This is a genomic window from Nocardioides alpinus (assembly GCF_900112035.1).
GTDB lineage: Bacteria > Actinomycetota > Actinomycetes > Propionibacteriales > Nocardioidaceae > Nocardioides > Nocardioides alpinus.
The window spans coordinates 57004-113680 of sequence record NZ_FOKC01000012.1; the positions used below are offsets into that span (position 1 = coordinate 57004).

The 56677-nt window shown below is 71.4% G+C and carries 54 protein-coding genes (2 of these 54 running past the window's edge); 21 read left to right on the forward strand and 33 right to left on the reverse strand.

Translation table 11 applies throughout. The features are described 5' to 3' along the window. On the forward strand, window positions 1-1810 hold the 3' portion of the coding sequence (locus BM127_RS18720) for a 3-hydroxyacyl-CoA dehydrogenase NAD-binding domain-containing protein (protein ID WP_091201098.1). It extends 281 nt beyond the left edge of the window; 1810 of the gene's 2091 nt are visible here — the last part of the coding sequence; its start codon lies off the left edge, out of view; the stop codon is at window positions 1808-1810. A 160-nt stretch (window positions 1811-1970) separates the two neighbouring features. Here BM127_RS18720 and BM127_RS18725 read toward each other — a convergent pair whose 3' ends face one another. The 8 genes from BM127_RS18725 to BM127_RS18760 are packed head-to-tail and all read right to left on the reverse strand — an operon-like array spanning window position 1971 to window position 9426. Further along, window positions 1971-3476 carry an amino acid permease gene (locus tag BM127_RS18725; protein ID WP_091201100.1) on the reverse strand — a complete coding sequence of 502 codons (1506 nt, stop codon included), beginning with the start codon at window positions 3474-3476 and terminating at the stop codon, window positions 1971-1973. A 42-nt stretch (window positions 3477-3518) separates the two neighbouring features. After that, the gene (dxs, locus tag BM127_RS18730; protein ID WP_091201102.1) at window positions 3519-5423 is read right to left on the reverse strand and encodes a 1-deoxy-D-xylulose-5-phosphate synthase; all 1905 of its coding nucleotides are present in this window, start codon (window positions 5421-5423) and stop codon (window positions 3519-3521) included. A 15-nt stretch (window positions 5424-5438) separates the two neighbouring features. Continuing rightward, window positions 5439-6353 (reverse strand): SMP-30/gluconolactonase/LRE family protein, encoded by a 915-nt coding sequence (locus tag BM127_RS18735; protein ID WP_091201104.1) that lies wholly within the window; start codon window positions 6351-6353, stop codon window positions 5439-5441. Window positions 6354-6367: 14 nt separating this feature from the next. Beyond that, a complete protein-coding gene (locus tag BM127_RS22920) occupies window positions 6368-7651 on the reverse strand; it encodes an NUDIX domain-containing protein (RefSeq protein WP_091201109.1) in 1284 nt (427 codons plus the stop codon). 19 nt (window positions 7652-7670) lie between these two features. Further along, window positions 7671-8087: a hypothetical protein gene (locus BM127_RS18745; RefSeq protein WP_198554340.1), complete on the reverse strand. Its 417-nt coding sequence runs from the start codon at window positions 8085-8087 to the stop codon at window positions 7671-7673. Window positions 8088-8128: 41 nt separating this feature from the next. After that, window positions 8129-8713: a GNAT family N-acetyltransferase gene (locus BM127_RS18750; protein WP_091201113.1), complete on the reverse strand. Its 585-nt coding sequence runs from the start codon at window positions 8711-8713 to the stop codon at window positions 8129-8131. 1 nt (window position 8714) lies between these two features. Then, window positions 8715-9119 carry a YjbQ family protein gene (locus tag BM127_RS18755; RefSeq protein ID WP_175507456.1) on the reverse strand — a complete coding sequence of 135 codons (405 nt, stop codon included), beginning with the start codon at window positions 9117-9119 and terminating at the stop codon, window positions 8715-8717. Continuing rightward, window positions 9109-9426, reverse strand: coding sequence for a thiamine-binding protein (locus tag BM127_RS18760; protein ID WP_091201226.1), 318 nt, complete (start codon window positions 9424-9426; stop codon window positions 9109-9111). Before BM127_RS18760 ends, BM127_RS18755 begins: the two co-directional genes overlap by 11 nt. A 118-nt stretch (window positions 9427-9544) precedes the next feature. On the opposite strand from BM127_RS18760, the gene BM127_RS18765 reads away from it, so the two are divergent. Beyond that, window positions 9545-10381, forward strand: a complete 837-nt coding sequence (locus tag BM127_RS18765; RefSeq protein ID WP_091201117.1) for an alpha/beta fold hydrolase — start codon at window positions 9545-9547, stop codon at window positions 10379-10381. Window positions 10382-10497: 116 nt separating this feature from the next. Here the strand turns inward: BM127_RS18765 and BM127_RS18770 are convergent, their stop codons facing one another. Then, the gene (locus BM127_RS18770; RefSeq protein WP_091201119.1) at window positions 10498-11208 is read right to left on the reverse strand and encodes a DUF3105 domain-containing protein; all 711 of its coding nucleotides are present in this window, start codon (window positions 11206-11208) and stop codon (window positions 10498-10500) included. Between the two features lie 94 nt (window positions 11209-11302). Next, window positions 11303-14008, reverse strand: a complete 2706-nt coding sequence (acnA, locus tag BM127_RS18775; protein ID WP_091201121.1) for an aconitate hydratase AcnA — start codon at window positions 14006-14008, stop codon at window positions 11303-11305. A gap of 290 nt (window positions 14009-14298) precedes the next feature. Between acnA and BM127_RS18780 the strand changes: the two genes are divergently transcribed. Further along, complete coding sequence (locus tag BM127_RS18780) at window positions 14299-14844, forward strand: ATP-binding protein (protein ID WP_157829580.1); 546 nt, start codon at window positions 14299-14301, stop codon at window positions 14842-14844. A 16-nt stretch (window positions 14845-14860) separates the two neighbouring features. Here BM127_RS18780 and BM127_RS18785 read toward each other — a convergent pair whose 3' ends face one another. From BM127_RS18785 to BM127_RS18795, 3 genes are read right to left on the reverse strand one after another with little or no spacing between them, the layout of a single operon-like run. Further along, window positions 14861-15223 (reverse strand): hypothetical protein, encoded by a 363-nt coding sequence (locus BM127_RS18785; protein ID WP_091201125.1) that lies wholly within the window; start codon window positions 15221-15223, stop codon window positions 14861-14863. 38 nt (window positions 15224-15261) lie between these two features. After that, a complete protein-coding gene (locus BM127_RS18790; protein ID WP_091201127.1) occupies window positions 15262-16503 on the reverse strand; it encodes a class I SAM-dependent RNA methyltransferase in 1242 nt (413 codons plus the stop codon). Window positions 16504-16522: 19 nt separating this feature from the next. Continuing rightward, window positions 16523-18574, reverse strand: coding sequence for an APC family permease (locus BM127_RS18795; protein WP_091201129.1), 2052 nt, complete (start codon window positions 18572-18574; stop codon window positions 16523-16525). 55 nt (window positions 18575-18629) lie between these two features. On the opposite strand from BM127_RS18795, the gene BM127_RS18800 reads away from it, so the two are divergent. After that, window positions 18630-19292 carry a potassium channel family protein gene (locus BM127_RS18800; protein ID WP_091201131.1) on the forward strand — a complete coding sequence of 221 codons (663 nt, stop codon included), beginning with the start codon at window positions 18630-18632 and terminating at the stop codon, window positions 19290-19292. Window positions 19293-19356: 64 nt separating this feature from the next. Beyond that, on the forward strand, window positions 19357-20028 hold the full coding sequence (locus tag BM127_RS18805; protein ID WP_091201133.1) for a potassium channel family protein: 672 nt from the start codon (window positions 19357-19359) through the stop codon (window positions 20026-20028). 243 nt (window positions 20029-20271) lie between these two features. Here the strand turns inward: BM127_RS18805 and BM127_RS18810 are convergent, their stop codons facing one another. The 4 genes from BM127_RS18810 to dut are packed head-to-tail and all read right to left on the reverse strand — an operon-like array spanning window position 20272 to window position 22524. After that, window positions 20272-20997: a DUF3159 domain-containing protein gene (locus BM127_RS18810; RefSeq protein ID WP_231263258.1), complete on the reverse strand. Its 726-nt coding sequence runs from the start codon at window positions 20995-20997 to the stop codon at window positions 20272-20274. After that, window positions 20994-21362 (reverse strand): OB-fold nucleic acid binding domain-containing protein, encoded by a 369-nt coding sequence (locus tag BM127_RS18815; RefSeq protein ID WP_091201135.1) that lies wholly within the window; start codon window positions 21360-21362, stop codon window positions 20994-20996. The genes BM127_RS18810 and BM127_RS18815 overlap by 4 nt, the downstream gene beginning before the upstream one ends. A 3-nt stretch (window positions 21363-21365) precedes the next feature. Next, a complete protein-coding gene (locus tag BM127_RS18820; protein WP_091201137.1) occupies window positions 21366-22004 on the reverse strand; it encodes a DUF3710 domain-containing protein in 639 nt (212 codons plus the stop codon). A gap of 37 nt (window positions 22005-22041) precedes the next feature. Beyond that, entirely contained in the window at window positions 22042-22524 is a 483-nt protein-coding gene (gene dut / locus BM127_RS18825; protein ID WP_198554339.1) for a dUTP diphosphatase, read from the reverse strand. 27 nt (window positions 22525-22551) lie between these two features. Here dut and BM127_RS18830 point away from each other — a divergent pair, with 27 nt between their 5' ends. Next, window positions 22552-22998 carry a DUF3093 domain-containing protein gene (locus tag BM127_RS18830; RefSeq protein ID WP_091201140.1) on the forward strand — a complete coding sequence of 149 codons (447 nt, stop codon included), beginning with the start codon at window positions 22552-22554 and terminating at the stop codon, window positions 22996-22998. A gap of 21 nt (window positions 22999-23019) precedes the next feature. Next, window positions 23020-23349, forward strand: coding sequence for a DUF4235 domain-containing protein (locus tag BM127_RS18835; protein ID WP_091201146.1), 330 nt, complete (start codon window positions 23020-23022; stop codon window positions 23347-23349). 87 nt (window positions 23350-23436) lie between these two features. Here BM127_RS18835 and BM127_RS18840 read toward each other — a convergent pair whose 3' ends face one another. The 3 genes from BM127_RS18840 to BM127_RS18850 all read right to left on the reverse strand — a co-directional run bounded on the left by BM127_RS18840 (window position 23437) and on the right by BM127_RS18850 (window position 25831). Continuing rightward, window positions 23437-23727: a DUF4193 domain-containing protein gene (locus tag BM127_RS18840; RefSeq protein ID WP_056600397.1), complete on the reverse strand. Its 291-nt coding sequence runs from the start codon at window positions 23725-23727 to the stop codon at window positions 23437-23439. 182 nt (window positions 23728-23909) lie between these two features. After that, window positions 23910-24719: an inositol monophosphatase family protein gene (locus BM127_RS18845; protein ID WP_231263257.1), complete on the reverse strand. Its 810-nt coding sequence runs from the start codon at window positions 24717-24719 to the stop codon at window positions 23910-23912. Then, complete coding sequence (locus tag BM127_RS18850) at window positions 24716-25831, reverse strand: ferrochelatase (RefSeq protein WP_091201148.1); 1116 nt, start codon at window positions 25829-25831, stop codon at window positions 24716-24718. Before BM127_RS18850 ends, BM127_RS18845 begins: the two co-directional genes overlap by 4 nt. A gap of 86 nt (window positions 25832-25917) precedes the next feature. On the opposite strand from BM127_RS18850, the gene BM127_RS18855 reads away from it, so the two are divergent. Further along, entirely contained in the window at window positions 25918-27240 is a 1323-nt protein-coding gene (locus BM127_RS18855; RefSeq protein ID WP_091201150.1) for a D-arabinono-1,4-lactone oxidase, read from the forward strand. Window positions 27241-27325: 85 nt separating this feature from the next. On the opposite strand, the gene BM127_RS18860 is transcribed toward BM127_RS18855, so the two are convergent. After that, window positions 27326-27961, reverse strand: a complete 636-nt coding sequence (locus tag BM127_RS18860; RefSeq protein WP_091201152.1) for a trimeric intracellular cation channel family protein — start codon at window positions 27959-27961, stop codon at window positions 27326-27328. A gap of 143 nt (window positions 27962-28104) precedes the next feature. Here BM127_RS18860 and sepH point away from each other — a divergent pair, with 143 nt between their 5' ends. Together sepH and BM127_RS18870 are read left to right on the forward strand one after the other, a co-directional pair. After that, the gene (sepH, locus tag BM127_RS18865; protein ID WP_091201154.1) at window positions 28105-29064 is read left to right on the forward strand and encodes a septation protein SepH; all 960 of its coding nucleotides are present in this window, start codon (window positions 28105-28107) and stop codon (window positions 29062-29064) included. Window position 29065: 1 nt separating this feature from the next. Further along, window positions 29066-29902 (forward strand): MOSC domain-containing protein, encoded by an 837-nt coding sequence (locus tag BM127_RS18870; protein ID WP_198554338.1) that lies wholly within the window; start codon window positions 29066-29068, stop codon window positions 29900-29902. A gap of 3 nt (window positions 29903-29905) precedes the next feature. On the opposite strand, the gene BM127_RS18875 is transcribed toward BM127_RS18870, so the two are convergent. Next, on the reverse strand, window positions 29906-31057 hold the full coding sequence (locus BM127_RS18875; protein WP_308249286.1) for a sulfurtransferase: 1152 nt from the start codon (window positions 31055-31057) through the stop codon (window positions 29906-29908). A gap of 54 nt (window positions 31058-31111) precedes the next feature. On the opposite strand from BM127_RS18875, the gene BM127_RS18880 reads away from it, so the two are divergent. Then, on the forward strand, window positions 31112-31765 hold the full coding sequence (locus tag BM127_RS18880; RefSeq protein ID WP_091201156.1) for a thymidine kinase: 654 nt from the start codon (window positions 31112-31114) through the stop codon (window positions 31763-31765). A gap of 212 nt (window positions 31766-31977) precedes the next feature. Here BM127_RS18880 and BM127_RS18885 read toward each other — a convergent pair whose 3' ends face one another. From BM127_RS18885 to BM127_RS18895, 3 genes are read right to left on the reverse strand one after another with little or no spacing between them, the layout of a single operon-like run. Beyond that, window positions 31978-33093, reverse strand: a complete 1116-nt coding sequence (locus BM127_RS18885) for an alkaline phosphatase family protein (RefSeq protein ID WP_091201157.1) — start codon at window positions 33091-33093, stop codon at window positions 31978-31980. A 10-nt stretch (window positions 33094-33103) separates the two neighbouring features. Beyond that, complete coding sequence (locus BM127_RS18890) at window positions 33104-33685, reverse strand: DUF5998 family protein (protein WP_091201159.1); 582 nt, start codon at window positions 33683-33685, stop codon at window positions 33104-33106. Between the two features lie 42 nt (window positions 33686-33727). Continuing rightward, complete coding sequence (locus tag BM127_RS18895; RefSeq protein ID WP_091201161.1) at window positions 33728-36451, reverse strand: bifunctional acetate--CoA ligase family protein/GNAT family N-acetyltransferase; 2724 nt, start codon at window positions 36449-36451, stop codon at window positions 33728-33730. Window positions 36452-36578: 127 nt separating this feature from the next. Here BM127_RS18895 and BM127_RS18900 point away from each other — a divergent pair, with 127 nt between their 5' ends. Genes BM127_RS18900 through BM127_RS18910 form a run of 3 tightly spaced genes read left to right on the forward strand, consistent with a single transcriptional unit; the run spans window position 36579 to window position 41618 of the window. Continuing rightward, window positions 36579-39119, forward strand: coding sequence for a DNA gyrase/topoisomerase IV subunit A (locus tag BM127_RS18900; RefSeq protein ID WP_091201163.1), 2541 nt, complete (start codon window positions 36579-36581; stop codon window positions 39117-39119). A gap of 4 nt (window positions 39120-39123) precedes the next feature. Further along, the gene (locus BM127_RS18905; protein ID WP_157829579.1) at window positions 39124-39858 is read left to right on the forward strand and encodes an LppX_LprAFG lipoprotein; all 735 of its coding nucleotides are present in this window, start codon (window positions 39124-39126) and stop codon (window positions 39856-39858) included. Beyond that, the gene (locus BM127_RS18910) at window positions 39855-41618 is read left to right on the forward strand and encodes an MFS transporter (RefSeq protein WP_091201166.1); all 1764 of its coding nucleotides are present in this window, start codon (window positions 39855-39857) and stop codon (window positions 41616-41618) included. Before BM127_RS18905 ends, BM127_RS18910 begins: the two co-directional genes overlap by 4 nt. Window positions 41619-41651: 33 nt before the next feature. On the opposite strand, the gene BM127_RS18915 is transcribed toward BM127_RS18910, so the two are convergent. Then, entirely contained in the window at window positions 41652-43481 is a 1830-nt protein-coding gene (locus BM127_RS18915) for a flavin-containing monooxygenase (RefSeq protein WP_091201168.1), read from the reverse strand. Between the two features lie 99 nt (window positions 43482-43580). Here BM127_RS18915 and BM127_RS18920 point away from each other — a divergent pair, with 99 nt between their 5' ends. The 3 genes from BM127_RS18920 to BM127_RS18930 all read left to right on the forward strand — a co-directional run bounded on the left by BM127_RS18920 (window position 43581) and on the right by BM127_RS18930 (window position 45702). Then, window positions 43581-44783, forward strand: a complete 1203-nt coding sequence (locus BM127_RS18920; protein WP_091201170.1) for a GAF domain-containing protein — start codon at window positions 43581-43583, stop codon at window positions 44781-44783. Window positions 44784-44846: 63 nt separating this feature from the next. Beyond that, window positions 44847-45341, forward strand: coding sequence for a beta-class carbonic anhydrase (locus BM127_RS18925; RefSeq protein WP_091201171.1), 495 nt, complete (start codon window positions 44847-44849; stop codon window positions 45339-45341). A 109-nt stretch (window positions 45342-45450) separates the two neighbouring features. Beyond that, entirely contained in the window at window positions 45451-45702 is a 252-nt protein-coding gene (locus BM127_RS18930) for a DUF4242 domain-containing protein (RefSeq protein WP_091201173.1), read from the forward strand. Window positions 45703-45744: 42 nt separating this feature from the next. Here the strand turns inward: BM127_RS18930 and BM127_RS18935 are convergent, their stop codons facing one another. The 4 genes from BM127_RS18935 to BM127_RS18950 all read right to left on the reverse strand — a co-directional run bounded on the left by BM127_RS18935 (window position 45745) and on the right by BM127_RS18950 (window position 51611). Continuing rightward, window positions 45745-47259: an aldehyde dehydrogenase family protein gene (locus tag BM127_RS18935; RefSeq protein WP_091201175.1), complete on the reverse strand. Its 1515-nt coding sequence runs from the start codon at window positions 47257-47259 to the stop codon at window positions 45745-45747. Next, window positions 47256-48839 (reverse strand): GMC family oxidoreductase, encoded by a 1584-nt coding sequence (locus BM127_RS18940; protein WP_091201177.1) that lies wholly within the window; start codon window positions 48837-48839, stop codon window positions 47256-47258. Before BM127_RS18940 ends, BM127_RS18935 begins: the two co-directional genes overlap by 4 nt. A gap of 184 nt (window positions 48840-49023) precedes the next feature. Beyond that, window positions 49024-49539 carry a GNAT family N-acetyltransferase gene (locus tag BM127_RS18945; protein WP_091201179.1) on the reverse strand — a complete coding sequence of 172 codons (516 nt, stop codon included), beginning with the start codon at window positions 49537-49539 and terminating at the stop codon, window positions 49024-49026. Further along, window positions 49539-51611: a DNA gyrase/topoisomerase IV subunit B gene (locus tag BM127_RS18950; protein ID WP_231263256.1), complete on the reverse strand. Its 2073-nt coding sequence runs from the start codon at window positions 51609-51611 to the stop codon at window positions 49539-49541. The genes BM127_RS18945 and BM127_RS18950 overlap by 1 nt, the downstream gene beginning before the upstream one ends. A 261-nt stretch (window positions 51612-51872) precedes the next feature. On the opposite strand from BM127_RS18950, the gene BM127_RS18955 reads away from it, so the two are divergent. The 3 genes from BM127_RS18955 (at window position 51873) to BM127_RS18965 (ending at window position 53519) form a co-directional block, all read left to right on the forward strand. Beyond that, the gene (locus BM127_RS18955) at window positions 51873-52127 is read left to right on the forward strand and encodes a DUF7455 domain-containing protein (RefSeq protein WP_198554336.1); all 255 of its coding nucleotides are present in this window, start codon (window positions 51873-51875) and stop codon (window positions 52125-52127) included. Window positions 52128-52215: 88 nt separating this feature from the next. Continuing rightward, window positions 52216-52692: a DUF456 domain-containing protein gene (locus BM127_RS18960; RefSeq protein WP_091201237.1), complete on the forward strand. Its 477-nt coding sequence runs from the start codon at window positions 52216-52218 to the stop codon at window positions 52690-52692. Next, window positions 52692-53519, forward strand: a complete 828-nt coding sequence (locus tag BM127_RS18965) for a DMT family transporter (protein ID WP_091201185.1) — start codon at window positions 52692-52694, stop codon at window positions 53517-53519. The genes BM127_RS18960 and BM127_RS18965 overlap by 1 nt, the downstream gene beginning before the upstream one ends. 19 nt (window positions 53520-53538) lie before the next feature. On the opposite strand, the gene BM127_RS18970 is transcribed toward BM127_RS18965, so the two are convergent. After that, the gene (locus BM127_RS18970; RefSeq protein WP_091201187.1) at window positions 53539-54081 is read right to left on the reverse strand and encodes a hypothetical protein; all 543 of its coding nucleotides are present in this window, start codon (window positions 54079-54081) and stop codon (window positions 53539-53541) included. An 81-nt stretch (window positions 54082-54162) separates the two neighbouring features. On the opposite strand from BM127_RS18970, the gene BM127_RS18975 reads away from it, so the two are divergent. Then, the gene (locus BM127_RS18975; RefSeq protein WP_091201189.1) at window positions 54163-55293 is read left to right on the forward strand and encodes a CapA family protein; all 1131 of its coding nucleotides are present in this window, start codon (window positions 54163-54165) and stop codon (window positions 55291-55293) included. Here BM127_RS18975 and BM127_RS18980 read toward each other — a convergent pair. Together BM127_RS18980 and BM127_RS18985 are read right to left on the reverse strand one after the other, a co-directional pair. After that, entirely contained in the window at window positions 55283-56293 is a 1011-nt protein-coding gene (locus tag BM127_RS18980; RefSeq protein ID WP_091201191.1) for a M28 family metallopeptidase, read from the reverse strand. The two genes, BM127_RS18975 and BM127_RS18980, sit on opposite strands and share 11 nt — an antisense overlap. A gap of 17 nt (window positions 56294-56310) precedes the next feature. Continuing rightward, a protein-coding gene (locus BM127_RS18985; protein WP_091201192.1) for an RNA polymerase sigma factor crosses the window boundary here: on the reverse strand, window positions 56311-56677 show its final stretch. It continues 1178 nt past the right edge of the window; 367 of the gene's 1545 nt are visible here — the last part of the coding sequence; its start codon lies off the right edge, out of view — the gene reads right to left on this strand; it ends in the stop codon at window positions 56311-56313.

Consider the following 56677-nt stretch of genomic DNA (forward strand, 5'->3'; position numbering starts at 1 on the left):
CCTGACGTCGATCCAGGGTGGCGGTCCTGACGCCGTACGCATCGTCGCCGAGCTCGGCCACGCGGTGTTCCGCAAGCTGGGCGAGGGCGGCAAGCCGTCGTTCGGCCTCATCAACGGTCTCGCGCTCGGCGGCGGGCTCGAGGTGGCGCTGCACTGCACCTACCGGACCGTCATGGACTCGGCTCCCGCTCTCGGGCTGCCCGAGGTCATGCTCGGCCTGGTCCCCGGCTGGGGTGGCGCGTGGCTGGTCCCGAACCTGCTCGGCGCCGACAAGGCCGTCACGCTGATCCTCGAGAACCCGCTCAACCAGGGCAAGACCCTGGGCGGGCAGGCGGCGTACGAGCTCGGGCTGGCCGACGCCGTCTTCAACGGGGCCGACTACCTGGAGCAGTCGCTGCTGTGGGCGGCCTCCGTGCTCCGCGGCGAGGTCGTCGTCGAGCGCCCCGAGGTCGACCGGGGCGAGGCGTGGGACGCCGCGATCGCGCGTGCCGAGGGCATCGTCGCGTCGAAGACCGGTGGCGGCTCGCCCGCCGCGGCCAAGGCGGTCGAGCTCATCGCTGCGGCACGTGACACCGACCGCGACGCCGGCTTCGCGGCCGAGAACGACGCGCTCCACGCGCTCTCGCAGACGTCCGAGCTGCTCGCGTCGCTCTACTCCTTCGACCTCGTGCAGAAGCGGGCCAAGCGCCCGGCCGGTGCACCCGACAAGGCGCTCGCGCGTCCGGTCACCAAGGTCGGCATCGTGGGTGCGGGCCTGATGGCCAGCCAGCTCGCGCTGCTGTTCGTACGTCGCCTCGAGGTGCCGGTCGTGCTGACCGACCTCGACCAGGAGCGCGCCGACAAGGGCGTGGGCTACGTCCACGCCGAGATCGACAAGCTGCTCGCCAAGGGCCGGATCAACCAGGACAAGGCCAACCGCCACAAGGCGCTGGTGTCCGGGGAGACCGACAAGCAGGTCGCCTTCGGTGACGCCGACTTCGTGATCGAGGCCGTCTTCGAGGAGATGGCGATCAAGAAGACCGTCTTCGCCGACGTCGAGGCGGTCGTGTCCGCCGAGTGCGTGCTGGCGACCAACACCTCGTCGCTGTCGATCACCGAGATGGCTGCCGACCTCGAGCACCCCGAGCGGGTCGTCGGCTTCCACTTCTTCAACCCGGTCGCGGTGATGCCGCTGCTGGAGATCGTCAAGGGTGACGCCACCGACGACGCGACCCTGGCCACGGCGTTCGCCACCAGCCGGGCGCTCAAGAAGACCAGCATCCTGGTCAAGGACAGCCCGTCCTTCATCGTCAACCGGCTGCTCGGTCGCTTCATGAGCGAGGTCGGCCGCATCGTCGACGAGGGCACCCCGGTGGAGGTGGCCGACAACGCGTTCGCCGGCATCGCGCCGATGCCGCCGTTCGTCCTGCTGTCGCTGGTCGGCCCGGCCATCGCGCTGCACAACAACGAGACGCTGAAGGGCGCGTTCCCCGACCGCTTCTACGTCTCCCCCGCCCTCGAGCGCATCGTCGCGGCGAGGAAGGGGTCCTACTACGGGCCCGACGGCGCGATCGACCCCGAGGTCGAGGCGCTGCTGGAGAAGCCGGCCGACCCGGTGGTCCTCACCGCCGAGGAGGTCCGCGAGAAGACCCTCGCCGGGCTCGCCGAGGAGGCGCGGCTGATGCTCGACGAGGGCGTCGTCGCCGCTCCGCAGGACATCGACCTGGCGATGATCACCGGCGCGGGCTTCTCCTTCTGGAACGGCGGGCTGACCTTCATGCTCGACGTCGCCGGGATCTCCGAGAAGGTGAGCGGCAAGCGGTTCCACTGATCCACCTCGTGGGCGGTGCGTGAGGCAGGTTCTGGGGCTTCGGAACCTGCCTCCGCCACCGCCGTCCTTCGTACGCTCGTTGGGCGGTGCGTGAGGCAGGTTCCGGAACGTCGGAACCTGCCTCACTCACCGCTCGGCGGGCGATGCGATGTGCGGGGCGTCAGGTCGTGGCGTCCTCGCGGACCGTCCCGGCGAGCTCGCCGCGGCCCAGCCGGCTGTGCGAGCGGCCGTAGGCGAAGTAGACGACCAGGCCGATCGCCATCCAGACGCCGAAGCGGACCCAGGTCTCGCCGATGAGGTTGAGCATCAGGTAGAAGCAGAGCAGCACCGACAGCGTGGCGACGACGCCCACGGCCGGCGTACGGAAGGCGCGCGGCAGGTCGGGGCGCGTACGCCGCAGGACGAGCACGCCGACGCTCACCAGCACGAACGCGAAGAGCGTGCCGATGCTGACCAGGTCACCCAGCGTCGCGAAGTCGACGAAGCCCGACAGCAGGGCGACTCCGATGCCGGTGATCGCGGTCAGGCGGTAGGGCGTGCCGAATGTCGGGTGGACCTTGGCCAGCGACGTGGGCAGCAGGCCGTCACGGGCCATCGCGAACGCGACGCGGGTCTGCCCCATCATCAGGATCAGCACGACGACGGTCAGCCCGATAGTCGCCCCGACGGCGATGATGTTGCCGATCCACTCCACTCCGGCCTTGTCGAAGGCGGTGGCGAGCGGGGCCGGGTCGTTGGGGTCGATGGTGTCGTAGGACTGCATGCCGGTGATGACGAAGCAGACCGCGATGTAGAGCACGGTGACGATCGCCAGCGAGCCCAGGATGCCGATCGGCACGTCACGCTGGGGGTTCTTCGTCTCCTCCGCGGTGGTGGCCACCACGTCGAACCCGATGAAGGCGAAGAAGACGATCGCGGCGCCCGCGATGACACCGCCGATGCCGAAGACGGCCGGCTCCATGCCGAAGATCGAGGTGATCAGCGGTGACTTCCAGAATCCTCCCTCGGCCCCTCCGGTCGGCTGGCTCGGCGGGATGAACGGCGTGTAGTTGGCCGTCTTGATGTAGCCGATCCCCATGATGATCACGAGGGCGACCACGCCGAGCTTGATCGCCACGATGACCTGGTTGATCCGGCTCGAGAGCTTGATGCCACCGATCAGCACCGCGGCGACGAGCAGGGAGATGACCACCGCGGGGAGGTTGACGATGCCGTCGCCGGCGGAGGCGAGCGAGGCGGGGATCTCCAGCGGCGTGCCCTCGAGGACGTTCTGGAGGTAGCCCGAGAAGCCTGCCGCGAGCGCCGAGGCCCCGACGGTGAACTCGAGCACGAGGTCCCACCCGATGATCCAGGCGACGAGCTCACCGAAGGTCGCGTACGAGAACGTGTACGCGCTGCCGGCGACCGGCACCGTCGACGCGAACTCGGCGTAGCAGAGGGCCGCGAGCGCGCACGCGAGGCCGGCGATGAGGAACGACAGTGCGATCGCCGGACCGGCGTTGGTCGCGGCGACCAGGCCGGTGTAGACGAAGATGCCGGCGCCGATGATCACGCCGACACCGAAGATGGTGAGGTCGAGCGCGCCGAGGTTCTTCTTGAGGCGGTGCTCGGGCTCCTCCGTCTCGGCGATCGACTGCTCGACGGACTTGGTGCGGAAGAGGTCCATCCCAGCAACCTAGGACGGCAGCGACGTTACCGTCGAGTCGGGTCAGGCGGTGTGGTCGACCTCGATCGACGCGGGCTCGCCGTCGAGCGCGGTCACGTCCTCCACGATCCCCCGGGCCAGGGTCTGGGCGTCCAGCCCGATCCGGGCGAGGATGACGTCGCGCTTGGCGTGGTCGAGGAACTCCTGCGGGATGCCGTGCAACCTGAACGGCGTACGCACGCCCTCGTCGTTGAGCGTCTGCAGCAGCGCCGCTCCGCAGCCACCGACGCGGCCGTTGTCCTCGACGCTGACCACGAGCCGGTGCTCGCGCGCGAGCTCGACGATCGCGGGATCGACGGGCTTGACCCAGCGCGGGTCGACGACCGTCACCCCGATCCCCTGCGCGGTGAGACGCGAGGCGACCTCGACCGCCGTCGTGCACATCGACCCGACGGCGACGATGAGCACGTCGTGCGCACCCTCGCGGACGAGCACGTCGGCGTTGCCGGCGCGGTCGATGGCGGGCACGTCGGTGGGAGGCGGTCCCTTCGGGAAACGGACCACGGTCGGGGCGTCGTCGACGAGCACCGCCTCGTCGAGCAGCTCCCGGAGGCGGGTGACGTCGCGCGGGGCCGCGAGCCGCAGCCCCGGCACCACCTGGAGGATGGACATGTCCCACATGCCGTTGTGGCTGGCTCCGTCGTCGCCGGTGACGCCCGATCGGTCGAGCACGAACGTGACGCCGCACCTGTGCAGCGCGACGTCCATGAGCACCTGGTCGAAGGCACGGTTGAGGAAGGTGGCGTAGACCGCGAAGACCGGGTGCAGCCCACCCATCGCGAGGCCGGCGGCCGACGTGACGGCGTGCTGCTCGGCGATGCCGACGTCGAAGGTGCGCTCCGGGAACCTCTGGGCGAAGACGTCGAGCCCGACGGGGTGCATCATGGCCGCCGTGATCGCCACGATGTCGTCGCGGCGCTCGCCCAGCTCGACGATCGCCTCGGAGAAGTGGTCGGTCCAGATCTTGCCCTTGGGCTTCTCCGCGCCTGTCTGCACGTCGAACGGGCCGGGGGCGTGGAACTGGTCGGCCTCGTGGCGCATCGCCGGGTCGTAGCCCTGTCCCTTGCGGGTGATGGCGTGCACGATCACCGGACCACCGAAGCGCTTGGCCTGGGTGAGCGCGTGCTCCATGGCCGCCTGGTCGTGCCCGTCCACCGGGCCGACGTACTTGAGGCCGAGGTCCTCGAACAGCCCCTGGGGCGCGAGGGCGTCCTTCATGCCCTTCTTGACAGCGTGCAGGGCGTCATAGGCCGCGTGGCCCACCCCGGGCACCTGGTTGAGCCGCTTCTTGACGAGGTCGAGGACCTGCTCGTAGCGAGGGTTGGTCCGCAGCGAGGTCAGCGCGGTCGCGAGGCCGCCGATCGTGGGCGTGTAGGAGCGCTCGTTGTCGTTGACGACGATCACCAGCCGGCTCGACCGGGCGATCGCGATGTTGTTGAGCGCCTCCCAGGCCATGCCGCCGGTGAGTGCACCGTCGCCGATGACGGCGACGACGTGCCGGTCCTCGCCGCGGATGGCGTAGGCCTTCGCCAGCCCGTCGGCGTACGACAACGAGGTCGAGGCGTGGGAGTTCTCCACGATGTCGTGCTCGGACTCGGCCTGGCTCGGGTAGCCGCTGACGCCGCCCTCCTTGCGCAGGGTGCCGAAGTCGGCGTGACGGCCGGTGACGAGCTTGTGGACGTAGGACTGGTGGCCGGTGTCGAAGACCACGCGGTCGTACGGGGAGTCGAAGACGCGGTGGATGGCCAGCGTCAGCTCGACCACGCCGAGGTTGGGACCGAGGTGGCCGGTGTTGGTCGCGACGGTGCGGATCATCAGGTCGCGGATCTCGGCGGCGAGCTCGTCCAGCTGCTCCGCCGACAGTCCACGGAGGTCGCGCGGAGACGCGATCGAGTCGAGGTGTCCCATGGGCCTGAGTCTATTTCATGCCAGGTCGTAGACCGCCACCGACGGCTCGTGCAGGCTCCCCATCCAGACCTTCCCGTCGTGCTCGCGGACGCCCGTGACCATGTGGTAGCCGGGGTGGTCGATGTCGAGGTCGTGCACCAGCCGGCCGGCATCGTCGTAGGCCTGCACCCGGATGGTGTGCTTCGGCCGGGGCTGCAGCGCTTCGGGGATCCGCGTCACTGCCTTGCGCAGCACCATCGGCGCGGAGCCGAGCCGTTCGACGAGCGGGTCGACCGGGCTGGCCACGGCCACCCAGACCAGGCCGTCGCTCCCCCGGCTGATGTTGTCGGGATACCCGGGGAGGTCGGTCACGAGGTGGTCGCGCTGCCCGGCGCGCGGCCCCGCCAGCCACAGGCGTACGACGGTGCGGCCGCGGCACTCGGCGACCGCGACGTAGGACTCGTCGGCCGACAGGGCCACCCCGTTGGCGAAGGCCAGCCCCGTGAGCACGACGGTCACGGTGCCGTCGGGGTCGCGACGGAGCAGGCGGCCCGTGCGGGTGTGCTGGACGAAGTCGTCCTTCCACTGCGCGATGCCGAAGTGCAGCGAGGAGTCGCTGAACCAGATGGTGCCGTCGGCACCGACCGCGGCGTTGTTGCAGAACCTCATCTCCTGGCCCTCGACCCGGTCCACGAGCACCTCGACGGTCCCGCGAGCCTGGTGGACCTGCAGCAGGCCCCGCTGCGCGTCGCACACCAGCAGGTGGCCGCTCGGGAGCATCTCGAGACCGAGCGGCCGGCCACCGGTGTCGGCCACCCGGCGGGCGCTGCCGGTGCCCGCGTCGACCGCCCAGATCGCTCCGTCCTCGGTGCCGGTGTAGACGACGCCCTCGGCGGAGACGACGACGTCCTCGGCGCCCATCGAGGGGACGGGGTGCACGGTGAAGGTCATGGTCGCTCCGTGGGTCAGGGGTGGGTGAGTCGGGTGTAGGTGGGTGAGTCGAGGAAGGCCGGCACGATGTCGGTCGCACCGGCCGTCAGGTCCAGGCCGCGCGCGACGTCGGGGTCGACGAAGACGATCTGTCGACCCTCCTGGCAGTCGATGTCGGCGTCGGTCAGGTCGGTGGCGGCGACGAAGACCTGCATCCGGTCCCAGGTGCCGTAGGCCTTGCGGTGGTCGACGGTGAACTCGCCGAACAGCTCGAGGTCCCCGTGCTGCAGTCGTACTCCGGTCTCCTCCTCGAGCTCGCGGTAGGCGGCCGGCTCGAAGTCCTCGCCCGGGTCGAGGTGGCCGCCCGCCAGTCCCCACTTCTCGGGGTCGATGCGGGGGTGCTCGTCGCGCTCCTGCAGCAGGATCCGGCCCTCCGTGTCGACGAGGACCACCCCGGCGAAGCGGTGCTGGTCGGGGGCCGGCACGAACGGGTGCTCGGCGACCCACGCGCGCAACGCCGGCGCCACGAGCGCCGTCGACGGCACGAGCTCGACGTCGGGCAGCGGGTCCGGGGCGACGAACACCATCTGCCGTCCTTCGTGGCACTCCACGTCGCGGTCGCTGAGGGTCGTACGCGCGACGAAGGCGTGGAAGTGGAAGGTGCCGCGTTCGTGGGTGACCAGCTCGAAGCGACCGAGATCGGTGAGGTCCGCGGGGACGAGGACGACGCCGGTCTCCTCGGCCAGCTCGCGGACCGCGCCGTCGACCGGCGCCTCGCCCACCTCGAGGCCGCCACCGGGGAAGCACCACATCTCCGGCCACACCGGCGCGTGCTCGTCGCGCTCCTGCATCAGCACCCGGCCGCGCGGGTCGACGAGCGTCACCTGCACGAAGTCGGTGCGCACGGCCGTCGCCTGCCACCTGCGGACCAGGTCGATCGTCAGCGCCGTGGCCTGGTGGAGCGGTCGGTCCGCGATCGTCTGCGGGTCGACGAAGACCATCTGGCGACCCTCACCACAGACCACGTCGTCGTCCCCGACGGCGAGCCGCACGACGAAGAGCTCGAGCTCGTCGTCCTCACCGCAGCTCTCGCTGCGGAAGCGTCGTACGCCGAGGGACTCCAGCTGGTCCGGGTCGAGGACCAGCCCCGTCTCCTCGCGCACCTCTCGCACCGCGGCGGCGACGAAGTCCTCCCCTGCTTCCAGGTCACCTCCCGGATAGCCCCACCGGTCAGGGTCGTGCAGCGCGTCGTGGCCGCGCTCCTGCATCAGCAGCCAGCCGCGTGGATCGACGACGGCCACAGCAGCGAAGCGATGCATCCCGCGACCCTAGCGACCCTCACATCCGCACGCGGTAGCGACGACCGCGCAGCGCCTCCTCCACCAGCCCGACCTCCCGGCGCACGGCCAGCAACCGGGCGTCCTCGAGCTGGAAGGTCTGCACCGCCGCCTCGACGACAGCCTCGTCAGCGACGTCGCGGAGGTCGCCGCGGATCTCGCTCAGGCCGCGGCGCGTCGCGAGCTGCTGCGCCTCGACGTGCAGCACCGCGAACCGTGCCAGCACCACGACGTGCCTGCGGAGCCCGGAGAAGCGGCGGTAGTCGGCCGGACACAGGTCGAGCAACCAGCTGGCGGCCGTGGCCTCCCAGTCAGGCGCGTCCGGTGGCCGCACCTGCTGCGGCCAGCCGGGCGGGGCCACGCCACGATGACCCGGCGGCGGCGTGGCCCGCGGGCGGGGCTGGGGAGTGGGGAACACCGGCCCAGTCTATCGAACACCTGTTCGATCGCGCCATCCGTTCAGTCGGTCCCCAGAGCCGACTCGACCTCGGCGAGGTCGGGGTCCCGCAGCCCGACGAGGTCGTAGCGCCACCACACGTCCGGGTAGACGAGCCGCCCCGTCATCCACGGCTCGTGGCCCGCAAGCAGGACCACCCGGCATGCAGGGTCCGGGATGCGCAGCGAGGGCCGTTCGAGCCCGTGGTCGGACGCGACGCCCCACCCGCGCTCGGCATAGAACCCGGGTGCGCCCTCGAGGAAGACCAGCGGCGCTCCGGCGGCCGCCGCTGCCTGCACGGCGGCGGCGAGGAGCGCGGTGCCGGTGCCGGATCCCTGCCGCGCAGGACGTACGCCGATCGGGCTGAGGACGAGCACGTCGACCAGCCGCTCGCGGGCGTCGAGCCAGGCCCGGGACAGCGCGACGTGGCCCAGGATCCCTTCCTCGTCCTCGGCGACGAGCTCGACGCGCAGGTCCGCGGCCGACCGGAGCAGGGCCAGCACGTCGAGGATCGACGCCGCCTGGTCACCGAAGGACTCCTCGACGACCACCCCGACGGCTGCCGCGTCCCCGGGGCCGACCGGCCGGATCGTGACCTCGTGCGCCACGTCAGCCCTCCAGGAAGGACCAGCGCACCTCGCGCCGGTCGTTGTCGACGTTGAGGTCGACCAGGCAGATGCTCTGCCAGGTCCCGAGCGCGAGCCGGCCGCCGATCACCGGCACCGTGCAGTGCGGCGGCACGATCGCCGGCATCACGTGCGAGCGACCGTGGCCGGGCGAGCCGTGGCGGTGCCGCCAGCGGTCGTCGGCGGGGAGCAGGTCGCCGAGGGCGGCCAGCAGGTCGTCGTCGGAGCCGGCCCCGGTCTCGATGATCGCCAGCCCGGCGGTCGCGTGCGGCACGAACACGTGCAGGAGGCCGTCTTCCCTGTCGGCGACGAAGTCGGCCGCGTCGCGGGTGAGGTCGAGGACGACCTCGTCGCCGCCGGTGCGGTAGGTCCGGGTCTCACTGTGCACGGTCGGCCTCCTCACGCAGGGCCTGCTCGATGCGCGCCACCTTGGCCGTGAGCTGACCGTCGTGGCCGGGGCGGATGTCGGCCTTCAGCACGAGGCCGACGCGCGGAGACACCTCGGCCACGACGTCGACGGCACGCTTGACCACGGCCATCACCTCGTCCCACTCCCCCTCGATGTTGGTGAACATCGCATTGGTCTCGTGGGGCAGCCCGGACTCCCGGACGACGCGTACGGCAGCGGCGACCGCCTCGGTCACGGATCCGGTCGGGTCACTGGACATGGGCGACAGCGAGAAGGCGACGATCATGCCGCCCACGCTAGCGAGGGCGACCACCTGTTCGGGTGGAACACCCCATCCGGGCGCGTGCCTACGTTCGAAGGACCAGTGAACGGCCCGGCCACGGGCCCCAACGAAGGGACACCACGTGCCTGACGTCACCGCAAGCTCCGGCCTCCTCAGCTCGGTCAAGGTCCATGTCGAGGACTCGGGCGGCAGCGGCCGACCCGTCGTCCTCATCCACGGCTGGCCCCTCTCGGGCGAGTCCTGGAGCGAGCAGGTCGGCCCCCTCAGCGCCGCCGGCTACCGCGTCGTCGCCTACGACCGCCGCGGCTTCGGTCGCAGCGACAAGCCCTCCAAGGGCTACGACTACGACACCCTCGCCGACGACCTCGACAGTGTCCTGAAGGAGCTCGAGCTCACCGACGTGACGCTCGTCGGCTTCTCGATGGGTGGCGGCGAGGTCGCCCGCTACGTCGCGCGCCACGGCGAGGACCGCGTGCACTCGGTCGTCTTCGCAGCGGCCGTGCCGCCCTACCTGCTCAAGACGGACGACAACCCCGACGGCCCCCTCACCGAGGAGGCCGCCAACGAGATGACCGAGGGTCTGAAGGCCGACCGCACCACGTTCTTCGACGGCTTCACGAAGGACTTCTTCTCGGCCAACGGTGAGCTCAAGGTCACCGAGGAGCAGCGGCAGGACGCCATCGCGCTGAGCCACCAGAGCGACCAGACGGCCGCACTCGGCTGCATGGAGGCGTTCGGCACGACCGACTTCCGCGACGACCTCACCAAGGTCACCGTGCCCACGCTCGTCATCCACGGTGACAGTGACGGGACCGTTCCGTTCGAGGGCTCCGGCAGGCGCACCCACGAGGCGATCGCCGGCTCCGAGCTCGTCGTCGTCGACGACGCGCCGCACGGCTTCAACGTGAGCCACTCCGCGGAGTTCAACCGCGCGCTGCTCGCCTTCCTGGAGCGCTGACCGCAGCTCCGCCCGCCCGCGGGTGACAACGAGAACTGCGGCCGTACGACACCTCCCAGCGCCAGCGGGACGTCGTACGGCCGCAGTTCTCCTGCGCTCAGGCGACGCCGCCGCCGTCAGGCGTTGGTGCCCTCCCCCGGCAGCCCGCCCTGCGGGTCGGGCGTCCCACCCTGGCAGGACACGCCGACCTCCGGAGCGGTGTGCCCGTCGCCGTACTCCTCCAGGAACAGCCCCAGCCGCTCGTCGTCTGCGCCGTCGAGCTGCAGCTGGGCGCCCCACACGGTCACCACGACGGGGGACGGCAGGTCCTCGCGCGGCGACATGATCCCGTTCTCGGGGAGCTGGTCGGCCAGGGTGTCGACGTCCGCTGCGGACAGGTCCGGGTCATGGGTGATCCAGACCGTGCCGTGCTCGAGGTCGTGCACCGCGTTCTCGTCGCGGACGGGTTCGTCGTACGCCCCGCAGGCCAGCCAGATCGGAGCGTGCGGGCCGCCGGCCGGTGGCGTCTGGGGATAGTCGACCTCGTCGGTCGTGTGCGCGCGGTCGGAGATCTCCCACGTCTCCACGAGCGTGAGGTCCAGCGCACGCTGGGCCTCCTCCTCGCCCCGCAGCGCCTGGTTGACCAGGGGAGCCGCCAGGGCGGCTCCGAGCACCAGCACGGCGCCGACTGTCGCGAGGACCAGCGGGAGGCGGCTCGGCCGCGCCGGGTCGGCCCCGACCGGTTCGTCGTACGGCATCGTGCCCGGCGCATCCGCGGACTCGTCGGACCATTCCTCGGGTGCGGGCTGGTCCGGCGTCGACGCGTCCGGGCTGTCGTGGTCACTCACGGCGTCAGGCTACCGACGGGAGCGCAGCGGCCGCCGCCCCCACCGCTGGTGGGGACGACGGCCGCCTGTGACCCGTGACGCAGCAGTGCCGGCGTCAGGCCTTGAGCAGGTTGCGCAGGACGTACTGCATGATCCCGCCGTTGCGGTAGTAGTTGGCCTCGCCCGGGGTGTCGATCCGCACGGTGGCCTCGAACTCGCTGGTCTCGCCGAAGGACTGGTCGGTGCCGGGAGCCGGCTCGACCTTGACCGTGACGGTCGTGGGCGTGGAGCCGTCGTTGAGCGCGGTGATGCCGGAGATGCTGATGATCTCGGCACCGGTCAGGCCCAGGTCGTCGGCCGTCTTGCCCGCCGGGAACTGCAGCGGGATGACGCCCATGCCGATCAGGTTCGAGCGGTGGATGCGCTCGTAGGACTCGGCGATGACGGCCTTGACGCCCAGCAGCGCGGTGCCCTTGGCCGCCCAGTCGCGCGACGAGCCGGAGCCGTACTCCTTGCCGGCCAGCACCACCAGCGGGGTGCCCGCGGCGATGTAGTGCTCGCTCGCCTCGAAGACGCTGGTGACCTCGCCGTCAGCGGTGAAGTCGCGCGTCACGCCACCCTCGGTGCCGGGGGCCAGCTGGTTGCGCAGCCGGATGTTGGCGAACGTGCCCCGGATCATGACCTCGTGGTTGCCGCGGCGCGAGCCGTAGGAGTTGAAGTCACGCTGCTCGACGCCGTGCTCGGCGAGGTAGCGGCCCGCCGGGCTGTCCTTCTTGATGGCGCCGGCCGGGCTGATGTGGTCGGTGGTGACCGAGTCACCGAGCTTGAGCAGGACGCGGGCGCCGACGATGTCGGTGACCGGCTCCGGCTCGTCGGGCATGCCGTCGAAGTAGGGCGCACGACGGACGTAGGTCGAGCTCTCGTCCCACTCGAAGGTGTTGCCCTCCGGGGTGGGGAGCGACTGCCAGCGCTCGTCACCGGCGAAGACGTCCTTGTAGGACTCGTTGAACATCTCCGAGTTGATCGCCATCGCGATCGTCTTCTCGATCTCGGCCGGGCTCGGCCAGATGTCCTTGAGGAAGACGTCGTTGCCGTCCTGGTCCTGGCCCAGGGCGTCGTTGAACAGGTCGAGGTCCATCGACCCGGCGAGCGCGTAGGCGACGACGAGCGGCGGGGACGCGAGGTAGTTCATCTTGATGTCGGGGTTGATCCGACCCTCGAAGTTGCGGTTGCCCGACAGCACCGAGGTGACCGCAAGGTCGGCCTCGTTGACGGCGGCGCTGACCTCGGGGATGAGCGGGCCCGAGTTGCCGATGCACGTCGTGCAGCCGTAGCCGACGAGGTTGAACCCCAGCTTGTCGAGGTAGGGCGTCAGGCCCGAGCGCTCGTAGTAGTCCGAGACGACCTTGGAGCCGGGCGCCAGCGTGGTCTTGACCCACGGCTTGCGGGACAGGCCCTTCTCGACGGCGTTCTTGGCGAGCAGCGCCGCGCCGATCATCACGCTCGGGTTGGAGGTGTTGGTGCACGACGTGATGGCCGCGATGGTGACCGCACCGTGACCGATCTCGTAGTCCTGGCCGTCGAGGGTGACGGTCGCCTTCGCGGCCTTGTCCTCGGTGTAGTCCTCGAGCGCCTTCTGGAAGCTCTCCTGGGCCTGGGTGACCTCGACACGGTCCTGCGGGCGCTTCGGGCCGGCGAGCGACGGGACGACGGTGGAGACGTCGAGCTCGAGGCGCTCGCTGTAGCGGGGCTCGGCGCTCGGGTCGTGCCAGAGGCCCTGCTCCTTGGCGTACGCCTCGACGAGCGCGAGCTGCTCCTCCGGGCGACCGGTGAGGCGGAGGTAGTCGATGGTCTGCTCGTCGATCGGGAAGACCGCGATGGTCGAGCCGAACTCCGGGCTCATGTTGCCGATCGTGGCGCGGTTGGCCAGGGGCAGCGCCGAGACGCCCTCGCCGTAGAACTCGACGAACTTGCCGACGACACCGTGCTCGCGGAGCATCTCGGTGATCGTGAGCACGAGGTCAGTGGCCGTGGAGCCCTCGGGGAGCTCGCCGGACAGCTTGAAGCCGACGACGCGCGGGATCAGCATTGACACGGGCTGACCGAGCATCGCGGCCTCGGCCTCGATGCCGCCGACGCCCCAGCCGACGACGCCGATGCCGTTGACCATCGTGGTGTGCGAGTCGGTGCCGACGCACGTGTCGGGGTAGGCGGCGAGGGTGCCCTCGGCGGTCTCGCGCGTCATCACGACGCGGGCGAGGTGCTCGATGTTGACCTGGTGCACGATGCCGGTGCCGGGCGGGACGACCTTGAAGTCGTCGAAGGCGCCCTGGCCCCAGCGGAGGAACTGGTAGCGCTCGCGGTTGCGCTCGTACTCGATCTCGACGTTGCGCTCGAACGCCTCCGGCGTGCCGAAGACGTCGGCGATCACCGAGTGGTCGATGACCATCTCGGCGGGCGCGAGCGGGTTGATCTTGGTGGCGTCGCCGCCGAGCTCGGCCATCGCCTCGCGCATGGTGGCGAGGTCGACGACGCAGGGGACGCCGGTGAAGTCCTGCATGATCACGCGCGCCGGCGTGAACTGGATCTCCTGGTCGGGGTTCGCGTTGGCGTCCCAACCGGCGATCGCCTTGATGTGGTCGGCGGTGATGTCGCCGCCGTCCTCGGTGCGGAGCAGGTTCTCGAGGAGCACCTTCAGCGAGAAGGGCAGGTTCTCGACATCGAGTCCCTCACCCTTCACCGCGTCGAGGCGATAGATCTCGTAGGACTTGCCGTCCACGTCCAGGGTGCTCTTGGCACCGAAGCTGTCCTGACTGGCCATCAGCCACATCTCCTCGGGAGTTCGCGGGTTCGTGCCCATCTTGCCGTCGGAGGGAGAAGGACGGGAAGGAAGGCGACCCTAAGTTCGGTTCGCGTAATATCTCGACGTCAAGATACACGATGTCAAGGGGCGAGTTCAAGGACCCTCTGCATGAGTCCCCGCTCCAGCGGTGACTCATGCGCGGATCGGCCGTTGCGACACCCCAACCCCGCAAAACTCCGCACATCTCCCCCACCTGCCCCCCGCCGAGCCGCTCGGGGGCCGCGCACACCGCGGTCTACCCTCGCTCGGTGCCCACCCTCCTCCACCTCAACGGCCCCTCGGGCGTCGGCAAGTCGACCCTCGCGCGCGCCCACGCCGCGGCCCGCCCGGGCACGCTCGTGTGCGACATCGACGACCTGCGCTCCTGGGTCTCGGGCTGGGAGGACGACTTCGTCGGCACCGGAGAGGCCGTACGCGCCTCGGCGCTCGCGCTCATCACCGCCTACCTGGCCTCCGGGCGCGACGTCGTGCTCCCCCAGCTGATCGTCACGCCGGCGCAGGTGGACCGGTTCGAGGCGGTAGCGACGGAGGCGGGGGCGGCGTACGTCGCTGTGGTGCTGACGGTCGAGCCCGACCTGCTCCTCGAGCGGCTCCACGCCCGCGAGCTCACGCCGGTCAGTGCGGTCATCTCGAGGATCATCGAGGAGCGCGGCGGCGACGACCTGGTCCTCGAGGGGCGCCGGCAGCTGCTCGACCTGGCCGAGCAGGGTGGCTGGGCGGTCGTCGACGCCACGGAGCGCGAGCATGCGCTGAGGGCGCTGAGGGCGCTGAGCGCCTGCTGCGACCGGTCCTGAGACCGCGCAACCGTCCTCAGTCCTGGCCGATCCCCGCGACCTCGTCCAGCCGCTGCAGGAGTGCGTGCGCCGCGAGCTCCACCTTCTTGTGCCGCCACTCGGAGGCGCGGTAGACGCAGGCGATCAGGCCACTGCGGTGGACGCGTCGGAAGTCGCCGTAGCCGAACGCGTGACGGGCCTTGGTCTCGTCGTTGGCGCCCTCGGTGAGTCCGAGGTGCCACGCGCCGTAGTCCTCCCACGAGTGCTTGTCGAGGTAGGCGTTCTGCGCCTCGGCGTCGGGCTGGCTCTCGCCCCAGTCGCTGTCCAGGACGTACTGCTTCGCCTCGATCAGCCGGCGCGCACGGGCGACGGCGGCGTCGTTGACGGCGTAGGCGGCCATGCCGCCACCCTGCCCCGCGTCACGGCGCGGGACAACCCTCAGCGGCGCGGCTCGAGCAGGGCGACGCACTCCACGTGGTGGGTCATCGGGAAGAGGTCGAAGGCGCGGATCGCGGTGAGCTCGTAGCCGTGCTCGGCGAAGATCGCCACGTCACGGCCCAGTGCCGCGGGGTCACAGGCGACGTACGCCACGGCGCGGGGACGGCGATCGACGACCTGCTCGACCACGGCCCGCTTCGCACCTTCACGCGGCGGGTCGAGGACCACGAGGTCGAACGGCTCGTCGAAGCCGGCCTTCAGCACCCGGTCCGTGGGTCCGCACTCGACGACGGCTGCCTCGAGGGCGGAGAGGTTGGCGCGTGCGTGCTGGCACGCCGTGCGGTCGGCCTCGACCGCGACGACGCGCGAGCCTGTCGCCTCGCCGACGAAGCGACCGAAGAGCCCGACCCCGGCGTAGAGGTCCAGCGCACGCTCCCCCGGCTGCGGCTGCAGCAGGTCGAGGACCGTCTCGACCAGTACCCGCGGTGCTTCGGGGTGGACCTGCCAGAAACCGTCCGCAGCCGCAGTGAAGGGGTGGGACCGGCCCGCAGCGACGACCTCGTGGATCACCGGGTCTCCCGAGGGGCGCTGGGCGCCCTCCCCGACCAGCAGCTCGCGCTCGGCGCCCTCCTCGACCACAGAGCCGCCGGCCGGCGCGGGACGGGCCTCCTCCGTCGCGATCAGGCAGTCGTCCAGCGGCACCAGGTGGTGCGACCGGTGGGCGCGCATCGCCGGTCGGCCGTCCGGGAGCACGGCGTAGCGCTGGCGCGTGCGCCACCGCAGGCCGTCGTCGGGACGGCCGGCGACCGGCACGCCCTCGACCTGCAGGCCGGTGACGAGGTCGGCGTCGGCGGGCAGTCGCCCCAGCCGGACCAGCTGCTCGCGCACCACGGCGGTCTTGAGCTCGCGCTGGGCGGGCACGGCCACGTGCTGGAAGTCGCAGCCCCCGCACAACCCCGGGCCTGCGACAGGACACGGCGCCGGCACGCGGTCAGGCGAGGGCGCCGTCACCGAGACGGCGTCACCGCGCCAGAACCGGTCGCCGTCGGTGCCCTCGGTGATCTCGACGACCACGCGCTCGCCGGGGAGGGCGTGGCGGACGAAGACCACGCGCGACTCCGGCTCGGGCAGGCGGGCGACGCAGTGGCCGCCGTGGGCGACCGGGCCGACCTCGGCCTCGAAGCGCTCCCCGACCCGCGATCGGCCGCGCGCCTGGCGGGGGCGTGCCGTACGCCGGCTCATGCGGGGTCCCCTGGGGTGCTCACAGGTCGTCCACCTGTCGGCCGGGCTCCGGTGCGGCGACGCGACCGCGACGGAGGTCGCCCGCGTGCACCCGCTCCTCGTCGCGCTTCTCGCGCTCCGCGGCGACCAGCGACGACCGCAGCTGGTAGGGCACGGAGATGACCATGACACCGGGGGTGAAGAGCAGCCGACCCTTGAGCCGGAGGGCGGTCTGGTTGTGGAGCAGCTGCTCCCACCAGCGCCCGACGACGTACTCCGGGATGTAGACCGCGACGACCCCGCGCGGGCTGGCGCGGCGGATCTCCTGGGTGTACTCCACGACCGGGCGGACCACCTCGCGGTAGGGCGAGTGCAGCACCTTGAGCGGGATGTCGAGGTGGCGCTCGTCCCACTCCTCCATCAGACGCGTGGTCGCCTTGGAGTCGATGCTGACGTAGATCGCCTCGAGCACGTTGGGACGGGTGGCTCGGGCGAAGGCGAGTGCGCGCAGGGTGGGCTTGTGCAGCTTGGAGGCGAGCACGATCGCGTGGACGCGGGTCGGCATCACCTTGTCCTGCTCGTCGGCGGCGAGCTCGAGCTCGACACGGGCGTAGTGGCGCCCGATCGCCTGCATCAGGAGGAAGAAGAAGCCCATCGCCAGGATCGTGATCCAGGCGCCGGCAAGGAACTTGGTGAGCAGCACGATCACCAGCACCACGGCCGTCATCCCGAGGCCGAAGGTGTTGATCGCCCGCGAGCGCATCATCCGGCGCCGGTTGGCCGGGTCGGTCTCGGTCCTCAGGTGTCGCGTCCAGTGGCGGATCATGCCGAGCTGGCTGAGGTTGAAGGAGACGAAGACACCGACGATGTAGAGCTGGATCAGCTTGGTCGTCTCGGCGTCGAAGACCCAGATCAGCAGCATCGACATGGCCGCCAGGAAGACGATGCCGTTGCTGTAGGCCAGCCGGTCTCCGCGGGACCCGAGCGACCGGGGCGCGAGGCCGTCCTGGGCGAGGATCGAGCCCAGCACCGGGAAGCCGTTGAAGGCGGTGTTGGCGGCCAGCACGAGGATGATGCCGGTGACGGTGATGACGAAGTAGAAGCCCGGCGAGAAGTGGTCGAACACGCCCGCCGCGATCTGCGCGATCACGGGGTGCTGGTCGTAGTCCGCGGGCACTGCGCCTCCCCCGGCGCTGCGCAACCGGTCGAGCTCGTGGGGGTCGACGTAGCGGATGGTCATCTGCTTGGCGAGCACGATGACGCTCATCATCATCGTGATGGCGATCAGGGCCAGCAGGAGGAGGGTGGTCGCCGCGTTGCGGCTCTTGGGCTTGCGGAAGGCGGGTACGCCGTTGCTGATCGCCTCGACGCCGGTGAGGGCCGCACAGCCCGAGGAGAACGCGCGCGCCAGCAGGAACATCAGCCCGACCTGCGTCAGCGGCTCCTCCCACCCGGGCGAGGGCTGGATCGTGAGTCCGGCGCTCTCCGCCTGCGGGAGGTCGCCGGCCAGGAGCCGCAGCAGGCCGTAGGCGCACATGCCGAGGATCGCGACCATGAAGAGGTAGGTCGGCACGGCGAAGAAGCCGCCCGACTCCCGCACCCCGCGCAGGTTCATCGCGGTGAGGATCGCCACGGCCACCACGCCGACCGTCGCCTCGTGGCCGATGAGCGGCGGGATCGCGCCGGCGGCGTACTGGGCGGCGGACGAGATCGACACCGCCACCGTGAGGACGTAGTCGACGATGAGGGCGCTGGCCACGGTGATCCCGGCGTTGCGACCGAGGTTGACCGTCGCGACCTCGTAGTCCCCGCCACCCGAGGGGTAGGCGTGCACGGTCTGCCGGTAGCTCGCGACCACGGTGAGCATCACCAGCGCGACGACGAGCCCGATCTTCCACGACCAGACGTACGTCGACGTGCCGGCGATGGCGAGCATGATGAAGATCTCGTCAGGGGCGTAGGCCACCGACGACAACGCGTCGCTCGCGAAGACGGGCAGGGCGATGCGCTTGGGCAGCAGGGTCTCCCCCAGCTGGCTGCTCCGCAGCTTGCGACCCAGCAGGATCCGCTTGGACACATCGCCGACACTCACGTGCGAGAGCGTAGTCGCGCGCACGCCGATCTCCGCGCTGGGCTACGGTTCGGGTGTGCACGTCGTGATCATGGGCTGTGGCCGCGTCGGTTCGACGCTCGCCCGCAGCCTCGAGGACCGCAACCACACGGTGTCCGTCATCGACAGCGAACCCGACTCCTTCCGGCGTCTGGGTCCTGAGTTCAACGGCGACAAGATCACCGGCTACGGCTTCGACCAGCAGGTGCTGGAGAAGGCAGGCATCCGGCGGGCGGACGCCTTCGCGGCAGTGTCGAGCGGTGACAACTCCAACATCATCGCCGCCCGCGTCGCACGCGAGACCTTCGGCATCCAGCAGGTCGTCGCCCGCATCTACGACCCGGGTCGCGCCGAGGTCTACCAGCGGCTCGGCATCACCACGGTCGCGACGGTCAAGTGGACGGCCGACCAGATCCTCCGCCGGATCCTCCCGGCGGGCGCCGAGCCCGACTTCCGCGACCCCTCGGGGACCATCCGGGTGGACCACATCCAGGTCCCGGAGGAGTGGATCGGTCACCGCACCGTCGACTTCCAGATGCAGTCCCGCAGCCGGATCGCCTGGATCGACCGACTCGGCGAGGGCATGCTCCCGACCCGGGAGACGGTGATCCAGGAGGGCGACATGCTGCACCTCGTCATGCGCGAGGAGCACGCGGCCCACGCCTACGCCGTGCTCGAGGCCGGCCCCGAAGACGACTGACCGACCCCCACATCCGACCCAGATCCGACCCAGATCCGACACCGAAGCCAGGAGCACTGCACACATGCGCGTCGCCATCGCCGGAGCCGGAGCCGTGGGTCGCTCGATCGCGCGGGAGCTGATCGAGAACGGCCACCAGGTCCTCCTCATCGACAAGAACCCGTCCTCGATCCGCCCCGAACGGGTCCCCAACGCCGAGTGGCTCCTGGCCGACTCGTGCGAGCTGTCCTCGCTGTCCGAGGCACAGCTCGGCAAGTGCGACGTGGTCATCGCCGCCACCGGAGACGACAAGGCCAACCTCGTCACCTCGCTGCTGGCCAAGACCGAGTTCGGCGTGCCGCGCACGGTGGGCCGGGTCAACCACCCCAACAACGAGTGGCTCTTCACCGAGGCCTGGGGCGTCGACGTCAACGTCTCCACCCCGCGCATCATGTCCGCGCTGGTCGAGGAGGCCGTCTCGATCGGCGACCTCGTGCGCCTGTTCACCTTCCGCCAGGGCAACGCCAACCTGGTCGAGCTGACGCTGTCGGCGGACTCCCCGTTCGTCGGCAAGCCGAGCGGCCTGGTGCCGTTCCCGGACAACTGCGCGCTCGTCACGATCCTGCGCGACGGCCAGGTCTACACACCCGACGCCGAGCAGCCGCTCGAGTCGGGTGACGAGCTGCTGTTCGTGGTCCCGGCCGAGGTCGAGGCCGAGCTCGAGCGCCTGCTCTCCCCCGGCAGCCACCCCGGCTGAGGGGCGTACGCCGCCGCCGCCCACGTCGCCAACTGGTGAGTTGGCGGACCAACCGGTGGGTTGGCCACGTTCCGCCGCTGCCCGACACGGGCGGAAGACCTACCCGTCAGTTGGTGGATCGGGTGGGCTTGCGAGCACGGATCCACCCCCCACGTCTGCCAACTGGTGAGTTGGCCGACCAACTGGTGAGTTGGCGGGTGGGGGACGGACGAACGCAGGCGGGCAGAGGTCCGCACTGGCGGATCAGGCAGGAGCAGCGTCGGGAGCGACCGGCGTGCGGTTGCGCGACAACAGCCACACCATCGAGCCGAGCGCGGCCAGCTGCAGCGGCCAGCCGAGCACGATCTTCAGCACCCCGAGCGCGGCGACCGCGGCGTCGGGGTCGATCGACCCGGACGTGCCCGCGAGCCAGATCGGTGCCTGTACGGCCACGCGCACGATGCAGGGCGCGACCAGCAGCCACGTGAGGCGACTGCACAGCTTCACGATCTGCCGGTCGGAGTGCCACGCGGTCGGGTCGCCGGTGATGCTGCCGACCATGAAGCCGACCAGCGGCCAGCCGATGAGGCAGGTGAAGGCGAGCACGATCGCGTACCCGCCGTTGTAGAGGATGCCGGGCAGGAAGTAGGCCAGCGCCTGGTCCTGCTCGGAGCCGCCCGCGGCGGCGGAGCGGTAGACGAAGTACCACCCGATGCCGATGCCGAAGAGCGCGTTGACGACGAACTGCACCGTCGAGCGCTGCACCAGACGGATCGCGAGGAGCACCAGCGCGGCGCCGATGCTGATCGTCAGGGCGAGGTTGAGGTCGCGCAGGGTCAGCCACGAGGCGGTGAACAAGATGGTGGGGACCGCGGCCTCGCCCATGCCGCGACGTCCGCCCAGGGCCTTGGTGAGCTGCTGGCGCACCACGGCCTCGACCGTCTCGGCCTCCACCCGGTCGGAGGTCGCGGCCGGTGTCGGATCGGTCACGGGCGCAGCTCGTAGCGCGGGTTGAACATGATCGGGTGGTCGTCGTGGCCCTGCCTGCCGATGCAGCCGGCCACCATGATCGAGCGGCCCGGGTCGACGCCGCTGATCCGGCGGCGACCGAGCCACACCACGGTGATCGTGCCGGACCCGTCGTCGAGCTCGGCCTCCAGCGCCGGCACGCCACCGCGCGGCCGGAGCGTCACTGTGCGCAGCACCCCGCTGACGACGACCTGCTCACGCTCGGGGGCATCGGCGATCGCCACGGCCTCCTCGGTCGTGTAGGACAGGCGCAGGTCACGCTGGTGCGCCTCCGAGCTGTCCGCCCACTTCGACAGCGCCTGACGCAGTCGGCTCTTCTCTCCCACGACTCACCTCACTCGGCGGGCGTCGTCGGGCAGCTGCACCGGCAGCGGCTCGCCGACGGGCATGGCCTGCTCCCCGCGGCGTACGACGACCTGGGCGAGCGCGTCCTCCCACTCCGAGGTGTTCTCGGGGTCGAGCGCCGGGCGCCCGAGGAACGAGGCCCGCAGCATCCAGCGGTCACCGTTGATGCCGATGATGCGCGAGGGCTGGGTCGCCTCGGTGCCGTCGGGACGCTTGACCGGCATCTGGCACACCAGCTCGGTGCCCCAGCGGCCCTCGCGCTCGGTGGCCTCGCCACCGCGGCGGGCCATGTCGGCGGCTATCTGGGGCCGTACGTCGCCCCACAGGTCGCCGTTGCGGGGGGCGGCGAAGGCCTGGAACTCACAGGCACCGTCGGACCCGGCGAGCATCACGGCCCGGACCTGCCCGGTCGGCTCGTCGACCTGGAGCCGCAGCTCGCGGTCGGCGATGGCGGGCACGAGCAGGGACCCGAGGTCGGCCCGATCGATGCCGTCGCCCTCGACCTGGGACACGTCGAACGGCCCCGAGGGCGGCGTGTCGGACTCCGCGGGGGTCGACGTCGGGTCGACGGCGCTCTCGGCGGCGGTGTCGGTGGACTCGCCTGCCTTGCGGCGGAACTTCACGTCAGCACTCCATTTCGGTGGACATCGGTGGACCGGGTCACGAACGCGATCCGGTGCCAGTAGAACCGTAGCCCCCGGCGCCGCGGGACGAGTCGGGGAGCACCCCCACCTCCCGGAACATCGCTCGCTCGAACCGCTGGACGACCAGCTGCGCGATCCGGTCCCCGCGCGCCAGCGTCACCGCCTCCACCGGGTCGTGGTTGATCAGCAGCACCTTGATCTCTCCGCGGTAGCCCGCGTCCACGGTGCCGGGCGTGTTGACGATCGACAGGCCGTGGCGCGCCGCCAGGCCGGAGCGGGGGTGGACCAATGCGACGTAGCCGTCGGGCAGCGCGATCGAGATGCCGGTCGGGACCATGGCCCGCTCCCCCGGGGCGAGGGTCACGTCGACGGTGGTGTGGAGGTCGGCGCCGGCGTCGCCCGGATGGGCGTACGACGGCAGCGGCAGGTCCGGGTCGAGGCGGACGACGGCGATCTCGAGGTCAGCGGGAGGGTCCGGGGTGAGGTCGTGGTCGGGCACGAGGACTGAATCTATAGGCTCTGCGCCGTGGACTACGCCGAACGCCTCACCGTCCCGCTGCGTTGGTGGGTGCAGGGCACGATGCTGGTGGCGTCGCTCTGGCTGGCCGTGCTGGTCGCGGCTCCGGAGGCCTACGCGTGGTCGGTGGCCGCGGTGGGACTGGCGATCCTGGTCGCGCTGATGGTCAGCTACGGCAGGCCGCAGGTCGCCGTGGACGGCGGCACCTTCCGGGCCGGGCGGGCGCACATCGCGCTCGCGCACGTCGGCGCGGTGACGGCCCTCGACGCGGACGGCGTACGTCGTCAGGCGGGCGTCGATGCCGACGCCCGGGCCTACCTCCTGCTGCGCCCCTACCTCAAGCGGGGGGTCCGGGTGGACATCACGGATCCCGCGGACCCGGCGCCGTACTGGCTCGTCAGCTGCCGGCGCCCGGAGGCGCTGGTCTCAGCCTTTGAGGCGACGCGGGCGCCGTAGACCGCTGGGTAGGGTTGGTCCATGGCTTCCCAGGAAAACTCGAGCAGCAAGTTCTACACGGCGTTCTCCCTCGTCGCAGCGATCGGCGCCGCCGCCGTGGCGAAGAAGGCGCTCAACAGCTCATGGCGTGCGGCGACCGGCAAGAACCCGCCGGCCAACCCCGCCGACCCCGACGTGGGCCTCCCCGAGGCCGTGATGTGGGCGGCCGTCAGCGGCACGCTCATCGGCGTCGCGCGGATGCTCGCGACCCGGCGCGCGGCGACCTACTACGCCAAGTCCACCGGTCACCTGCCGCCGCAGCTCCAGAAGGACGGCCAGGACGCCAAGAACGCCCCCGCCCCCGAGAGCTGAGCCGGAGCACCCCAGCAGCAGCGCCACGCGACACAGCGCCCGCCCCCGACAGGGGACGGGCGCTGTGCGCGTTCGGCTGTGCTGCGCTCAGATGCAGTCGCGGCAGATGAGCTTCTTCTCGTCCGCGAGCTGCGACCGGTGGTGCACCAGGAAGCAGCTCATGCACGTGAACTCGTCGTCCTGCCGCGGCATGACCTCGACTGCCAGCTCCTCGTGCGAGAGGTCGGCGCCGGGAAGCTCGAAGGACTCGGCCGCCTCGGTCTCGTCCTCGTCGACCTTGCCCGAGTTCTTGTCGTGGCGTCGGGCCTTGAGCTCCTCGATGCTCTCCTCGCTCTGGTCCTCCTCGGACTTGCGCGGTGCGTCGTAGTCGGTGGCCATCGATTCCCTCTCCCCATGCAGTGGTCCAGACCCGCCGGATCGCGGCGCGGACCTGATACCGAGTTGTGCTCGTCGTCGGCGCCAGATTGTGCACCATGAACCGGTTCAGTGGTGAGCCGGTCCGCAACGTGTCGCCTGAACAGTGGGCGACGTCTCCCTATTCCCGACGGATCGCCAGAAGGTCAGGCAAGGAACCCGGCCGCCCCCAGCGCCTCCACGAACGTGTCCCATCCGTCGGCCGGAGCTCCCACCACGACGTTGCGCTGCGAGGGTGAGTCGCGGGTCATCTTGCCGTCGAGCAGGTCGAACCGGCCGCCTGCCTCGCGCAGGACCAGTCCACCCGCGGAGTGGTCCCACGGCTGCGGGCCGGCCTCGACGTAGCCGTCGGCGCTGCCCTCCGCGACGTGGCACAGGTCGAGGGCGCACGAGCCCATCCGCCGGATGTCGCGGACCTCGGGCAGCAGGCGGGCGACGCAGCCGGCCTGGTGCTCGCGCACGGCGCGTTGGTAGCCGAAGCCGGTCAGCACGAGTCGCTCGGCCAGCGGCGGCGTGCGACGTACGCCGATCGGCTGGCCGTCGCGCGTCGAGCCGTGCCCCAGCGCGGCGGCGTACTCCAGTCCCGTCGGGATGGTCACGACAGCTCCGGCGACCACCTCACCGTCGACCTCCACCGCGACGGACACCGCACAGTCGGGCAGGCCGTAGAGGTAGTTGACGGTGCCGTCGATCGGGTCCACGATCCAGCGGACGCCGCTCGTGCCGGGCAGGTCGTCGCCCTCCTCGCCCAGGATCGCGTCGTCAGGGCGCAGCGCGGAGATCCGCTCACGGATGAGTGTCTCGACGGCCCGGTCGGCCTCGGTGACCACGTCGACCACGCTGGTCTTGGTGTCGGCGACGTCGATGCCGCCGAGCTGCATCTCGCGCGCGAGGTTGGCGCCCTCGTGCGCGATCGCCCGGGCCAGGTCACGCAGCTCGGGCGCGGAGGCACTCACGAGTCGACCCCGCAGAGGGCCGGTCGCGGTCCGCGCGGGTTGGCGCAGCAGCCCGCGCCGCAGAGGTCCGGCCCGGCGGGCATCGAGCCGACGGCCGGTCGCTCCGGCGCCTCGCCGCGCTCCGCGGCGGCGCGCTCGAGCACGAGGTCACGGATCATCGCGACGAAACGCGGGTCGACGCCGGCGGAGGCGGCGCGCACGGCCTGCATGCCGAGGCGTTCGGCGGTGGCCATCGCCTCGGTGTCGAGGTCGTAGATGACCTCCATGTGGTCGGACACGAAGCCGATCGGGACCATCACCACCCCTCCCACCCCGTCGGTGGCCAGCTCCTCGAGGTGGTCGTTGACGTCGGGCTCGAGCCAGGGCGTCGACGGCGCTCCCGAGCGCGAGCAGTAGACGAGGTCGTGGCGGTGGGCGCGGCCGGTGGCCTCCTTGACCCGTCGGGCCACCTCGTCGACCGCGCTGCGGTGCTGGCGGACGTACGCCCCGCGCGGCTGGCCGTTCGGGTCGGTCGAGCCGCTGGTCTCGGACATCTCGGTCGGGATCGAGTGGGTGACGAAGACCAGGCGGGCGGTGTCGCCCTCGTCGGGGAGCTCGGCGAGCGCGGCGAGCACCGCGTCCACCACGGGCTCGATGAAGCCCGGGTGGTTGTAGTACTGCCGCAGCTTGTCGAGGCGCGGTGCGTCGGGGGTCTCGGCGACCGCGTCGAAGAGGTTCTCGCGGTACTGCCGGCACGACGACCACGACGAGTACGCCGAGGTGGTGAAGACCGCCGCCCGTCGGACCCCGTCGGCCTTCATGGTGGCGAGGGTGTCGGCGAGGTAGGGATCCCAGTTGCGGTTGCCGAAGTAGACCGGGAGGTCGATGCCCTGCTCGGCGAAGTCCTTCTCGACCGCCGCGATCAGCGCGCGGTTCTGGTCGTTGATCGGGCTGCGGCCGCCGAAGAGGAAGTAGTGCTCCCCCACCTGCTCGAGGCGCTCGCGCGGGATGCCTCGGCCACGCGTCACGTTCTCGAGGAACGGCACCACGTCCTCGGGCTTCTCCGGCCCTCCGAAGGAGAGCACCAGGAGGGCGTCGTACGGCAACACGTCGGTGGCACCCGGGGGATTCATGGGGCCAGCGTAGGACCTGGCTTCCAATCCCCGGCGGTTGCTCCGTCATGGACGACAGAGGCACACAGATCCCCTACCGTTCGGGCATGACCACTCCCCTCCACGGACACCAGTGGCGCAACTGGTCCGGTCTCGAGGAGGCGGTCCCGCGGCACGTCGAGACCCCGTCCTCGGTCGCGGCGATCGTCGACGTCGTACGACGCACGCGGGAGGCCGGTGCCACGGTGAAGATGACCGGCACCGGGCACAGCTTCACCGCCATCGCCGCACCGGAGCACACGCTGCTGCGACCGGACGCCCTCACCGGGATCCTCGAGGTCGACCGCGAGGCGATGACGGTGACGGCCCGGGCGGGCACGGTGCTCAGGGACCTCAACCTCGCCCTCGAGCGGCTCGGCCTGTCGCTGCACAACATGGGTGACATCGACGAGCAGACCCTGGCCGGCGCGACGTCCACCGGCACCCACGGCACCGGTGGCACCGCGGCCGGGCTGGCCGCCCAGCTCGCCGGGCTCGAGCTCGTCACGGGCACGGGTGAGGTGCTGCGCGCCTCCGCGACCGAGAACCCGGACGTCTTCGAGCTCGCCCGGGTCGGTCTCGGTGCGCTCGGCATCCTGACCAGCCTCACCTTCCACGTCGAGCCGCTCTTCGTGGTCGAGGCGCACGAGCAGCCGATGTCGTGGGACGACGCGCTCGGCTCCTACGACGAGATGGTCGCGAGCGCGCACCACGTCGACATGTACTGGTTCCCCTACACCGACCGGACCGTTGTGAAGCAGAACGTCCGCACCGACCTCGAGCCCGGCGAGCAGGAGCCACCGTCGCGGCTCGCGGCCTGGTGGGAGGACGAGCTCGTCTCCAACACCGTCTTCGGCGGGTTGTGCCGGGTCGGGTCCCGCGCCCCGGGGCTCGTGCCGCGGATCAACCGGATCGCCGGCCGGGCGCTCTCGGAGCGCCGTTACAGCGATCTCGCGCACCGCGTCTTCGTGTCCCCGCGCCGCGTGCGGTTCCGGGAGATGGAATACGCCGTCCCGCGCGAGGTCGGCCTCGACGTGCTGCGCGAGTGCCGCCGCGTCATCGACGCCAGCGACTGGAGGATCGCCTTCCCCGTCGAGATCAGGACCGCGCCCGCCGACGACATCGCGCTGTCCACCGCGCAGGGTCGCGACAGCTTCTACCTCGCCTTTCACGTGCCGCAGGACACCGACCACCGGGCCTACTTCGATGGCCTCGAGCCCCTCCTCCGCGAGGCGGGCGGGCGGCCGCACTGGGGCAAGGTCCACACCCGTGCCGCCGCCGACCTCGCGCCGGCGTACGACCGCTTCGACGACTTCCTCGCCCTGCGCGACCGGCTCGATCCTGACCGGGTCTTCGCCAACGCCCACCTCCGCCGGGTGCTCGGCGACTGACGTACTCCGACCACCCCCGACGGGCGGTGGCCCAGCCACCTTCGGAGTCGGCAGAGCGTGGCTCCGCCACCGCTCCCACGGAGCGTCAGACGTTCGCCGGACCCTTGGGCATCGGCGCCCGCCACCCGCGTACGGCGGCCAGCAACCGCCAGCCGAGGCAGACGCTGAAGCCGGATGCGGCCACGACCACAAGCGGCAGGTCGGTGCGGTCGAGGGCCACCGCGACCGCCGCGCCGGCGAGCGCGGGGGTGGCGTAGAGGGCGCCCTCGAAGACCACGGGGACCCGCCCGGCGAGGACGTCGCGGAGGACGCCGCCGCCGATGCCGGTGACCATGCCGAGCAGCGCCGCAGGCAGCGGCCCGAGGCCGTAGTCGACGGCCTTGAGCGCCCCGGTGACGCAGAAGATCGCCAGTCCGAAGGCGTCGAACAGGGTGACCACGCGCTCGAGGCGGCCGATGGTCGGGTGGAACGCGAAGGTCAGCAGACCGGCAGCGACGGGGACCAGGAGGTAGCGCCAGTCGGTCAGCGCAGCGGGCGGGGTGGCGTCGATCAGCACGTCACGGATGAAGCCGCCACCGAGGCCGGTCACGACGGCGAGCACCAGGGCGGCGAAGAGGTCGAGGGTCTTGCGCACCGCCACCAGCGCACCGGTCACCGCGAAGACGAAGATCCCCACCAGGTCGAGCACGACCAGGGTCGTGGCGTACTCGTTCAGTGGCACGACGCACAGGTTATGGCACCCGGATCAGCACGCTCCCGGCGCGCCGCAGGCGAAGCGGTCCGGTGGCTCCACGCTGGCGTAGGCTCGGCGGACCGGATGCCGCCGGCGCATCGACGACCACCCCAGGCAGGAGCCCCCAGGCCATGGCCCAGCTGACGTTCACCGGACGCAGCCGGGACGGCAAGCGCCTGCTGCTGGTGGATGCGTCGGGCCAGGAACACACCTTGGTGATCGATGCCCGGCTCCGACGCGCCCTCGCCGGTGCGTCCACAGGCAGCGGCCCCACACTCAACGGTCAGTTGGAGATCCCGATGGAATCAACCCTCCGCCCCCGCGACATCCAGGCGCGCATCCGTGCAGGCGAGACCCCCGAGGCGGTCGCGCACGCTGCCGGCACGTCGGTCGAGAAGATCATGGCCTTCGCTGCCCCGGTCATCGCCGAGCGTGCGCACATGGTGCAGCGGGCCCAGCTCGCGTCCGTACGCCGTCGCGCCAGCGAGTCCGGTGCCCGCACCCTCGGCGAGGCGGTCGGCGCCCACCTGCGCTCGCACAACATCGACCCCGACGTCATCGAGTGGGACGCCTGGCGGCGCGAGGACGGACGCTGGACGCTCACGGGGCTCTACGACGTCGCGGGCCGCACCGGTGCCGCGACCTTCTCCCACGACCCGCGCGGCAACTTCGTGACCGTCGACGACGAGGACGCCCGCTGGCTGGTCGGCGACGCAGCGCCCGTCGCGGCTGAGGAGCCCGCTTCCGACGACCTGGCTGCTGCCCGCCGGCGCCGCCTGAGCCCGGCACCCGACGACGAGCTGGCCCTGGGCGAGGACGCCATCGAGATGGTCGCCGACGAGGAGTCCGCGACCGAGACCACGATGGAGATCAGCGGGTCGTCCCTCGGCACCGAGCAGCCGGTCGAGGCCTATCTCGACGACGCACCTGCGGACGACGACGACCAGTCGGCCTCGCACGAGCGCGAACGCGAGCACGAGCGGGACGACCCGGCTGCCTCCGAGCCGAAGGCCAAGCCGGCCAAGAAGCGTGGTCGTGCGTCGGTGCCGAGCTGGGACGAGATCATGTTCGGCGGCGGCAAGAGCGACTGACGTGCGGCTCACCGCCCTCAACGTCCACCCGCTGAAGTCCGGAGCCATCCGGCCCGTCCGGTCGGTCTCGGTGTCGCCGAGCGGCCTCGCGGACGACCGTGCCTGGATGCTGGTCGACCCCGACGGTCACATGGTGTCGGCGCGGGAGGTCCACGAGCTGTTCACCATCGTCGCGGACACGCCCGCGACCGACGCGACCCTCGACCGCGCCCTGCGGCTGCGCGCGCCGGGGCACCCCGACCTGCTGCTGGACCACCCGGTCGCCGCTCGCCTGCCCGTCCGCCTGTTCTCACTGCACCTGGAGGCGACGCCTGCGGGTCCCGGCGCCGACGCCTGGCTGCGTGAGGTCCTCGGCCACGACGTACGCCTGGTCTGGTGCGACGACCCCACCCGCCGCTCCCTGCAGCCCGGCGTCTCCGAGCCGGGCGACCACGCGGCGTTCCCCGACGCCTTCCCCGTCACCCTGGCCAGCACGGCCTCCCTCGGTCGGCTCAACGACTGGATCGTGGAGACCGCGCTCGAGCGGGGCGAGGACGTGCCCCCACCGCTCCCGATGAGCCGGTTCCGACCCAACGTCGTCGTCGACGGCGAGGTGCCCTTCGCCGAGGACGGCTGGACCCGGGTGCGCATCGGCGACGTCGAGCTCCGTGCGGGCAAGCCCGTCGGACGCTGCGTCATGACCACGATCGACCCCCGCACGCTCGAGACCGCCAAGGAGCCGATCCGCACGCTCGCCCGGCACCGGCGTTCACCGGATGGCGACACGCTCTTCGCGGTCCACCTCGTGCCGGTGTCCGGCGGACGGATCCAGGTCGGCGACGAGGTCACCGTCTCCTGACGCTCAACCTCGCTCCACGGGCCGCTCCGGGGCGGTGATCCAGCCGCTCCAGCTGCCGGGGTAGAGCGCCGCACGGATGCCGGCCACCTCCATCGCGAGGAGGTCGTGCGCGGCCGTCACGCCCGAGCCGCAGTAGACCGCCACCGATCCGGCGGTGTCGGCGCCCACCCGCGCGTACGCCGCCCGCAGCCGCGCGGGCGACCGGAAGCGTCCGCGCTCGTCGAGGTTCTCGGTCGTCGGCACGTTGACCGCGCCGGGGATGTGGCCGGCGACCGGGTCGACCGACTCGGTCTCCCCGGCATAGCGCTCGGGTGCGCGGGCGTCGATGAGGACGTCGGCGGTCAGCACGTCGGCGGCGTCCACCACGGGCATCTGCGGAGTGGCCGCGACGGTGAAGTCACCGGGAGCGGCACGCACCTCCCCCGCCTCGACCGGGTGGCCGTCCTGCAGCCAGGCGCTCCACCCGCCGTCGAGGACGCGTACGTCGTCGTGACCGTGGTGGCGCAGCAGCCACCACGCGCGCGCCGCGGCCCGCCCCTGCCAGTCGTCGTAGACCACCACCGGCCGGTCGGCCCGCACCCCGGCGCGGCGCATCGCGGCCTCGAACCGTGCCGGGTCGGGCAGAGGGTGCCGTCCGCCCTCACCCGGTGGGTCGGCGAGGTCGGTGTCGAGGTCGACGTACGCCGCGCCTGCGACGTGGCCGGCCAGGTGCTGCTCGCGGCCGGGGGGTCCGCCCATGAGGTAGCGCACGTCGAGGACCGTGAAGCGCCCGAGGTTGGCGGCCAGCTCGTCAGGGCTGACCAGCGGGCCACGGCGGAGCACCCCGAAGCGGTCGATGGCCTCGATCTCCGCCGCGGCGACGGCCGCCACCTGCACCAGCTCGGCGCGGCGACGCGCGGGGTCGACCTCGGTCAGGGCCTCGAAGACCTCCTCGAGGAGGATCGCGTCCCACGAGTGCGCGCCGGACTCCATCCGTGCGTCGTTGATCGCCTTCCAGCGACCCACGACGGGCCCGAAGATCTCGGCGCCGGCCGGGCCGATCGACGGATGGTCCTGCCGACCCCACCGCGTGACCTGGCGGCGCCGCTCCGCGGCGATCTCGCCGGCGATCGCGTCGATCCGGGCGCCGTCGTCCTCTTCCCTGGCGTCGTCCATGCCCGGCACGGTAGCCGCCTCAATGGTCGGGTGCTGTGGCAAGATCGCCCAGTCATGGCTGAACTGCACTTCTTCACGGGCACGATGGACTCCGGCAAGTCGACGCTGGCGCTCCAGACCAACCACAACCATGCGGCCCGCGGTCGCATCGGCCGGATCTTCACCACCCACGACCGCGCAGGCCAGGCGGTGGTCTCCAGCCGCCTGGGGCTCACCCACGACGCCCTCGAGGTCGACAGCGACTTCGACTTCTGGAAGTACGTCGTCGACACGCTCACCCGCGGCAGCCGGATCGACTACCTGGTCTGCGACGAGGCCCAGTTCTACGCCGCCGAGCAGATCGACCAGCTCGCCAAGGTCGTCGACGAGCTCCAGATCGACGTGTTCGCCTTCGGCATCCTCACCGACTTCCGCTCCTACCTCTTCCCGGGCAGCGCCCGGCTGGTCGAGCTCGCCGACCGGATGAACGTGCTCCAGGTCGAGGCGCTCTGCTGGTGCGGCAAGCGCGCGACCCACAACGCCCGCACCGAGAACGGCGCGATGGTCGTCGAGGGCGAGGTGATCGTCGTCGGCGACGTCGAGCAGGCCGACGAGCCGCCCGCCGACGTCGCGTACGAGGTCCTCTGCCGCCAGCACCACCGCCGCCGGCTCACCGCCGCGCGCGCCAAGGCCGTCAGCCTGGCGCCCGAGCCGCTGCCCTTCGGCTGACGGGGTCCGCGTCCGCGAGCGTCCGAGGTCGCCAACTCACGAGTTGGTGCGCCAACCGGTGAGTTGGCGGATGGGGTGGCAGAAACTCGATCCGGACACCCCCCAAGTCGCCAACCCGTCAGTTGGTGGTGGGAGGCCCGCACCCCGACCCAGCAGCCCCCACGTCGCCAACCCACGAGTTGGTGCGCCAACCCACGAGTTGGCGGGAGACCTCAGCCGACCAGGATCGGGATCAGCATCTCCGTCGAGGTGAGGGAGCCGTGCAGCCCGACGAGGGTGTCCTCGTAGGCGAAGTCGCGGGTGGACACGATCGCGGTGTCGCCGTGGCAGGCGACCATCACGTCGCCGAGGCGGGCGCGCACGCGGGGATCGACCGCCCCGAACCAGCCGCGATCGATGGCATCCTCCCGCTCGAGCACGGTCGCCCGGACGCCCAGGACCGACCGCCACGTGGCGATCACGTCGGGGACCGCGCGGCCCGAGCAGTAGAGGTGCCGGAAGCGGGCCTCGCCGCCGAGGAGGAAGACGCCGTCGCGCATCCCGTCGATCGCATCGACGTCGTAGCGCGAGCCGCGCGGGCTGTCGACCATGCCGTGGTCGGCGACCACCAGCAGCCGCGTCGAGCTCGGCAGCGCCTCGCGCAGCTGCTCGGCCTGGGCGTCGACCATCGCGAGCTGCTGGACCCACTGGCTCGAGGCCACGCCGAACTTGTGGCCGGTCCAGTCGAGGTCGGAGTCGTAGACGTAGGTCAGTGACGGTCGGTGCGCGGAGGCCTCGACGACCGCCGCGATCCGCTCGCCGACGCGGTCGGCACCGACGTACGTCGCCCCGCGCTGCGAGGCCACGGTCAGGCCCGAGCCGTCGAAGTCGCGCTTGTTGACCGAGGTGACGTGCACGCCGGCCTGCGCGAGCCGGCCGAAGGCGGTCGGGTGCGGCTGCCACTCGACGGGGTCGACCCCCTGGTCCCAGCCGAGGTGGTTGAGGAGCCGGTCGGTGCCGGGGATCCGCGCGGTGAAGCCCACCAGGCCGTGGGCGCCGGGCACCAGACCCGTGCCGAGCGACGTCAGCGAGGTGGCCGTGGTCGACGGGACCCCGGCCGTGCCGGTGGACGCGTCGAGCGAGGAGAGGTAGGGCGCTGCGTCGGCGTGCCGCTGCAGCAGCTCGGAGCCCATGCCGTCGACCAGGAAGACGACGTACGACGGCGCCGGGGGCAGCTCGAGCCCAGCGGGGTGGCCGTCGAGCGCCACGCCGAGGGCGCGGCCGACCGCGGGGATCACGTCGGCCAGCGAGCGGTCGCCGTAGGCCGGAGGGGTGAAGTCCCCCGTCACTGCGGGCGGGTCATCCGTGGGTGCGCGCGGAGAGCGCGTCGGCGAAGGCCAGCAGGCTGCTGACCGCGTCGGCTCCCTCGGCCGCAGCGGAGACCCGCAGCGTGTAGTCGTCGCCGGCGAGGGTGCCGGTGTAGCCGTGGTCGGCGTCGCAGTTGGGGTCCGAGCACGCCGCGGGCTCGAGGTCGAGGCGACCGATGCCGCCCCAGCCGATGGTGAGCACGGCCTCGGCCGGGGGCGCGACGCCTGCGGTCGGGTTGGCCACCATCCGGGTCACCACGACGGTGCGGATCGCGCTGAGCCTGACGGCCTCGGTCGTCGTCGACGTGTACGGCTCGGGGAGCATGTCGTCGCCCGGGTGCTCGTCGGTGTGCGCGATCACGAGCCGGCTCGGCGTGAGCAGGAGCGCCGTCAGGTGGCGGCGTACCTCCTCGTGGTCGAAGGTCGTCTCGTGGTGCACGAAGTAGGACATGACCTCTTCACCACCCGCGGCCGAGAAGACGCCGTCGGCGACGACCTCGGGGTAGTAGCCGGTGCGGTGGATCGCCTTGCGGAGGTCGTGGGAGACGTCCGCGTCACGGGTGGAGCGGGGCATGTCGCCAGTCTGTCACGCAACCGGGCCCGCGTGGGCGCTGGCTCAGTCGGGAAGGGTGTCCCCGGGCATCGTGCTGAGGCGCCGGACGAACCAGTCCGACCGCGGGTCCTTCACCGGCTCGACCCGTACGTTGGCCCCGAGCACCGTGACGCCGTCGGCGCCGGCCAGCACCAGGGGCAGCTGCAGGGTACGCACCTGGGGCAGGTCGTGCTGGAGCTGGGCGACCTGGCGGACCAGCCGCTCGATCTCCTCGACGTCGACGATCTCGCTGCCGCGATAGCCGAAGAGCAGCGGCGAGGCCTTGATCTCGCGCACCATGTCCTGGGCGTCGTGGTCGGCCAGCGGCGGGATCCGGTAGGACCGGTCCCCGAGCAGCTCGGTCAGGGGACCGCCGATCCCGAAGGACAGGACCGGCCCGAACAGCGGGTCCTCCATGGTCGCGATGGTGACCGGCACGCCGGGGGGCGCGTTGCGCTGCACGACGAACCCGGCGCGGTCGGGGTCGGTGATCAGGTGGTTGAGCGAGTCCCACGCGTCTGCCATCTCGGCCGGGTTGTCGATGTTGCGCCACACGTGGGCGAGGTCGGGGCGGTCGCGCAGGTGGTCGGCGGTCGCCTTGAGGACCACGTCCCACCCCATCGCCTCCCCCGCCGTCGTCGCCTCGTCGAGCGTCTCCACGGCGTAGGTGTCCCACAGGTCGATGCCGTACGCCTTGAGCAGGCGGTGCTGCTCCCCGAAGTCGAGGTCGCGGCCCTCGGGGTGGTTCATCAGCAGCTCGTTGACGAGGTGGCGCCCGGTGTCACGGTCCACGGAGGGCAGGTCGGCGACCGTCGACTGGGGCACCCGCAGCCACACGGCGTACTCGACGACGTGGGCGAGGGCGCGCACCGCAGCCTCGACGGCGGGGTACGACGGCACGGACCCGCGACCGGCGCTGGATCCCGCGACGTCGGGCACGCGCAGCAGCTCGGGGACGCCCTCGGTGCCGAGGAACGTCGAGACGATCGGCTTGTCGGACTGCTCGCCGACCGCCGCCAGCACGTTGGCCACGTCCTCGCGGGCGCCGGCGACGTTGAGCGGCGGGATGAAGATGGCGACGACGGCGTCGACCTCCGGGTCGTCGATCGCACCGTCCAGGGCGTCCTCGAAGTCCTCGGCGGTCGCGTCGGCGCCGAGGGCCACCTGCTTGTTGACCACCAGGCCGACCGAGTTGGCGGCGTCGGCGGCCAGCAGGCCGAGCGCGTCGGAGTTGCCGACGATCGCGACGCGGCGTCCGCGCGGCAGCGGCTGGTGGGCCAGCAGCTGGGCGACGTCGAACATCTCCTCCAGCGACTCGACCTGGATGATCCCGGCCTGGCGGAACATGGCGTCGACCGCTTCCGGAGGCGCGCCGATCTTGCGGACGGCATGCCCCATGGGCACACCCTGCGAGCTGCGGCCCGAGCGCACCGCGACGATCGGCTTGCGGCGACTGACGCGGCGGGCGACCCGGGAGAACTTGCGCGGGTTGCCGATCGACTCGAGGTAGAGCAGCACGACCTCGGTGGCGTCGTCCTCCTCCCAGTACTGCAGGAGGTCGTTGCCCGAGACGTCGGCGCGGTTGCCCGCGCTGACGAAGGTGGTCAGGCCCAGGCCACGGTTCTGCACCTTCTCCAGGATCGCCGACCCGAGGGCGCCGGACTGGCAGAAGAAGCCGGCGCGACCGCGGGGAGGCATCACCGAGGAGAGCGAGGCGTTGAGCGAGACGTCGGGGTCGGTGTTGATGATGCCGAGCGCGTTGGGTCCGATGAGGCGAAGCCCGTAGGAGCGGGACAGCCCGACCAGGCGGCGCTGCCGCATCCGGCCCTCCTCGCCGGTCTCGGCGAAGCCCGACGAGATCACGACCAGGCCGTGGACGCCCTTGGCAGCGCAGTCGAGCACGACGTCCTGCACCGACTCGGCGGGCACCGCCACGATCGCCACGTCGACCTCACCGGGGATCTCCCCCACCGTCTTCCAGGCCGGCATCCCGGCGACCGAGTCGGCGTTGGGGTTGACCACGTGGATCCGGCCGGCGAAGTTGCCCAGGACCAGGTGGCGCACCAGCGCGCGCCCGATCGTCTCCTGGCGGCGGCTGGCGCCGATGATGGCGACCGACTTCGGGGAGAAGAACCGCTCGATCGAGGCGTACTCGGCGCGGTGCTCGCGCTGCTCCATCACGCCGATCGCGGTGTCGGTCGGGTCGATCCGGAAGACCAGCTCCATCACGCCGTCCTCGAAGGCGCTCCTCACCTGGTAGCCGGCGTCGCGGAACGTGTGGATCATCGCCTGGTTGTCGGGCAGCACCTCGGCGACGAACTCCTCCACCCCGCGCTCGCGGCCCGCCTGGGCCAGGTGCTCGAGCAGGAGCTGACCGATCCCACGGCCCTGGTGCTTGTCCTCCACCAGGAACGCGACCTCGGCATAGCCGGGGCGGATGGTGTCGTAGCGCCCGACGGCGATCATGTGCCCGGCGACGGTCAGGATCAGCGCGACGCGGTCGCGGTGGTCGACCTGGGTGAAGCGGTCCAGGTCGCGCTCGGAGAGCTCGGGCATCGGCGAGAAGAACCGGTAGTACTTCGACTGGTCGGAGACCCGGGCGTAGAAGTCGATGAGGAGCTCGCGGTCCTCCGGCTGCATCGGCCGGATGTGGGCGGTGCGGCCGTCGCGCAGCAGGACGTCGGCCTCCCAGTGCCGAGGCGGCGGCACCGTCAGGCCCAGCTCGTCTGCTTCGGCGTCGGCATCCATCACGCCAGCAATCTATAGGGCTTCCCTCCGTCCAGTGGCCAGAGTGTCGGCACCCGCGCCCAACGCGCGGGCCCGCTCCGGCGAGCCCCGCCGTCCGCGCGCGACCCGAGCGGGGAGAATGGCCCGCATGGCACGACGTACGACGAAGCAGCCCCTGCCGGAGGACTTCGAGGAGCACATCCTCGACACCGACATCCGCGACGAGATGCAGACGTCGTTCCTGGAGTATGCCTACTCCGTCATCTACTCCCGGGCGCTGCCCGACGCGCGCGACGGGCTCAAGCCGGTCCAGCGCCGGATCCTCTACACGATGGACGAGATGTCGCTGCGGCCCGACCGGGGCCACGTCAAGAGCGCGCGCGTGGTCGGCGAGGTCATGGGTCGCCTGCACCCGCACGGCGACGGCGCGATCTACGACGCACTGGTCCGGATGGCGCAGCCCTGGTCGATGCGGCTTCCGACGGTCGACGGCCACGGCAACTTCGGCTCGCCCGACGACTCCCCCGCCGCGATGCGCTACACCGAGTGCCGGATGGCGCCGGCCGCGGTCGCGATGACGGCGTCCATCGACGAGGACACCGTCGACTTCAAGCCCAACTACGACTCCCGCGAGACCGAGCCGGTGGTGCTGCCGGCAGCCATCCCGCACCTGCTGGTCAACGGTGCGGCCGGCATCGCGGTCGGCATGGCCACCAACATCGCCCCGCACAACCTGGTCGAGGTCGTGCAGGCCCTCAAGCACCTCATCACGCACCCGCAGGCGTCCCTCGACGACCTGATGCGCTTCATCCCCGGGCCGGACCTGCCCACCGGCGGCAAGATCGTCGGCCTCGACGGCATCAAGGACGCCTACGAGTCGGGCCGCGGCACCTTCCGGATGCGAGCGACGGCACGCATCGAGTCGGTGACTCCGCGCCGCAAGGGCATCGTGGTCACCGAGCTGCCCTACGGCGTCGGGACCGAGCGGGTGATGGAGCAGATCAAGAAGCTCGTGCTCGCCAAGAAGCTCCAGGGCATCGCCGACATCAAGGACCTCAGCGACCGCGAGCACGGCCTGCGCCTGGTCATCGAGATCAAGAACGGCTTCGTGCCCGAGGCGATCCTCGAGCAGCTCTACCGCCAGACCGCGCTGGAGGACACGTTCGGCATCAACGCGGTGGCCCTGGTCGACGGCCAGCCGCGCACGCTGGGGCTCAGGGAGATGCTCGACGTCTTCCTCCGCCACCGCTTCGACGTCGTACGCCGCCGATCGACCTACCGACGCGCGAAGGCCGCCGACCGGCTGCACCTCGTCGACGGGCTGCTGATCGCGATCCTCGACATCGACGAGGTGATCCAGGTCATCCGGTCCTCCGACAACGCTGCCGCGGCCAAGGAGCGGCTGATCTCGGTCTTCGAACTGTCCGACGCGCAGGCCGACTACATCCTCGACATGCCGCTGCGCCGGCTGACGAAGTTCTCCAAGCTCGAGCTGGACAAGGAGAAGGCCGAGCTGGAGCGCACGATCGAGCTCCTCGACGCGATCCTCGCCGACGAGCGGCTGCTGCGGAAGGTCGTGTCGGACGAGCTGACCGACGTGGCCAAGGAGCACGGCACCCCGCGGCGTACGGTCCTGCTGGCCTCGGCGGGCACCACCGTCACGGCCGCCACGGCCACCTCGGTCGAGGTGGCGGACGATCCCTGCTACGCCCTCCTGTCGTCCAGCGGCCTGCTGGCCCGTACGACGTCCGGAAGCGCGCCCGGCCACGGCGAGGGCCGCGCCAACCACGATGTCGTGACGAGCGCCGTGCTCACCACGGCGCGCGGAGACGTCGGCGTCCTCACCAGCCGCGGCCGACTGCTCAAGATCAGCGTGCTCGACATGCCCGAGCTGCCGGACTCCGCCAACGACCCCAACCTCCAGGGCGGATACCCGCTGAGCGAGATGCTGCCCCTCGATCCCGGCGAGCGCGCGCTCGCGCTGACCTCGCTGCCGACCGACGGACCGGGCCTGGCCCTCGGCACCCGCGACGGCATCGTCAAGCGGGTCAACCCCGAGGTGCTCGGACGCGACGAGTGGGAGGTCATCGGTCTCCGCGACGGCGACGAGGTCGTCGGTGCCGTCGAGCTCCTCACCGGTGAGGAGGAGCTGTGCTTCATCTCGAGCGACGCGCAGCTGCTCCACTTCCCGGCCTCCGGCGTGCGACCGCAGGGCCGCGCCGGTGGCGGCATGGCCGGGATCAAGCTCGGCGCCGGTCAGACGGTGGCGTTCTTCGGCGCCTTCGACGCGGCCGGCAACGACGCGGTCGTCGTCACCGCCTCCGGCTCCTCGACCGCCCTCCCCGGCACCGAGGCTGGCGCCGTGAAGGTCACGCCGTTCAGCGAGTACCCCGGCAAGGGCCGCGCCACCGGCGGGGTGCGCAGCCACCGCTTCCTCAAGGGCGAGGACACCCTCGTGGCAGCCTGGGCCGGCCCGGGTCCCGCACGCGCCTCGGCCGCCAGCGGTGCTCCCGTCGACCTGCCCGACGCGGACGGTCGACGGGACGGCTCCGGCGTGCCTGCCTCGCAGCCGATCGCCGCGGTCGCCTCGCCGGTCGCGGCCCAGGTGGGCGCCCGGACCGGCACGCAGGACGACGCGGCCGCACGGGATGCGGGAGACGATCCCGCGCCCACTCCTGTGGAAGGCTGACGCCATGCTCGCCCCAGCCCGCGCCCGGTCCTCCCGACGCCTCGCCGCTGCCGTGACGGCCGCGCTCCTCGCCGTCTCCACCCTCGCCGCCTGCTCGGGTGACGACGGCGACACGAGCGGAGGGGCGGACGCCCCGTCGCCCGAGGAGGTGCTGGCCGACGCGTCGACCAAGCTCGCCGAGACCAGCGGCGTCGAGCTGACGCTGGCGACCGACGCCCTGCCCGAAGGCGTATCCGGCATCGCCGAGGCGGCCGGGACCATCACCAACGCGCCCGCGTTCGAGGGCACCATCACCGTGGTCTTCGCCGGGCAGACCGTCGACGTGCCCGTGATCGCCGTCGACGACACCGTCTACGCGCAGCTCCCCTTCACCCCGGGCTACGACAAGGTGAACCCCAAGGAGTACGGCGCCCCCGACCCGTCGGGCCTCATCGGCGAGGACGGATTCGCCGGGCTGCTCACGCTCACCGAGTCGCCCGAGGCCGGCGAGAGCGTGCGCGGGGGTGCCGACAACTCCGAGGTCCTCACCACCTACTCCGGCACCGTCCCCGGCGACGCGATGGACGCCATCATCCCCTCGTCGTCGGGCGACTCCTTCGACGTCGAGTGGCAGGTCACCGACGAGGGCGAGCTCCGTACGGCCACCCTGACCGGCGTCTTCTACCCCCGCGCCGACCCGATGACCTACACCGTCGAGTTCGCCGACTACGGCGTCGAGAAGGACATCACCGCGCCGTGAGCACCGCAGCCGAGGTCACCCGCACCTCGCGGCTGCTCCTCTCGCTGGCGGCCGTCGCCGTGGCGTTCGCCGCGGCCGACACCTACGTCGTCGTGCTGGCGCTGCCCGACATGATGACCGGCGTCGGGGTGCCGATCGACCAGCTGCAGCGCGCCGCCCCGATCGTCTCCGGCTTCCTGCTCGGCTACGTCGCGATGCTCCCGCTGATCGGCCGGATCGCCGACCTGCGCGGTCGGGTGCCGGTCCTGGTGATGGCCCTCGTGGTCTTCGCCCTGGGCTCCCTCATCACGACGCTGGCCTACGACATGCCGAGCATCGTCGCCGGTCGCTTCCTCCAGGGCGTCGGCGGTGGCGGCCTCGTGCCCGCCACCCTCGCCCTGGTCGCCGACCTCTACCCCGCCGACCGGCGCGGCGTCCCGCTGGGCATCGTCTCGGCCGTGCAGGAGATCGGCTCGGTGCTCGGCCCGCTCTTCGGCGCGGCCGTGCTGGCGGTGTCGGACTGGCGCGCGATCTTCGCGATCAACCTCGCCGTCGGGCTCGTCCTGGCCGCCGCCATCCGCACCCTCGCCCCGCGCGAGCCGGCGGACACCGGCCGGCGACGGCGATCTCCGGACGTCGTCGGCCTTGTCCTGCTGCTCGCCACCTTCGCCGGCGGCCTCGTCGTCTTCCTGCGCCCCTCCGGGCTGATGCGCGACCTCACCTGGGGCCAGCTCTTCATCCCGTTCGCCGGCGACGGGCGCTGGCTCACCCCGATCGGCGCGGCAACGATGGCGGCGCTGGCCCTGCTCCTCGCCTGGTGCTGGTTCGCGCCGCACCCCCTCCTCGACCTGCGCGGCTGGAGCAGGGTGCTGGTGGAGGCGGACCTGGTCGGCGCGCTGCTGCTGGCGCTGGCGCTCGGCGGCGTGATCCTCGCCTTCGCGACGGCGGACCCGAAGATCGAGGTGTTCTCGCCCCGCGGCCGGTGGTACCTCCTCGGCGCCGTCGTCGCCGGCGCCGCGTTCACCTGGCACGTCCGCCGCGCGGAGAACCCGCTGGTGCCGCGCGGCGCGATGCGTCGTACGCCTGCGTGGGGCGCGTTGCTGGTCAGCTTCTTCGTGGGTGCCGCGCTGATCGCGGCACTGATCGACATCCCCCTCTTCGCCCGTACGACCGTCTACCCCGACGACCAGCTCCCGGCCGCACTCGTGCTGGTGCGGTTCCTGCTCGCCCTGCCGATCGGCGCGGTCGCCGGTGGCTACCTCATCCGACGCTTCCCGCCGGGCATCGTGACCGCCGTCGGGATGCTGATGGCGGCGACCGGCTTCGTGCTGATGACCCGCTGGGGCCTCACGACGATCGAGGAGCCCATCGCCAACCTCGCGCTGATCACCGGCGGGCTCGGCTTCGGTCTCGCACTGGCCCCGGTCAACGCCGCGCTCCTCGCCCACACGGACGACGACGTGCACGGCGTCGCCAGTGCGTTCGTGGTCGTCGCGCGGATGGTCGGCATGCTCATCGGCATCTCCGCCCTCACCACGATCGGCCTGCGTCGCTACTACTCCGAGCAGCTCGCCGTGCCGCCCGTGCAGGAGGTGTGTGACGGGAGGAGCAGGTGCCAGGAGTTCTCCGACCTGCTGCGCGTCGCCGGCATCGCCCAGGAGCACGCGGTCTTCTGGGGCGCTGCCGGCTGCGCCGTGGTCGCCGCGGTCATCGCGCTCGTGGTCTTCCGCGGAGTGCGCGCCGACGGGGTCAGCACCCGTGAGGTCCTCTCGACCCACTGATCGCGGCTGCTGACCCGACGGCGAGCGGCTCGATCAGGAGGTGTGGTGCACCTCCTGCAGGGCGTACACCGGGGTCGCGATCCCTTCGAAGCGCGCCTTGAGCTGGAGCGCCAGGTAGAGCGAGTAGTGCCGGGACTGGTGGAGGTTGCCGCCGTGCATCCAGAGGTTCTCGATCTGGGTCGGCTTCCACATGTTGCGCTGCTCGCCCTCCCACGGCCCCGGGTCCTTGGTGGTGTCGGAGCCGAGGCCCCACACCTTGCCGAGCCGGTCGGCGGTCTCCTGGTCGACCAGGTCTGCCACCCAGCCGTTCATCGACCCGTAGCCGGTCGCGAGGACCACCACGTCGGCTGGCAGCTGGGTGCCGTCGGCCAGCACGACGGCGTCCTCGGTGAGGTGGTCGATCTGGCCGTTGACCAGCTTCACGTCACCGTTGGCGACGAGGTCCGCGGCACCCACGTCGATGTAGTAGCCCGATCCCCGGCGCAGGTACTTCATGAACAGGCCCGACCCGTCATCGCCCCAGTCGTGGTCGAAGCCGGACGCCTCGAGCCGCTCGTAGAAGTCCTTGTCCTTCTCCGCCATCGCCTCGTAGGCCGGGATCTGGAAGGTGTGCAGGATCCGGTAGGGCAGCGAGGCGAAGATCAGGTCCGCCTTCTCCGTGGTGACCCCGGCGGCGACCGCCCGCTCGGAGTAGAGGTCGCCGAGGCCGATCTCCATCAGGCTGTCGCTCTTGACGATGTGTGTGGAGCTGCGCTGGACCATCGTCACGTCGACGTCGTTCTCCCACAGCGCGCCGCAGATGTCGAAGGCGGAGTTGTTGCTGCCGATGACCACCACCTTCTTGCCCCGGTAGGCGTCCGGTCCCGGGTGCGCCGACGAGTGGTGCAGGTCGCCGGCGAAGACGTCCATGCCCGGCACGTCCGGGAGGTTGGGCTTGCCGGACATCCCGGTGGCGAACACCAGCTGGGTCGGGCGCAGCGTCAGTGCCTGGCCCTCGCGCTCCACCTCGACCGTCCACTGGCCCGTCTCGTCGGAGTACGACGCACTCGTGGCCGTCGTGCTCGACCAGTAGGGCACCTCCATGATCTTCGTGTAGGACTCGAGCCAGTCGCCGATCTTGTCCTTGGGTGCGAAGACCGGCCAGTTGTCGGGGAACTTCAGGTAGGGCAGGTGGTCGTACCAGACCGGGTCGTGCAGGCACAGCGACTTGTAGCGGTTGCGCCACTGGTCGCCCGGGCGCGGGTGCTTGTCGATGACCAGGCTCGGTACGCCGAGCTGCCGCAAGCGCGCGCCGAGGGCGATCCCGCCCTGCCCGCCGCCGATCACGAGGACGTACGGCTGGGTCGTGCTGCCCAGGTTCTCGGACTCCTCCTGCTGGCGCTCGAGCCACGTCCGGCGCCGCTTGTCGGCACCGTGCTCGGCCCCACGCGGGCGGTGCTCGTTGCGCTGCTCCTCGTGGCCCTTCAGCTCATAGAGGGTCGTGAGGAAGGTGAACGCCTTGCGCGCACCGTCCTCCTCGACCAGCCGCAGCAGGCCGCGACCACGACCGACGCCGGTCTCGAAGACGAACCAGGCGGTGACCACACCGTCGGCCTCGTCGGCGGGCTCCTCCAGGGCGAAGGCGGACGGGTCCGTGCCCTCGAGGGTGCTGGTGAGCAGGTCGCTCACCCCGCTGGGACCCTCCACGGTGGTGAGGTTCCAGCTGAACGAGACGAGGTCACGCCACCAGGACTCGGTGGCGAACATGCCTGCCGCGGCCGGGACGTCCCGGGCGGCGAGGGCGGCCTCGAAGGCGTCGAGCCAGGCGGTGGCGACCTCGCTCGGGTCGCCGGTGGTGGTGGGTGGCTCCAGGGTCTGGGTCATGGCGTCTCCTTCCGGCGTGACCCACGACACACCCGGTCGTAGGGTGAGCGGGAGGGTTGCACAGGGTTGCAACCGCGGCGTGGCCACGACGGAGGCGCGATGGGCGAGGACGTACGCACCTCGCACCGCGCGCGCGAACGCGCGCTGGCGACCGGCATCCCCGTGGAGAGCAGTCCCGAGATCAGCGCCTCGTGGCGCCGGGTCCGCGCCGGCGGCCTCGCCCCCGGGGCGGAGCCCGAGGTGGCCCCGCTGTCCGAGGTCGAGGTCGAGTCCCGCCGCACGTCCAGCGCGCTCGCTCCCCTGCTCGCGAGCATCACCGCCTCCCTCGAGCCCGTCGTCGACGACGGACTGCTGCTCGTGGTGACCGACACCGACGGCCGCGTGCTGTGGCGCCGCGGCCGCACCGGCGTACGACGTCTCGCCGACCGCCTCGGGTTCGTGCCGGGATCGGCCTGGACGGAGGCCAACGTCGGCACCAATGCCATCGGCACCTGTCTCGTGGTCGGCGAGCCCGTCCACATCCGGGGACCCGAGCACTACGTCGAGTCGCACACCCGGTGGAGCTGCGCGGCCGCGCCGGTGCGCGACCCGTGGACCGGCGAGACCCTCGGCGCGATCGACATCAGCGGTCCCGCCCGGTCCGTGCAGCGCTCCGCGCTGGCGCTCGTCGGGGTGAGCGCGCGGCTGGCTGAGGCCGAGGTGCGCACCGAGCACGCGCAGTCCCTCGACCGCCTCCGCGCCTACGCCGCACCCGTGGTGGCCCACGTGGGCGGCCGCGCCCTCGCCGTCGACCCGACCGGCCACATCGCAGCCATCACCGGGTTCACCGCCCCGGACCGGCTGGTCCTCCCCGCCGACCTCTCCGCCGACTCGACCTGGCTCCCGGCCCTGGGCGAGGTGACGGTGGAGCCGCTCCCGGGTGGCTGGCTCGTACGCCTCGGCGCCGAGTCCGCGGCCGCCACCGACCTGGTTCTCGACCTGCGCGGACGTCCGGTGCTGCGCGTGCGCACACCGAGCCACGCGTGGGAGCACCGCCCGAGCCCGCGGCACGCGGAGATCCTGCTCGCGCTGATCGGTGCACCCGAGGGACGCACCGCCGCGCAGCTCGCCGAGGACCTGTTCGCCGATCCGACGCGGGTGGTCACGGTGCGGGCGGAGATGTCACGCCTGCGCCGCTCGCTCGGCTCGGTGCTGGAGGCGCAGCCCTACCGCATCGCACCGGCGGTCCGGGCGAGCGTGCTGCTGCCCGGAGAAGGCGCGGCGATCGACGGTTCGAGCGCCCCCGTGGTCTCGGCACGCTAGCGCGGGCGTCCGAGGGTCGAGCCCGGTGCACGAGGGCGTACGCCTCCGCTAGCCTCGGGTGTCGTGGACGACTTCAGTGACCTGATCGACGCCAACCGCGCGTTCGCCGACGCCTTCGACCTCGGCGGCTTCGACGGCAAGGCCCACGCCGGGATCGCCCTCGTCACCTGCATGGACTCCCGCATCGACCCGCTGCGGATGCTCGGCCTCAAGCACGGTGACGCCAAGATCTTCCGCAACCCCGGGGGCCGCGTGACGCCCCAGGCGCTCGAGGCCCTCGTGCTCGGCGTCCACCTGCTCGACGTGCGCCGCGTCCTCGTCGTCCCCCACACCCGTTGCGCGATGGCCTCCGCCTCCGAGGCCGAGCTGCGCGTGCGGGTCGGCGAGTCGGCCGGCGTCGACGCGAGCTGGCAGTCCTTCGGTGTCGTGACCGACCAGCTCGAGCAGCTCCGCGAGGACGTCGTCAAGGTCCGCACCCACCCGCTGATCGGCGAGCGCGCCGTCGTCGGCGGCTTCCTCTACGACGTCGACACGGGTCTGCTTCACCAGCACGCCTGAGCAGCCTGTCGCCCGACTGCTGACCAGCAGGTCCAGACAGCCCTGCCCCGCGCCTCTCCTCGGGAGCACACTGGGACGTTGTCCACCCCCGGAGAAGGAGCTGTTCGAGATGGCCTTGTTCATGGACGTCCACCACATGGAGGGCGGGGTCGCTGTCGGCGACGTCGCCAAGGCGCACATGGCCGACCTGCAGGAGCAGGACAGCCACGGCGTCAACTACCTGAAGTACTGGGTCAACGAGGCCGAGGGCAAGATCTTCTGCCTGGTCGACGCCCCCGATGCGGAGGCGGCCAACACCGTCCACCGCGAGGCGCACGGCCTGGTCGCCGACGAGATCTACGAGGTCAGCGAAGGGGTCTGAGCCGGGCCCGCGCCGCCAGGGGACGGCGCGGGACTCCTCGGGCTACTTCAGCGTCTGCTTGCCGCCGTGCAGCAGCGTGATCAGCTGCGCGACCTTCCCGTCCGTCGCGGCGTCGCGGGCGAAGGACGTCAGGTTCATCACCGGCGAGAACTTCTGCCGCGTGATGGCCTTGGCGTAGGTGAACTCCCGGAGGCCGTCGGCCCCGTGGATGCGCCCGAAGCCCGACTGCCCGACCCCGCCGAACGGCAGCGACGGCACCGCGGCGAAGGCGATCACCGAGTTGACCGAGGTCATCCCCGAGCGGATCCGGTGGGCGATCGACATGCCGTTGGCCTTGGAGAACACCGCGCCCGCGAGGCCGTACTCGGTCGCGTTGGTGAGGCGTACGGCCTCGTCCATGCTCGCGACGGGGTTGATCGCCAGGGTCGGGCCGAAGGTCTCCTCGGTGATCTCCGTGGAGTCCTCCGGCACGTGGGTCAGGATCGTCGGCTGGACGAACCTCTCCCCCACTGCGTCGGATCCACCGAGCGCGACCTTGGCACCCCTGGCGATCGCGTCGTCGATGTGGCTCTTGATGACCCCGAGCTGCGACGGCATCGTGATCGGGCCGATCTTCGCGCCGGAGTCCGAGCCGGCGCGCAGGTCCTTGGCCTGGTCGAGGATCTCGGTCATGAAGGCGTCGAACACGTTCTCGTGGACGTAGACGCGCTCGGTGCCGATGCAGGTCTGTCCGGCGTTGGCCATGCCACCCCACAGCGCAGCCTCGGCGGCCTTCGCCAGGTCCGCGTCCTCGTCGACGATCAGCGAGTCCTTGCCGCCGGCCTCGATGATGACGGGGGTGAGGTTCTCGGCGCAGGCGGCCATCACGAGCTTGCCCGTACGCCCCGAGCCGGTGAAGGCGAGCTTGTCGATCCTCGCCCTGCAGAGCGCGTTGCCGGTCTCGCCGAGGCCCGGGACGACCTGGAGCACGTCGCGCCCGTGGACCACCTCGCGGAACGAGTCAGCCAGCCACTGGCCGACCCCCGGGGTGTACTCGCTGGGCTTGAAGACGACGGCGTTGCCGGCCGCCAGGGCGTAGGCGATCGAGCCCATCGGGGTGAAGACCGGGTAGTTCCACGGGCCGATGACACCGACGACTCCGAGCGGGTGGTAGGCCACCGTCGCGGCCTGGTTGGCCATCAGCAGCCCGGAGGAGACCTTGCGTGCCCCGAGCACCTTCTTGGCGTTCTTGGCCGCCCACGCGATGTGGTCGATGGCAAGGACGATCTCGAGCTGCGCGTCGCCGTGCGGCTTCCCGGTCTCGCGGTGGGAGAGGTCGGCCAGCTGGGCGATGCGCCGGGTGATGACGCTGCGCCACGTCAGGAGGTGCTCGGCCCGCTCGTCGAACGACAGGTTGCCCCACCAGTCGACCGCCCCACGGGCGCGGGCGACCGCAGCGTCGACCTCGGCCCGGGTGGTGACCGGGTGCGTGCCGACGAGGTCCCCGTTGGCCGGGTCGAGCGAGTCGAAGGTGTCGGTCGCGCCGGAGGTCGCGGTCGGCTGGAGGGTGGTGCTCATCGGGACTCCTTGATGAGGTCGGCGCACTTCTCGCCGATCATGACGGTGGGGGCGTTGGTGTTGCCGCGCGGGACCCGCGGCATGACGGAGGCGTCGGCGACCCGGAGGCCCTCGACGCCGTGCACCTTGAGCTCGGGGTCGACCACGCTGCCCTCGATCGTCCCCATCGCGCACGTCGCGACCGGGTGGTAGAGCGTCTGGCCGAGCCGGCCGATGCCCTCGATGATGTCGTCGTCGGTCGGGTCCGACGACGCCGGGATCCAGGGCTCGTCGACGTACTTCGCGATGGGCCCCTGGCGCAGGACCTCCAGCGCGGTGCGGAACCCGCCGATCATCGCCTCGAGGTCGGCGCGGTCGTCGAAGTAGCCCGGGTCGATCTCCGGGTGCCAGGTCGGGTCGGCCGAGCGCAGCCTGACGTGGCCCGAGCTCTGGACGTTGACGAGGGTCACGGCCGTCGTCAGCGCTCGGCGTACGGGCTCGTGCATGCCGTTGTCGTAGAAGCCGGTCGGGGCGACGTGGAGCTGGATGTCGGGCAGCCCGAGGTCGTCGCGAGAGGTGAAGAACGCTCCGGTCTCGGCGACGTTGGAGCTCAGCGGCCCCTTGCCGGTCGCCTTCCACTTCACGAGGTTGCCGATCCCGAGCATCTCGGCGACGTCGGTCGTGTCCTTGGTGTAGCTGAGGATGCCTGCCACGGGGTGGTCCTGCAGCTTCTGGCCCACTCCTGACGACTCGACCGTGACGTCGATGCCCATGTCGCGCAGGTGCGCGCCGGGGCCGATGCCGGAGAGCATCAACAGCTGCGGGCTGTTGATCGCACCCCCGCTCAGCACGACCTCCGCCTCTGCGCGCGCCACGTGGTGCTCGCCTCCGCGGGTGTAGGCGACCCCGACGGCGCGGTTGCCCTCGAGCACGATCCGGGTCACGAACGCCTCGGTGCGCACGGTCAGGTTCGGGCGCTGGTCGGCCGGGTGGATGTAGGCGTCGGCGACGGACCAGCGGCGTCCCTTCTTGCACGTCACCTGGTACAGGCCGATACCTTCCTGCTCGGCGCCGTTGAAGTCGTCGTTGCGCTTGAGCCCGGCCGCGACACCGGCCTCGATGAACGCCGTGCTCAGCTCGTGGTTGTAGGTGCGGTCCTCGACGTGGAGCGGGCCGTCGGTGCCGTGGAACGGGCCGGCGAGCCGGGTGTTGCCCTCCGACCTGGTGAAGTAGGGCAGCACGTCGTCGAAGCCCCACCCGGTCGCACCGTAGGCATCACGCCACTCGTCGTAGTCGCCTTGGTTGCCGCGGATGTAGATCATCGCGTTCATCGACGAGCAGCCACCGAGGGCCTTCATCCGGGGCCAGTAGGCGCGGCGCCCGCCGAGGTGCTTCTGCGGCGTCGTCTCGTAGTTCCAGTCCCACCTGGTCTTGAAGAGCATCGAGAACGCGAGCGGGATGTGGATGTTGTCGTCGTCGTCCGCCGGCCCCGCCTCGAGGAGCAGCACCCGGACGTCCGGGTCCTCGGTCAGCCGGGCGGCGACGACGCCGCCCGCACTGCCCGATCCGATGACGATGTAGTCGAAGTTCTCGTCGGGCATGGGCTCCCTATCAGCGGACTGTGACGCGGACCACAAACCTACTGGTGGGTATGAACCCGCGACAAGATCCCTCGCCGGACACCGTCGGGCCGCGGTCGCCGGTCTCAGCAGATCGTGGAGCTCGTGAGCCGGATGTCGGCTCGCGAGCTCCACGATGTTCGGAGGCCACCACTCCAGCGGCGCGTCAGAGGGGCAGGGCTCGCCCCATGATGACCTGGTCGTCGGAGAATCCCGGACCGATGACGGCCCATCCGGTCGAGCGGTAGAGACGACGGGCGGGGTCATCCGGGTCGGCCGAGGTCATCAGGACCCAGCGGGACTGCGGAAGACCGGCCGTGAGCGCAGTGATGAGCTGTCGTCCGACGCCGGCTCCGCGAGCGGCGCCGGCAGCGCCGATGCTCACCAGCTCGAAGTGACCGCCGAGCCAGTCCGAGGCGACGACCGGATGGAGCACGGTCGCAGCGCGGTCGGTCCACCACTGACCCGCCCCACCGGTGTAGCCGTAGGCGAATCCGACGAGGGTCTCACCCTCGCGTGCCAGCGCCAGACGAAAGCCGGGGCGCGCTGAGTGCCGGTCCCAGACCCCGTCCCTCCACGCTCGCACGTCCTCGAAGTCGCTGAAGATGCTGCGGTAGAGAGGCCAGATCTCGTCACTGACGGCTCCGTCCGGAGCGCCGTGAACGACCTCCACGTCGGCCATCACGCGTCGAGGGTCTCCACGTCGACCTCGTAGGCGCCCTGCACGATGAACTCCTTGCGCGGCGCGACGTCCGAACCCATCAGCAGCTCGAAGACCCGCGTGGCCTCGTCGACGTCGTCGATGGTCAGCTTGCGCAACGTGCGGTGGCGCGGGTCCATCGTGGTCTCGGCCAGCTGGTCGGCGTCCATCTCGCCGAGGCCCTTGTAGCGCTGGACCGGATCCTTCCAGCGGACGTTCTTCCTCTTGAGCTCGGCGAGGCGGCGCTGCAGTTCGTCGTCGGAGTAGGTGTAGATGTACTTGTCCATCCCCTTCTTGGGGTTGGACAGCTCGATGCGGTGCAGCGGCGGCACGGCGGAGAAGAGCCGCCCGTCGGCCACGAGCTCGGGCATGTACTTGAAGAACAGCGTCGCGAGCAGGCACCGGATGTGGGAGCCGTCGGAGTCGGCGTCGGCCATCAGGATGATCCGGCCGTAACGCGCCGCCTCGAGGTCGAACGTACGCCCCGAGCCGGCGCCGACGACCTGGATGATCGAGGCGCACTCGGTGTTCTTGAGCATGTCGCCGACCGACGCCTTCTGGACGTTGAGGATCTTGCCGCGGATCGGCAGCAGCGCCTGGAACTCGCTGCTGCGGGCCGCCTTGGCGGTGCCCATCGCGGAGTCGCCCTCGACGATGAAGAGCTCGGTGCGCTCGGTGTCGCTGCTGCGGCAGTCGAAGAGCTTGGCCGGCAGCGCCGAGGACTCGAGGGCGTTCTTGCGGCGCTGGTTCTCCTTGTGCTGGCGGGCGGCGAGGCGGGTCTTGGACGCTCCGGCGACCTTCTCCATGACGAGCTTGGCCTGGGCCTTCTCGACCCGCTTGGTCGAGGTGAGGAACGCCTTGAGCTCGCCGGCCACCACCTTGCGTACGACACCGCGCGCGGCCGGGGTGCCGAGGATCTCCTTGGTCTGGCCCTCGAACTGCGGCTCCGCGAGCCGGACGGTGACGACGGCGGTCAGGCCCTCCATCACGTCGTCCTTGATGACGTCGGTGTCGGCGGCCTTGAGCACCTTGGCGTTGCGCATCGCGTCGTTGAAGGTCTTGGTCAGCGCGCTCTCGAAGCCGCTGACGTGGGTGCCGCCCTTGGGCGTGGCGATCACGTTGACGAAGGACCGCAGCTCCGTGTCGTAGGCGGTGTCCCAGCGCACCGCGACGTCGACGGTCAGCTCGCGCTCGACCTCCTGCGGGGTCATGTGGCCCTGGTCGTCGAGCAGCGGCACGGTCTCGGTGAAGGTGTCCATTCCCTGCAGGCGCAGGATGTCGGTGACCGGCTCGCCGTGGGAGAGGTACTCCACGAACTCCGCGATGCCGCCGTCGTGGCGGAACTTCTCCTCGACCATCTCCGAGGTGCGCTGGTCGCGGATGACGAGCTCGAGCCCCGGCACGATGTACGACGTCTGGCGGGCGCGACCGAGCAGGCCCTCCATCTCGAAGCGGGCGTCCTTGGTGAACACCTGCGTGTCCGGCCAGAAGCGGATCCGGGTGCCGGTCCTGCCCTTGGCGACACGCTTCCCCTTGCGGGTCAGCCCCGACGTCGGCGTGAACGGAGCGTCCGGACCGTCGCCGTCGAAGACGCCGGGTGTCCCGCGCTTGAACGACAGGCCCTGCTGGCTCGGCGAGCGGTCGACGTCGATGTCCATCCGCGACGAGAGCGCGTTGACCACCGACAGGCCGACACCGTGCAGTCCACCGGTCGCGACGTAGGAGCCGCCGCCGAACTTGCCACCGGCGTGCAGCTTGGTGGCCACGACCTCGACGCCCGACAGACCGGTCTTGGGCTCCTTGTCGGTCGGGATGCCTCGCCCGTCGTCGTACACCTCGACGGAGCCGTCCTCGTGCAGCGTGACCTCGACGCGATGGGCCACGCCGGCCAGCGCCTCGTCCACGCCGTTGTCGATGATCTCCCAGAGGCAGTGCATCAGCCCGCGGGTGTCGGTCGAGCCGATGTACATGCCGGGGCGCTTGCGCACGGCGTCGAGGCCTTCGAGGACCAGGAGGTGCGCTGCGTTGTAGGTGTTGTCTGCCGGTGCTGCCACGAGAGCCAAACCTACCCGCGACACGCCGTACGACGGCGCAGGCACGCCTGCCGTGTGGACCGGTCGGACGGGTCTAGCGTGATCACATTCGCATCACGCAATCCGCGAAGCGGGGACGCAACGAACACATCACGCGTCCCATGGGTTGGGAGTAACGCAGTTCCGCGAAACATTTCAGTGATTGACTGGACCCCAGGTCCACACCGAGCGGCACCGGCGGGAATCTTTGCCCCACTGGCTACGTTGGGGACAGAACACCGAATGAACAGAAATGAGGCTGACGTGACCACTGCCACCGCACCCACCCAGGCCGTACTCACGGCCATGGACCGCTGCGACCGCTGCGGCGCACAGGCCTACCTCCGTGTGGAGCTCCAGACGGGTGGCGAGCTGCTCTTCTGCGCCCACCACGCTCGTGAGCACGGCGACAAGCTGCGCGAGGTCGCCGCTGCCGTCCACGACGAGACCCACAAGCTGGAGACGCCGGGCGCCCCGGCTGCCGACAGCGAGGCCTGAGCACCACCCACCCACTTCCAGTGCGGCCCCGGACGACGTGTCCGGGGCCGTGCTGCGTCTCGGAACCGTCCTCTGGGAGGCTGACCGCGTGAGCGCCCTCGAGTTCGTCGTCGCCGTCGTGATCGCCGTCGGCATCGCGGGGATCATCGTCCCCGTCCTGCCCGGCACCATCCTCGTCCTCGGGGCCATCCTCGTGTGGGCCCTGGAGATCGGCACCTCGACCGCGTGGCTGGTCTTCGCCCTGGGTGCGACGCTTCTGGTCGCCGGATCGGTCGTGAAGTACCTCGTCCCCGGCCGCCGGCTCAAGGCCTCCGGCGTCCCCAACCGCACCCTGCTCCTCGGAGCCCTCCTGGCGTTCGTCGGGTTCTTCGTCGTCCCGGTCATCGGGATGTTCATCGGCTTCGTCCTGGGCGTCTATGTCGCCGAGCGTGCGCGGGTCGGTGGCGCCGAGGCCTGGCCGTCCACCGTCCACGCGCTGAAGGCCGTCGGCGTCTCGATCCTCATCGAGCTCGTCGCCGCCTTCCTCGCGGCCGCGACCTGGGCCGTCGGCGTGGCGATCACCTGATGGCGGTCCTGCTCTCCCTGGTGGCCGCCCTCGCATACGGCCTCTCGGACTTCATCGGCGGCCTCGCGTCGCGGCGTACGTCGGCCTGGCCGGTCGCGTTCGTCGGCACGCTCGCGGCGTTCGCGGGGGCCGTGGTCCTCGCGCTGGTGACCGACGGGTCGCCGACCCGAGGCGACCTCGCCTGGGGCGCACTCGCAGGGATCGGCAGCGGTGCCGGCGGCGCCTTCCTCTACCGCGGACTGGCGGCGGGTCGGATGGGTGTCGTCGCACCGATCTCGGCCGTCGGTGCCGCTCTGCTCCCGGTGGTCGTGGGGGTGGCGACGGGCGAGCGCCCGGCACTGCTGGTGTGGCTCGGGATCGCCGCGGCGGTGCCCGGCATCTGGCTGGTCAGCAGGGAGCCCGGCGGGTCCGGCGACCTGGCCGCCGGGATCCTCGACGGTGTGCTCGCCGGCCTCGGGTTCGGCCTGCTCTTCGCTGCCATGGGACAGGTGCCGGAGGAGGCCGGGTTCGCGCCCCTGGCCATCGCGCAGGGTGTGGCCGTGGTCGCGGTGGCCCTCACTGCGGCGGCGCTGGGCGGGCGGTGGATCCCCCATGACCGGTCCCAGGCCTGGGGTGCTGCCGCGGGGATCCTGGCGACGGTGGCCGCGGTGGCGTTCCTGCTGGCGACGCAGACCGGGCTGCTGACCGTCGCGTCGGTCGTGACGTCGCTCTACCCGGCGATCACGATCGGGCTCGCGGCGTTCGTGCTGCGTGAGCGCATCCACGGGTCCCAGGGCCTGGGACTGCTGCTGTGCGGCGTCGCCGTCGGGCTCGTCGCGTCGGCCTGACCACGCGAGGGAGGTTGCCTCAGGCGCCCAGTCCGGAGGCGATCGGCAGGCTCCAGCGGTGGCGCTTCGGCACCCAGTCGACCACCGGTTGCGAGCCGTCGGCCTGGTCCACCATCTTGACCGAGACCCGCACCGTCGTGGCGCCGTCGAAGCAGTCCCGGCTCAGCACGGCGCGGAACACGTCGTTGCCCCACTTGGGCCGCGCCGCGTAGTCGCACGAGATCCGGTCCTCGCTCCCCCGCCACGCGTCTGCCGCCATCAGGACGTAGTCGGTGCCGTCCCCGAGACCGCTGCTGAGGACGTACTCCGGCCCCTTCGCCTCCCGGTCGGTGTCGAAGAAGACCGACACCCCGGCCGCGCTGGAGCGCACCAGCTCGTTGAACCGCACCTTGACCAGGACGTTCTCCGCGCCGTGGTTGGCCTGGAGCCCGAAGATGTCGGTCAGCGAGCCAGTGGCGTCAGCGGGGTCGTCGATGCTGTAGAACTCCGCGTGCGCGGGGGACGCGGCGAGTCCGGCGAGCGCAACTGCGACGCCGGCGGTCAGGGCGATCCGGGTTCTCATGCCTCGAGTGTCGCAGCACCCACCCCCCGCGCGTCCACCCACTTCGGGGGGTCTGCCCCGCGCGGGTGGCACGATGACCGCATGTCGGGGTCGCGGTCGCAGCACGTACGCCGTGCGCGTGCGGCGGCGGCCGTCCTCGCGCTGCTGGCTGCGGGGTGCAGCACCGGCGAGGACCTGCCCGCGTCCCCCGTGACCTCGTCCACGAGGCCTCCCGACACTGCGACCCCCACGTCGGCCCCGCCCGCTCCTCGGCCCTCATCGGTCACGATCGCGCTGGCCGGGGACATCCACTTCGAGGGCGCGCTCGCCGACCGGCTGCGCGACCCGGCCACGGCCCTGGCTCCCGCTGCCGTCGCCCTCGAGGCCGCGGACGTCGCGATCGTCAACCTCGAGACCTCCGTGGGGTCCGGAGGCAGGCCCGAGCCCGGCAAGCGCTTCACCTTCTCCGCCGGGCCCGCCGCGTTCGCCGCCCTGGCGGCGGCCGGGATCGACGTCGCGAGCATGGCCAACAACCACGCGCTCGACCACGGGCGCGCCCGTCTGCCCAGCACGCTGCGGGCTGCGCGGTCGGCTGCCGAGGCGGACCCGCCGCTCGCGGTCATCGGCCTCGGCCGGGACCTCGACGAGGCCTTCCGCCCTGCCGTCACCGATGTCGACGGCACCCTGGTCGCGACCGTGGCGGCCACCGTCGCCGACCGGGACCCGACGGCCGACCGCACCGGCCAGTGGGCGGCCACCGCGGACCTCGGCGGCACCGCGGACGCGCTCGACCCCGCCCACCTGCTGGCGGCGGTGCAGGACGCGGACCGAGCCGCCGACGTGGTCGTCGCCTACCTCCACTGGGGAGTACAGGGCGAACGCTGTCCGAGCACCGACCAACGCTCCCTCGCCGGCCGGCTGGTCGCCGCCGGCGCGGACGTCGTGGTCGGCACCCACGCCCACGAGCTCCAGGGGGACGGGCGGCTGGGACGCGGCTACGTGGCGTACGGCCTCGGCAACTTCGCCTGGTACTCCCCGGGCCCCACCGGCGTCCTGACCCTCACCGTCGAGCCGCCGCGCGTGCCGACCGGTCGGGCGCGCGTGGTGCGCTCCGCCTGGTGGCCGGCGGCGATCGGAGCCGACGGGCTGGCCACGCGGGTCCGCGGCGAGGCGGCCGCGCGCTTCGCCGCCGACCGCGAGGCGCTCCGCGCCTGCGCGGGTCTCACCCGCTGACGGCTCCGCGCGGCGCCAGCCACGTCAGGACGATCCGCCCGACGCGCTCGAGCTGGGCCGGCGACACGACCGACACCACGTCGCCGGCGGAGTGGTAGCCGACGTACGACGTCGAGCCCAGCCGCGCCGCGGGCAACCCGTCACGGACGAACGACCAGTGGTCGCTGCTGCGCTGCTCGGGATCGGCGACGGTCGGGATCCCGGCGCGGCCGGCGGCGGCCAGCAGTGCCCGTTGCACGGGGTCCGTCGTGCCCGCGGAGCCGACCGGCACCGTCGTGCCCACCCCGACGCGATCGAGCGAGACCATCGCGCGGAGCGCGTCACGCTCCCGCGGCGCCATCAGGGCGACGTACTCCCGGGAGCCGTAGTGGTGGCGGTCGTCGCCCGCGCCCCGCGGTTCCTCGGCGCCGAAGGCGACGAACACGACCGGCAGCCGGGTGGTGCCTGCCGCGGCGGCCTCGGCGACCGCGAGCATCACCCCGACCCCGGAGGCGTTGTCCTCCGCGCCGGGCGCCTGCGGCACCGTGTCGAGGTGGGCGCCGACCACGAGGTGTGGCTCACCCTGGTCGAACCCGGCCGGTGTGGCCACGACGTTGACCGACTGCCCGGCCGGGACCGCCACGGTCCACGACTCCCCCGCAGGTACGTCGAAGCGCTGCCGCGCGATGTCGTAGCCCATGCCTTCGAGCCGGCCGGCTACCCAGTCCGCTGCGCGGGCGTACGCCGCTCCGGTGGCTTCGCGCGGACCGATCTCGCCGGCGAGGTGGCGCACCGCCCGCAGGGCGGTCGCCCGCCTGAGGTCGTCGGCCTCGACCGGCCCGGGAGCGGTGTCGGGCTCGACCGGTGCGGGTGGCTCGGTCGTGGTCTCCTCGGCGGAGGAGGACGGACTGCTGGACGGGGCCGGCCCAGGATCGGGTCGCGGCCCGCCCTCGGAGCTCGAGCACCCCCCAACGGCGAACAGCGCCGCCGTGAGGGCGACGCTGCTCGCAAGACGGTGCATGTCCGTCGAGGTCCGGATCAGTCCAGGTAGTCGCGCAGGACCTGCGAGCGACTCGGGTGGCGCAGCTTGGACATCGTCTTCGACTCGATCTGACGGATCCGCTCGCGGGTCACGCCGTAGACCTTGCCGATCTCGTCCAGCGTCTTGGGCTGGCCGTCGGTCAGGCCGAACCGCATGGAGACCACGCCCGCCTCGCGCTCGGAGAGCGTGTCGAGCACCGCGTGCAGCTGCTCCTGGAGCAGCGTGAACGAGACCGCGTCGGCCGGGACGATCGCCTCGGAGTCCTCGATCAGGTCACCGAACTCGGAGTCGCCGTCCTCGCCGAGCGGCGTGTGCAGCGAGATGGGCTCGCGGCCGTACTTCTGGACCTCGATGACCTTCTCC

Coding starts and splice junctions, on each gene's coding strand:
- BM127_RS18725 (WP_091201100.1), bottom strand. CDS start 3,476: ATGGACCTCTTCCGCACCAAGTCCGTCGAGCAGTCGATCGCCGAGACG.
- dxs (WP_091201102.1), bottom strand. CDS start 5,423: ATGGGACACCTCGACTCGATCGCGTCTCCGCGCGACCTCCGTGGACTG.
- BM127_RS18735 (WP_091201104.1), bottom strand. CDS start 6,353: ATGACCTTCACCGTGCACCCCGTCCCCTCGATGGGCGCCGAGGACGTC.
- BM127_RS22920 (WP_091201109.1), bottom strand. CDS start 7,651: ATGCATCGCTTCGCTGCTGTGGCCGTCGTCGATCCACGCGGCTGGCTG.
- BM127_RS18760 (WP_091201226.1), bottom strand. CDS start 9,426: ATGATCGTCGCCTTCTCGCTGTCGCCCATGTCCAGTGACCCGACCGGA.
- acnA (WP_091201121.1), bottom strand. CDS start 14,008: ATGGCCAGTCAGGACAGCTTCGGTGCCAAGAGCACCCTGGACGTGGAC.
- BM127_RS18785 (WP_091201125.1), bottom strand. CDS start 15,223: ATGGCCGCCTACGCCGTCAACGACGCCGCCGTCGCCCGTGCGCGCCGG.
- BM127_RS18790 (WP_091201127.1), bottom strand. CDS start 16,503: ATGAGCCGGCGTACGGCACGCCCCCGCCAGGCGCGCGGCCGATCGCGG.
- BM127_RS18805 (WP_091201133.1), top strand. CDS start 19,357: ATGCGCGTCGCCATCGCCGGAGCCGGAGCCGTGGGTCGCTCGATCGCG.
- BM127_RS18835 (WP_091201146.1), top strand. CDS start 23,020: ATGGCTTCCCAGGAAAACTCGAGCAGCAAGTTCTACACGGCGTTCTCC.
- BM127_RS18840 (WP_056600397.1), bottom strand. CDS start 23,727: ATGGCCACCGACTACGACGCACCGCGCAAGTCCGAGGAGGACCAGAGC.
- BM127_RS18850 (WP_091201148.1), bottom strand. CDS start 25,831: ATGAATCCCCCGGGTGCCACCGACGTGTTGCCGTACGACGCCCTCCTG.
- BM127_RS18855 (WP_091201150.1), top strand. CDS start 25,918: ATGACCACTCCCCTCCACGGACACCAGTGGCGCAACTGGTCCGGTCTC.
- sepH (WP_091201154.1), top strand. CDS start 28,105: ATGGCCCAGCTGACGTTCACCGGACGCAGCCGGGACGGCAAGCGCCTG.
- BM127_RS18875 (WP_308249286.1), bottom strand. CDS start 31,057: ATGGACGACGCCAGGGAAGAGGACGACGGCGCCCGGATCGACGCGATC.
- BM127_RS18880 (WP_091201156.1), top strand. CDS start 31,112: ATGGCTGAACTGCACTTCTTCACGGGCACGATGGACTCCGGCAAGTCG.
- BM127_RS18890 (WP_091201159.1), bottom strand. CDS start 33,685: ATGCCCCGCTCCACCCGTGACGCGGACGTCTCCCACGACCTCCGCAAG.
- BM127_RS18895 (WP_091201161.1), bottom strand. CDS start 36,451: ATGGATGCCGACGCCGAAGCAGACGAGCTGGGCCTGACGGTGCCGCCG.
- BM127_RS18900 (WP_091201163.1), top strand. CDS start 36,579: ATGGCACGACGTACGACGAAGCAGCCCCTGCCGGAGGACTTCGAGGAG.
- BM127_RS18905 (WP_157829579.1), top strand. CDS start 39,124: ATGCTCGCCCCAGCCCGCGCCCGGTCCTCCCGACGCCTCGCCGCTGCC.
- BM127_RS18915 (WP_091201168.1), bottom strand. CDS start 43,481: ATGACCCAGACCCTGGAGCCACCCACCACCACCGGCGACCCGAGCGAG.
- BM127_RS18920 (WP_091201170.1), top strand. CDS start 43,581: ATGGGCGAGGACGTACGCACCTCGCACCGCGCGCGCGAACGCGCGCTG.
- BM127_RS18930 (WP_091201173.1), top strand. CDS start 45,451: ATGGCCTTGTTCATGGACGTCCACCACATGGAGGGCGGGGTCGCTGTC.
- BM127_RS18935 (WP_091201175.1), bottom strand. CDS start 47,259: ATGAGCACCACCCTCCAGCCGACCGCGACCTCCGGCGCGACCGACACC.
- BM127_RS18940 (WP_091201177.1), bottom strand. CDS start 48,839: ATGCCCGACGAGAACTTCGACTACATCGTCATCGGATCGGGCAGTGCG.
- BM127_RS18945 (WP_091201179.1), bottom strand. CDS start 49,539: ATGGCCGACGTGGAGGTCGTTCACGGCGCTCCGGACGGAGCCGTCAGT.
- BM127_RS18955 (WP_198554336.1), top strand. CDS start 51,873: ATGAACAGAAATGAGGCTGACGTGACCACTGCCACCGCACCCACCCAG.
- BM127_RS18965 (WP_091201185.1), top strand. CDS start 52,692: ATGGCGGTCCTGCTCTCCCTGGTGGCCGCCCTCGCATACGGCCTCTCG.
- BM127_RS18970 (WP_091201187.1), bottom strand. CDS start 54,081: ATGAGAACCCGGATCGCCCTGACCGCCGGCGTCGCAGTTGCGCTCGCC.
- BM127_RS18975 (WP_091201189.1), top strand. CDS start 54,163: ATGTCGGGGTCGCGGTCGCAGCACGTACGCCGTGCGCGTGCGGCGGCG.
- BM127_RS18980 (WP_091201191.1), bottom strand. CDS start 56,293: ATGCACCGTCTTGCGAGCAGCGTCGCCCTCACGGCGGCGCTGTTCGCC.